At 60.8% G+C, this 55315-nt stretch carries 58 protein-coding genes (1 of these 58 cut by a window edge); 43 read left to right on the top strand and 15 right to left on the bottom strand.

Annotated elements, in window-relative coordinates; translation table 11 throughout:
• The coding region (locus ACTV8E_RS15290) for a LysR family transcriptional regulator (protein ID WP_443200055.1) at window positions 1-609 on the bottom strand (609 nt) is incomplete at its 3' end.
• 254 nt (window positions 610-863) lie between these two features.
• On the opposite strand from ACTV8E_RS15290, the gene ACTV8E_RS15295 reads away from it, so the two are divergent.
• Window positions 864-1688 carry a sterol desaturase family protein gene (locus ACTV8E_RS15295; protein WP_443200056.1) on the top strand — a complete coding sequence of 275 codons (825 nt, stop codon included), beginning with the start codon at window positions 864-866 and terminating at the stop codon, window positions 1686-1688.
• 105 nt (window positions 1689-1793) lie between these two features.
• On the opposite strand, the gene ACTV8E_RS15300 is transcribed toward ACTV8E_RS15295, so the two are convergent.
• The gene (locus tag ACTV8E_RS15300; RefSeq protein WP_273536701.1) at window positions 1794-2723 is read right to left on the bottom strand and encodes a malate dehydrogenase; all 930 of its coding nucleotides are present in this window, start codon (window positions 2721-2723) and stop codon (window positions 1794-1796) included.
• A 422-nt stretch (window positions 2724-3145) separates the two neighbouring features.
• Window positions 3146-4048, bottom strand: coding sequence for a LysR family transcriptional regulator (locus ACTV8E_RS15305; protein WP_273536699.1), 903 nt, complete (start codon window positions 4046-4048; stop codon window positions 3146-3148).
• A gap of 113 nt (window positions 4049-4161) precedes the next feature.
• On the opposite strand from ACTV8E_RS15305, the gene ACTV8E_RS15310 reads away from it, so the two are divergent.
• Complete coding sequence (locus ACTV8E_RS15310; RefSeq protein ID WP_443200057.1) at window positions 4162-4590, top strand: VOC family protein; 429 nt, start codon at window positions 4162-4164, stop codon at window positions 4588-4590.
• Window positions 4587-5174 carry a glutathione S-transferase family protein gene (locus tag ACTV8E_RS15315; RefSeq protein ID WP_443200058.1) on the top strand — a complete coding sequence of 196 codons (588 nt, stop codon included), beginning with the start codon at window positions 4587-4589 and terminating at the stop codon, window positions 5172-5174. The genes ACTV8E_RS15310 and ACTV8E_RS15315 overlap by 4 nt, the downstream gene beginning before the upstream one ends.
• A gap of 828 nt (window positions 5175-6002) precedes the next feature.
• Here ACTV8E_RS15315 and dsbG read toward each other — a convergent pair.
• The 3 genes from dsbG to dsbD are packed head-to-tail and all read right to left on the bottom strand — an operon-like array spanning window position 6003 to window position 9375.
• Window positions 6003-6773 (bottom strand): thiol:disulfide interchange protein DsbG, encoded by a 771-nt coding sequence (dsbG, locus tag ACTV8E_RS15320; RefSeq protein WP_443200059.1) that lies wholly within the window; start codon window positions 6771-6773, stop codon window positions 6003-6005.
• A 2-nt stretch (window positions 6774-6775) separates the two neighbouring features.
• Window positions 6776-7612 (bottom strand): prolipoprotein diacylglyceryl transferase family protein, encoded by an 837-nt coding sequence (locus ACTV8E_RS15325; RefSeq protein WP_443200060.1) that lies wholly within the window; start codon window positions 7610-7612, stop codon window positions 6776-6778.
• A complete protein-coding gene (gene dsbD, locus ACTV8E_RS15330; protein ID WP_443200061.1) occupies window positions 7609-9375 on the bottom strand; it encodes a protein-disulfide reductase DsbD in 1767 nt (588 codons plus the stop codon). The genes ACTV8E_RS15325 and dsbD overlap by 4 nt, the downstream gene beginning before the upstream one ends.
• A 167-nt stretch (window positions 9376-9542) precedes the next feature.
• Between dsbD and ACTV8E_RS15335 the strand changes: the two genes are divergently transcribed.
• From ACTV8E_RS15335 to ACTV8E_RS15345, 3 genes are all read left to right on the top strand, one after another.
• A complete protein-coding gene (locus ACTV8E_RS15335) occupies window positions 9543-10211 on the top strand; it encodes a response regulator (RefSeq protein ID WP_443200062.1) in 669 nt (222 codons plus the stop codon).
• Complete coding sequence (locus tag ACTV8E_RS15340) at window positions 10208-11557, top strand: ATP-binding protein (RefSeq protein ID WP_443200063.1); 1350 nt, start codon at window positions 10208-10210, stop codon at window positions 11555-11557. The genes ACTV8E_RS15335 and ACTV8E_RS15340 overlap by 4 nt, the downstream gene beginning before the upstream one ends.
• A gap of 850 nt (window positions 11558-12407) precedes the next feature.
• Window positions 12408-12869, top strand: coding sequence for an alpha/beta hydrolase (locus ACTV8E_RS15345; protein ID WP_443200064.1), 462 nt, complete (start codon window positions 12408-12410; stop codon window positions 12867-12869).
• 635 nt (window positions 12870-13504) lie between these two features.
• Here the strand turns inward: ACTV8E_RS15345 and ACTV8E_RS15350 are convergent.
• Window positions 13505-14125, bottom strand: a complete 621-nt coding sequence (locus ACTV8E_RS15350) for a tyrosine-type recombinase/integrase (RefSeq protein ID WP_003245850.1) — start codon at window positions 14123-14125, stop codon at window positions 13505-13507.
• A gap of 174 nt (window positions 14126-14299) precedes the next feature.
• Between ACTV8E_RS15350 and istA the strand changes: the two genes are divergently transcribed.
• From istA to ACTV8E_RS15380, 6 genes are all read left to right on the top strand, one after another.
• A complete protein-coding gene (istA, locus tag ACTV8E_RS15355) occupies window positions 14300-15799 on the top strand; it encodes an IS21-like element ISPst3 family transposase (protein ID WP_023444720.1) in 1500 nt (499 codons plus the stop codon).
• Window positions 15792-16595, top strand: a complete 804-nt coding sequence (istB, locus tag ACTV8E_RS15360; RefSeq protein ID WP_013983804.1) for an IS21-like element ISPst3 family helper ATPase IstB — start codon at window positions 15792-15794, stop codon at window positions 16593-16595. The genes istA and istB overlap by 8 nt, the downstream gene beginning before the upstream one ends.
• A 35-nt stretch (window positions 16596-16630) precedes the next feature.
• The gene (locus ACTV8E_RS15365; RefSeq protein ID WP_443200065.1) at window positions 16631-17005 is read left to right on the top strand and encodes a hypothetical protein; all 375 of its coding nucleotides are present in this window, start codon (window positions 16631-16633) and stop codon (window positions 17003-17005) included.
• A gap of 315 nt (window positions 17006-17320) precedes the next feature.
• Window positions 17321-17800 carry a YqhA family protein gene (locus ACTV8E_RS15370; protein ID WP_274089663.1) on the top strand — a complete coding sequence of 160 codons (480 nt, stop codon included), beginning with the start codon at window positions 17321-17323 and terminating at the stop codon, window positions 17798-17800.
• Window positions 17801-17900: 100 nt separating this feature from the next.
• Window positions 17901-18548, top strand: coding sequence for a GNAT family N-acetyltransferase (locus tag ACTV8E_RS15375; RefSeq protein WP_015278138.1), 648 nt, complete (start codon window positions 17901-17903; stop codon window positions 18546-18548).
• Window positions 18549-18992: 444 nt separating this feature from the next.
• Window positions 18993-19553, top strand: coding sequence for a hypothetical protein (locus ACTV8E_RS15380; protein ID WP_443200066.1), 561 nt, complete (start codon window positions 18993-18995; stop codon window positions 19551-19553).
• Window positions 19554-19861: 308 nt separating this feature from the next.
• Here ACTV8E_RS15380 and ACTV8E_RS15385 read toward each other — a convergent pair whose 3' ends face one another.
• Both ACTV8E_RS15385 and ACTV8E_RS15390 read right to left on the bottom strand, forming a co-directional pair.
• Window positions 19862-20905, bottom strand: a complete 1044-nt coding sequence (locus ACTV8E_RS15385; RefSeq protein WP_322947599.1) for an IS110-like element ISPpu25 family transposase — start codon at window positions 20903-20905, stop codon at window positions 19862-19864.
• Between the two features lie 292 nt (window positions 20906-21197).
• Window positions 21198-22289 carry a calcium/sodium antiporter gene (locus tag ACTV8E_RS15390; protein ID WP_443200067.1) on the bottom strand — a complete coding sequence of 364 codons (1092 nt, stop codon included), beginning with the start codon at window positions 22287-22289 and terminating at the stop codon, window positions 21198-21200.
• Window positions 22290-22870: 581 nt separating this feature from the next.
• Between ACTV8E_RS15390 and ACTV8E_RS15395 the strand changes: the two genes are divergently transcribed.
• The 10 genes from ACTV8E_RS15395 to ACTV8E_RS15440 all read left to right on the top strand — a co-directional run bounded on the left by ACTV8E_RS15395 (window position 22871) and on the right by ACTV8E_RS15440 (window position 30242).
• A complete protein-coding gene (locus ACTV8E_RS15395; RefSeq protein ID WP_443200068.1) occupies window positions 22871-23428 on the top strand; it encodes an STY4534 family ICE replication protein in 558 nt (185 codons plus the stop codon).
• A gap of 86 nt (window positions 23429-23514) precedes the next feature.
• A complete protein-coding gene (gene radC, locus ACTV8E_RS15400; RefSeq protein ID WP_443200069.1) occupies window positions 23515-24000 on the top strand; it encodes a RadC family protein in 486 nt (161 codons plus the stop codon).
• Between the two features lie 127 nt (window positions 24001-24127).
• Window positions 24128-24619 carry a PFGI-1 class ICE element type IV pilus protein PilL2 gene (gene pilL2 / locus ACTV8E_RS15405; protein WP_443200070.1) on the top strand — a complete coding sequence of 164 codons (492 nt, stop codon included), beginning with the start codon at window positions 24128-24130 and terminating at the stop codon, window positions 24617-24619.
• Entirely contained in the window at window positions 24616-25254 is a 639-nt protein-coding gene (locus ACTV8E_RS15410; protein ID WP_443200071.1) for a hypothetical protein, read from the top strand. The genes pilL2 and ACTV8E_RS15410 overlap by 4 nt, the downstream gene beginning before the upstream one ends.
• Before the next feature lie 10 nt (window positions 25255-25264).
• Window positions 25265-25972, top strand: coding sequence for a TIGR03759 family integrating conjugative element protein (locus ACTV8E_RS15415; protein ID WP_443200072.1), 708 nt, complete (start codon window positions 25265-25267; stop codon window positions 25970-25972).
• Window positions 25954-26505, top strand: coding sequence for a transglycosylase SLT domain-containing protein (locus ACTV8E_RS15420; protein WP_443200073.1), 552 nt, complete (start codon window positions 25954-25956; stop codon window positions 26503-26505). The genes ACTV8E_RS15415 and ACTV8E_RS15420 overlap by 19 nt, the downstream gene beginning before the upstream one ends.
• The gene (locus ACTV8E_RS15425) at window positions 26502-26936 is read left to right on the top strand and encodes an integrating conjugative element protein (RefSeq protein ID WP_443200074.1); all 435 of its coding nucleotides are present in this window, start codon (window positions 26502-26504) and stop codon (window positions 26934-26936) included. The genes ACTV8E_RS15420 and ACTV8E_RS15425 overlap by 4 nt, the downstream gene beginning before the upstream one ends.
• A gap of 3 nt (window positions 26937-26939) precedes the next feature.
• Window positions 26940-29057 carry a type IV conjugative transfer system coupling protein TraD gene (gene traD / locus ACTV8E_RS15430; protein ID WP_443200075.1) on the top strand — a complete coding sequence of 706 codons (2118 nt, stop codon included), beginning with the start codon at window positions 26940-26942 and terminating at the stop codon, window positions 29055-29057.
• A 2-nt stretch (window positions 29058-29059) separates the two neighbouring features.
• Complete coding sequence (locus ACTV8E_RS15435) at window positions 29060-29785, top strand: TIGR03747 family integrating conjugative element membrane protein (RefSeq protein ID WP_443200076.1); 726 nt, start codon at window positions 29060-29062, stop codon at window positions 29783-29785.
• A 151-nt stretch (window positions 29786-29936) separates the two neighbouring features.
• A complete protein-coding gene (locus ACTV8E_RS15440; RefSeq protein WP_443200077.1) occupies window positions 29937-30242 on the top strand; it encodes a DUF2845 domain-containing protein in 306 nt (101 codons plus the stop codon).
• Window positions 30243-30388: 146 nt separating this feature from the next.
• Here ACTV8E_RS15440 and ACTV8E_RS15445 read toward each other — a convergent pair whose 3' ends face one another.
• Complete coding sequence (locus ACTV8E_RS15445) at window positions 30389-30670, bottom strand: type II toxin-antitoxin system RelE family toxin (protein WP_443200078.1); 282 nt, start codon at window positions 30668-30670, stop codon at window positions 30389-30391.
• Window positions 30660-30905 carry a type II toxin-antitoxin system prevent-host-death family antitoxin gene (locus ACTV8E_RS15450; protein WP_443200079.1) on the bottom strand — a complete coding sequence of 82 codons (246 nt, stop codon included), beginning with the start codon at window positions 30903-30905 and terminating at the stop codon, window positions 30660-30662. Before ACTV8E_RS15450 ends, ACTV8E_RS15445 begins: the two co-directional genes overlap by 11 nt.
• 178 nt (window positions 30906-31083) lie before the next feature.
• Between ACTV8E_RS15450 and ACTV8E_RS15455 the strand changes: the two genes are divergently transcribed.
• From ACTV8E_RS15455 to arsJ, 17 genes are all read left to right on the top strand, one after another.
• A complete protein-coding gene (locus ACTV8E_RS15455) occupies window positions 31084-31413 on the top strand; it encodes an integrative conjugative element protein, RAQPRD family (RefSeq protein ID WP_443200080.1) in 330 nt (109 codons plus the stop codon).
• On the top strand, window positions 31410-31649 hold the full coding sequence (locus ACTV8E_RS15460; protein WP_443200081.1) for a TIGR03758 family integrating conjugative element protein: 240 nt from the start codon (window positions 31410-31412) through the stop codon (window positions 31647-31649). The genes ACTV8E_RS15455 and ACTV8E_RS15460 overlap by 4 nt, the downstream gene beginning before the upstream one ends.
• A gap of 19 nt (window positions 31650-31668) precedes the next feature.
• A complete protein-coding gene (locus ACTV8E_RS15465; RefSeq protein WP_443200082.1) occupies window positions 31669-32040 on the top strand; it encodes a TIGR03745 family integrating conjugative element membrane protein in 372 nt (123 codons plus the stop codon).
• A gap of 10 nt (window positions 32041-32050) precedes the next feature.
• Window positions 32051-32455: a TIGR03750 family conjugal transfer protein gene (locus ACTV8E_RS15470; protein ID WP_443200083.1), complete on the top strand. Its 405-nt coding sequence runs from the start codon at window positions 32051-32053 to the stop codon at window positions 32453-32455.
• Window positions 32452-33093, top strand: a complete 642-nt coding sequence (locus ACTV8E_RS15475) for a PFL_4703 family integrating conjugative element protein (protein ID WP_443200084.1) — start codon at window positions 32452-32454, stop codon at window positions 33091-33093. The genes ACTV8E_RS15470 and ACTV8E_RS15475 overlap by 4 nt, the downstream gene beginning before the upstream one ends.
• Window positions 33090-33878 carry a TIGR03749 family integrating conjugative element protein gene (locus tag ACTV8E_RS15480; protein WP_443200085.1) on the top strand — a complete coding sequence of 263 codons (789 nt, stop codon included), beginning with the start codon at window positions 33090-33092 and terminating at the stop codon, window positions 33876-33878. Before ACTV8E_RS15475 ends, ACTV8E_RS15480 begins: the two co-directional genes overlap by 4 nt.
• On the top strand, window positions 33868-35352 hold the full coding sequence (locus tag ACTV8E_RS15485; protein ID WP_443200086.1) for a TIGR03752 family integrating conjugative element protein: 1485 nt from the start codon (window positions 33868-33870) through the stop codon (window positions 35350-35352). Before ACTV8E_RS15480 ends, ACTV8E_RS15485 begins: the two co-directional genes overlap by 11 nt.
• Window positions 35315-35716 carry a TIGR03751 family conjugal transfer lipoprotein gene (locus tag ACTV8E_RS15490; protein WP_443200087.1) on the top strand — a complete coding sequence of 134 codons (402 nt, stop codon included), beginning with the start codon at window positions 35315-35317 and terminating at the stop codon, window positions 35714-35716. The genes ACTV8E_RS15485 and ACTV8E_RS15490 overlap by 38 nt, the downstream gene beginning before the upstream one ends.
• Entirely contained in the window at window positions 35716-38403 is a 2688-nt protein-coding gene (locus tag ACTV8E_RS15495; RefSeq protein WP_443200088.1) for a conjugative transfer ATPase, read from the top strand. The genes ACTV8E_RS15490 and ACTV8E_RS15495 overlap by 1 nt, the downstream gene beginning before the upstream one ends.
• 473 nt (window positions 38404-38876) lie before the next feature.
• The gene (locus ACTV8E_RS15500) at window positions 38877-39290 is read left to right on the top strand and encodes an arsenate reductase ArsC (RefSeq protein WP_443200180.1); all 414 of its coding nucleotides are present in this window, start codon (window positions 38877-38879) and stop codon (window positions 39288-39290) included.
• 8 nt (window positions 39291-39298) lie between these two features.
• Entirely contained in the window at window positions 39299-39655 is a 357-nt protein-coding gene (locus ACTV8E_RS15505) for a metalloregulator ArsR/SmtB family transcription factor (protein WP_443200089.1), read from the top strand.
• Between the two features lie 19 nt (window positions 39656-39674).
• Window positions 39675-40145 carry an arsenate reductase ArsC gene (locus ACTV8E_RS15510; protein WP_443200090.1) on the top strand — a complete coding sequence of 157 codons (471 nt, stop codon included), beginning with the start codon at window positions 39675-39677 and terminating at the stop codon, window positions 40143-40145.
• Window positions 40146-40163: 18 nt separating this feature from the next.
• Entirely contained in the window at window positions 40164-41237 is a 1074-nt protein-coding gene (arsB, locus tag ACTV8E_RS15515) for an ACR3 family arsenite efflux transporter (protein ID WP_443200091.1), read from the top strand.
• Window positions 41230-41946, top strand: coding sequence for an arsenical resistance protein ArsH (gene arsH, locus ACTV8E_RS15520; RefSeq protein WP_443200092.1), 717 nt, complete (start codon window positions 41230-41232; stop codon window positions 41944-41946). Before arsB ends, arsH begins: the two co-directional genes overlap by 8 nt.
• Window positions 41947-41959: 13 nt before the next feature.
• On the top strand, window positions 41960-42466 hold the full coding sequence (locus tag ACTV8E_RS15525; RefSeq protein ID WP_443200093.1) for a cyclin-dependent kinase inhibitor 3 family protein: 507 nt from the start codon (window positions 41960-41962) through the stop codon (window positions 42464-42466).
• A gap of 34 nt (window positions 42467-42500) precedes the next feature.
• On the top strand, window positions 42501-43505 hold the full coding sequence (locus ACTV8E_RS15530) for an ArsJ-associated glyceraldehyde-3-phosphate dehydrogenase (RefSeq protein WP_443200094.1): 1005 nt from the start codon (window positions 42501-42503) through the stop codon (window positions 43503-43505).
• A gap of 11 nt (window positions 43506-43516) precedes the next feature.
• Window positions 43517-44749 carry an organoarsenical effux MFS transporter ArsJ gene (gene arsJ, locus ACTV8E_RS15535; protein ID WP_443200095.1) on the top strand — a complete coding sequence of 411 codons (1233 nt, stop codon included), beginning with the start codon at window positions 43517-43519 and terminating at the stop codon, window positions 44747-44749.
• 252 nt (window positions 44750-45001) lie between these two features.
• Here arsJ and ACTV8E_RS15540 read toward each other — a convergent pair whose 3' ends face one another.
• The gene (locus ACTV8E_RS15540) at window positions 45002-46375 is read right to left on the bottom strand and encodes a transposase (protein ID WP_443200096.1); all 1374 of its coding nucleotides are present in this window, start codon (window positions 46373-46375) and stop codon (window positions 45002-45004) included.
• Window positions 46376-46591: 216 nt separating this feature from the next.
• On the opposite strand from ACTV8E_RS15540, the gene ACTV8E_RS15545 reads away from it, so the two are divergent.
• Window positions 46592-47533, top strand: a complete 942-nt coding sequence (locus tag ACTV8E_RS15545; RefSeq protein WP_169971106.1) for an L-threonylcarbamoyladenylate synthase — start codon at window positions 46592-46594, stop codon at window positions 47531-47533.
• 4 nt (window positions 47534-47537) lie between these two features.
• On the opposite strand, the gene ACTV8E_RS15550 is transcribed toward ACTV8E_RS15545, so the two are convergent.
• Window positions 47538-48461, bottom strand: a complete 924-nt coding sequence (locus tag ACTV8E_RS15550) for a LysR family transcriptional regulator (RefSeq protein WP_003245867.1) — start codon at window positions 48459-48461, stop codon at window positions 47538-47540.
• A gap of 95 nt (window positions 48462-48556) precedes the next feature.
• Here ACTV8E_RS15550 and ACTV8E_RS15555 point away from each other — a divergent pair, with 95 nt between their 5' ends.
• Together ACTV8E_RS15555 and cysD are read left to right on the top strand one after the other, a co-directional pair.
• Window positions 48557-49414 (top strand): DUF6671 family protein, encoded by an 858-nt coding sequence (locus ACTV8E_RS15555; protein ID WP_262374939.1) that lies wholly within the window; start codon window positions 48557-48559, stop codon window positions 49412-49414.
• Window positions 49411-50346 (top strand): sulfate adenylyltransferase subunit CysD, encoded by a 936-nt coding sequence (gene cysD, locus ACTV8E_RS15560; protein ID WP_045734604.1) that lies wholly within the window; start codon window positions 49411-49413, stop codon window positions 50344-50346. The genes ACTV8E_RS15555 and cysD overlap by 4 nt, the downstream gene beginning before the upstream one ends.
• Before the next feature lie 130 nt (window positions 50347-50476).
• Here cysD and ACTV8E_RS15565 read toward each other — a convergent pair whose 3' ends face one another.
• The gene (locus ACTV8E_RS15565; protein WP_169971105.1) at window positions 50477-52924 is read right to left on the bottom strand and encodes a YbcC family protein; all 2448 of its coding nucleotides are present in this window, start codon (window positions 52922-52924) and stop codon (window positions 50477-50479) included.
• Complete coding sequence (locus ACTV8E_RS15570) at window positions 52921-54447, bottom strand: NADH-quinone oxidoreductase subunit L (RefSeq protein WP_169971104.1); 1527 nt, start codon at window positions 54445-54447, stop codon at window positions 52921-52923. The genes ACTV8E_RS15565 and ACTV8E_RS15570 overlap by 4 nt, the downstream gene beginning before the upstream one ends.
• Before the next feature lie 103 nt (window positions 54448-54550).
• On the opposite strand from ACTV8E_RS15570, the gene ACTV8E_RS15575 reads away from it, so the two are divergent.
• A protein-coding gene (locus tag ACTV8E_RS15575; protein ID WP_003245859.1) for a LysR family transcriptional regulator crosses the window boundary here: on the top strand, window positions 54551-55315 show its 5' portion. 108 nt of this gene lie beyond the right edge of the window; the window shows 765 of its 873 coding nt (coding positions 1-765); it begins with the start codon at window positions 54551-54553; its stop codon lies beyond the right edge, outside the window.

Genomic DNA, 55315 nt, shown 5'->3' on the forward strand with positions numbered 1-55315 from the left:
ACGGGGATGAACCGAGACGTGATAGGAGTTCTGGTATTGCGATAGGGTCAATTGCCCCTCGATCTTGGGGTGATTCGCACTGGCAATAACCACGAGCTCTTCCTCACGTAATGGCTCGTATCTCAATTCGTCGTCGTCGAAGTGCAAGTAGTCGATCGCCAGATCCAACTCGCCGGTCCCCAGGCGCTTGACCAAAATGTCCGCATCGTCCGAGTGCACAGAAAGCACCAACCGCGGCGCTACGGCATGCAACCTCGAAAGCACTCCTGGCAGAAACACTGCCTGCGCATAGTCATTCATCGACACCCGAAAGGTTAAATCGCTTTCGACATCAATTTCTTCCTGTGGCCCCAGTCCGATACGCAGCAAATGCAACGCTTGGCGAACCGGCCCATAGATGGCCTGCGCCTGCGGGGTGGGCACCATCCCTCGTGAGGTGCGTTGGAACAGCGGCTCGCCGAGCTGAATGCGCAAGCGAGCCAGAGCATTGCTAACGGTTGATTGACTCAGGTGCAACCGCACGGCAGCTCGTGAGAGGTTCTGCTCCTGCATCAGTGCGTCAAACACCAGGAGCAGGTTCAAATCGATCTGACGCATATTCGTAATCACGAATAAAGCTCTTTGTTAATATCCATTAGAAAAATAATGCTTCGTGCAATATTGTCCTGTCAATTCCTCGACTGGATGGATACGGATATGCAGTTCGATACGACCGGCTTTCGTGCGCGGTATCGCGCGAGCATCAATCCCCGCTACAGCGCCTGGCTGCTGGCGGCTTTGTTTTTCTGTTCGGCGCGCTTTGCATCGCATTTCTCTGGAGTCGGACCGAGGGCATCAAGTCCTGGGAGTGGCTGGCGGTGCCGGTGGCACTACTCCTTCAAAACTGGGGCGAGTACAAAATTCATAAAAATCTGGGGCACGTCAAACGTCGTTTCAGCAAGATGTTTTATCAACGCCATACCGGCGATCACCACAGCTTCTTCACTTACGGACAGATGAGCTATGAAGGCGCCAGAGATTGGCGGGTTATTTTGTTCCCGGCCTGGCTGATAGTCGTGTTTGCAGCGATCACCCTGGCGTGTTATTGGGTGCTGAGCCATTGGAATACCAATGTGGCAGCCCTTTTTAGCGGAACGCTGCTGCTCGGCTATCTCGCCTACGAAACATTGCATGCCTGCGAACACCTTCCAGAACAACACCCCCTCTCGAAGCTGCCATGGGTCCGCCATATGCGGCGGTTACACGAACTGCACCACGCTCGCGACTTGATGCATACATTCAATTTCAACATCGTGTTTCCACTCTGGGACTGGATATACGGGACGCTCTACTGGGAAAAAGAGGGGCATGAAGAAGACAACCAGATGATCTCCATGCAGCACCATATCGATATCAACCGTTCGCAAGAACGGGTGCTGAGCTATCTGGCCGTTCCGACACGTTGGCACGAATGGCATCACTATTCGGTGTCTATCAAAGGCCCCAGCGGTGTCCTCTCTGCCGGAGCCCATTTTGCATACACAGGCGGCCGCGCCGGCCATCTACTCTGGGATGTCATCGAATACGTTCCAGGACAGCGCTGGAAAGCGCGGGCGCGCGGGAGATACGGCCTGGTCATGTTCATGACCTACGAATGCAGTACGGTTTCGATGAAAACTCGATTCACTCGCACGCTGGAGCCCCGTTAATACGCTTCTGCGCAGCCTAGCTTGGTTAGGATTGTTCCAGTTGCTCGGCACGTGACCCGAGGACACGATTCTCTTCGCGCCCCAAAGCCCCCTCGCATACCCCGCTCACAATGCATTCATTTCAGCAATATCACGCACCACATGATCTGCAGAGTGGTCGAACATAACCTGCTCCTGTGCATCCAGAGGCAACTCGATCACGCGCACAATCCCCTTGTCTGCCAGCACACAGGGGACACCCATGGCAATCCCTGTTCGCCCGTACTCGCCCTCGAGAATCGCGACCGCCGGCAAAATGCGATTTCGCCCATTGGCGATAGCATCCACCATCTGCGCAATGGCCACGCCCGGCGCATCGCAGGCGCTCCCCACCTTCTTCAATCCCAGAATCTCGCCGCCACCCTGACGTGTGCGCTCCACAATCCGCTCAATCTGCTGACTGGACAGGAAGTGAGACAACGGCACCGAACCGACCGCGCAGTATCGCATCAGCGGCACCATGCTATCGCCGTGCCCTCCCAGCACCAGCGCCGTGATATCCCGAGCGGAAAACCCTGTCTCCTCGGCAATGAAACACTTCATGCGCGCCGTATCCAGCACCCCTGCCTGACCGAACACCCTGTCGCGCCCCTGTCCACTGAGACTCCAGGCCCGATAAGTCAGCACGTCGACCGGGTTCGACACCACCAACACCGTCGCCTCCGGAGCATGACGATTAATATCCCGCATGATGGTATCGAGAATTGGCAGATTGATACTCAACACATCCTGACGCGACTGCCCAGGCTTGCGGGGCACACCCGCCGTAATGACCACCAGGTCAGAATCCTGCAGCATTTCGGCATCTGACCCTCCGTAAACCCGGGTATCAGAACCTGACTCTACTGCCGCCTGCCAGACGTCCAGCGCCTTGCCCTGTGCCAATTCACCCTGCACATCAATCAACATCAATTCACGACAAGACTCTTCCCGGGCGATGATCTGAGCCGCCGCCTCACCCACCAAACCGGCACCTACAATTGATAGCTTGTTCACCTCACTCCTCCCTGCGGCTCGCGCCACCAGCAACACGCCCACCTGTGCAGAGAAGTATTACCCCCAAACGCTAAAAGGCCACCCGAAGGTGGCCTTAGTCGTTGTACCTGCTTTTCGCCTGCCCAGCGCGGCATAGCTTCAGCCTCTGCCAAACCCCATCGACCGAACAGTGAAGCGGACTGCTCAGGTCATCAGGGATCGATCGCTGTGGTATTGGCGATACGCCCGAGCGGCACCCGGGCAACCAATTCTCGTTGCCATGCACGCCGCCATTATGGGCATGACCGGGCGACTTCGCCCGGCCCAATTGGTCGAGAGCGGCCTGCCGCGAAAGGCTGCTGGCCGATTAACACCAGACGCCATCGGCAGCACTGGGTTCGCTAACTGCCCTTTACGAACGTCTGAACGGCCCGAGTCGGACACTAGTCACCGTCTGGATTCGGCACGAATCTTTCTAGCTGTGGGGATGCCCATTCGACGAACGCTCTCACACGCGGCGAGAGCTGCAAGGAGTGCGGATAAACCAAATGAATCGGTATATCCGCTGGTTCGAATTCTTTTAGGATCCTAACCAAGCGACCGTCAGCAAGCTCATCCGCAACTTGATAATGCATCAATCTCGTAATGCCTACGCCCTGTACGCAAGCCAAGCTAGCGGCTCGAATCTGATTACATACCAACCTCGGAGCGATTTCCTCAGCCAGCTCTTTTCCTTCGTGTCGGTAGTACCAGTGTCGCCCTTGTGAGGCCAACGTGATGCAAGCGTGCTGCCGCAGCGATCCTGGACTTTCAATAGCAGGGGCGACACGAAGGTAATCTGGGCTTGCGCAGGTTATGAGCCGAGTTGCGCCGATTTTCCGCGCCACCATGGACGAGTCAGGAAGAAGTCCGATGCGTAGCGCAAGATCGAGGCGTTCATCAAGCAAGGGGACCACTTGGTCGTTAAGTCCCAGATCAACCACCATTTCTCCATGATCTTTGAGAAAGGCATTCACAATAGGGGCGACATAGCGTTGCCCGAACTCCACTGGGGCTGTCACGCGAAGCAGGCCTCTAGCGATGCCATCACGGGCCTCCAGTTGCTGCTCCATGTCGTCGAAGTCGGCGAGCATGCGGCGGCTCCAGGCTAGATATTCTTCGCCCTCATCGGTTAAGGCCATGCGCCGAGTGCTGCGGTTCAATAATCGAACCCCCAAGTAGCGCTCTAAGGCCGCTAGTGAGCGCACGAGCGATGCTACGGACTGGCCTGTCGCATCAGCGGCGGAACTCAAGCTACCGCAGTCGACGATTCGAACGAAATTGGCCATAGCCTTGAGCCTGTCCATTACCACCTTTCGATTTGTGCGATTACTGCAAAGGTATTGTCAGGTTCGCGGCATAGGTAAAACGCGCACTCTAGCTGAGACTTCAGGGACTTATGTCACCCGGAGTTCAACACATGAGCCAACGACCCAACCCCACTCGAATCCTTTCATATGACCATATCGGGATTCGTGTCAGCGACAAAAACCGAGCGATGTCTTTTTACCAGGCACTCGGGTTCGTGGAAAGTGCGAGCTTTCCGCTGCACGAAGCTAATGAAATGCTCAGTCCGGACGGTGTTCGGATAAATCTGATCTTCAATGGCGCTCGCGTGCCCAATTCTCACAACGTCCTGCTGGATGCTCCAATAAAGCTACCTGGCATGACGCACCCCGCCTTCATTGTCGATGATCTCGAGGCACTTGAGGGCTGGTTGAGTGAGCAAAAGATCACTATCACGGAGGGGCCGCATCACATCGGCCCCAGAAGAGTCGCGCTTTTCATCCGCGACCCCGATGGCAACGTCCTTGAGTTCAATCAGCTCGTCGATGGAGGTGCGAAATGAAACTGTACGATCTCGAAGCGTCCGGGAACTGCTACAAGGTGAGGCTTTTTGCTTCTCTAGCCAGCATCGATCTTGAAATAGATTCAGTGGATTTTGTGAGCGGTGCGCACAAACAGCCGCCGCTTTCAGACCTGAATCCCTTGGGTCAGCTACCTATCCTGGAGGACGGATCGCACGTTGTCCGAGATTCACAGGCCATCCTTGTCTACCTTGCTGGCGCATACGGTGGTCTAGCGTGGTGGCCGGACCATCCTCAAGGTCAAGCTGAAATCGTTCAATGGCTCTCATTCGCCGCCAATGAAATTGAGCACAGCCTTTGTGCTGCGCGGCTGGTACAGAAGTTTGGCTACCTATTAGACAAATCAGCGGCTCTAGCGAAATCGACAGTAATTCTGTCGCTACTCGACAAACACCTAGAGCGAAATGACTGGCTCGCGATTGGTCGGCCCACTATTGCGGATTGCGCGGTCTACCCTTACGTCGCGCTAGCCCCGGAAGGCGATGTGGATCTAAAACCGTACAGCCACATTGAAGGTTGGATTAAGCGGATAGAGGAACTGCCCGGTTATCTAGCCAAGCCCTGATCAGTGCTTGATGGCTAACGCTCCTCTCGGAAGCGGCCTCGAAACGTGTTCTAGGCCGCTTATGGCGCTTTCAAAGCGAGCAGACGGACAGGCCGCTATTGAGCCAAAGCAGACCTGGGGATCAACGCGCCGTGCTCTACGGCAAGTTTGGAGCGCAGCAGAAAATTTATCCGGCAGCAGCTTGTTAGTCTTATACATCTAGCACCTGTCTCTCTAAGCGACTTCATGCCTTCGCATGGGAATATCGAAAGAATTCCTAACTTGTATTTCACTTATCCCTGATATCTATCACTAAGAGGTAAAGAGCCCACGAAAAGCAATTCTTTCTAATAGCTCTGAAAGCTCACACGGCTCAGAGCATTCATCCTGCTCCGTTACATTTTTAGGATGCTTCGAACATCCAATTGTCCTAAGTGCAATCTAACAGTGATTAGATGGAATCCACGCTAACGAATAACCGTGGATTCGGTATAACTCCGCACACGATCTTCCCTGCAAAAGGACGACCCCCTTTAATCAAACACTTACCGCTCCCCTTCCGCACCACCCCGTATTCGCGTGCATTCGATTAACCCGCACCCTGGCGCGGGACGGCTCTTGAAAAAAGGGAGAGCGATGGGTGGAGCACGGGGCGCAGCAAGGCAGCAATCCTTTGCCAGCGGAGGGAATGGGCCGCTCGCACCACCCGCGCTAACCTCCTTGAAAGGTTGCAGGTCCCGATCTGTCGTTCGGGCCTGGCGTTTACTCAGCGCCACCCTGCTCCACCGCGTAACGTCGTTCGGCCATGCGGACCTGTTCCATCATGGAAGAGGGCCGCATCGATTGGCCTCAGCGCGGCCCCATGATCTCGGCCAGCGCAGCCGGCTGCGGCATGCCGTTGTACTTCTGGACCAGACCTTCGCTGTCGCGAACCAGGATGGCCGGAGTGCCGCGGAACCCAAGGCTCATCATCAGCATCTGGTTGTCCTCCAGCGCCGTGCGCGCCTTGTCGGAGGTGCGCTTGGCCGGGGTGATTCCCCCCCGGTCGAAGGCCTGCTCGTTCTGCTGCAGGGCCGCGGACGGATCGGACGCGTCGAGGATCGCCGCCGCCTTGGCCTGGCTGTCCGCCTTGAGAATGCCCACCATGACATGCCGCAGCTGAACCTTACCGGTGTCCACCCAGGGTCGGGCCGCCTTCCAGAAGCGGTTGCAGAATGGGCAGTTGGGGTCGCTGAAGGTGTACACCACGCGCGGCGCGTCGGCGCTGCCGTCCTGGACCCAAGTCGCGGCCTCCAACTGGGCCCATGCCTTGTCACTGATGGGTTTGGCCACCAGGCGTTGCAGCGTCGCCTCATCGAGCGCGGCGCCGTTGGCATCCAGGCGCGTGCCGACGATGACGTTGCCATCGCCAGTCAGATACACCGCAACGGGTCGGTCGCCCGCGGCCGCGGCAAACGCCCGCAGGCCGCCACCTACGTCGAATTCCTGGGCGATGGTCAGCCCCTGTCGTTCCAGCATCTGCAGCGCTGCGGGCTGGTCATCGGCCTGCGCCGGCAGAAACGCCATCGCCAGCAGGGTTGCGGAGAAAAGGCTCGGGAAGCGCGAACGCGGTACAAACATGGTCACTCCTTGGCGGTATTGATCGTGAGGGGCTGGAAATGGCGTGACAGGGTGTCCCGCAGGCTCGCCCGGGTGAGTTCACCCACGTGCGAGTCCACGAGCCGGCCCTGGGCATCGAAGAACAAGGTGGTGGGCAGACCGCGCGCGCCCATGTCCCGCATGAGGCGGCCGGCGGGATCGAGCAGGTTCTCCTGGAAGGTCAGCTGCTCGCGCGCCAGGAAATCGCGGGCTTGGGCAGCGCTCTCCCCCTGGTTGACCATGACGATGGCGATGCCGGGGTAATGGGACTGCGCCTGCTCCAGCACCGGCATTTCGCGACGACAGGGTGGGCACCAGCTGGCCCACAGGTTGACCACCACCGGCCGCCCGGTGTACTCGCTGAGTACCACGGGGTCCCCATCTAGGCGGTTCAACTGCAGATCGGGCAAGGGTGGCGCCACCGCGAGCTGGATCAGGCCGAGCACACCTGTCGCGGCGGCCCAGCCCAACACGCCGGCGGCGCTGCCCACCAGCAACGGGCGGCGTAACGGGGGCCTCGTGCGGGTTCGCCACCCGGCATAGGCCAAGCCGCCGAGCACCCCGCTCCACCCGGAGAAGCCGCCATCGCCGATGGCGATCATCGACAGCGGCGACTCGGCATAGTCGCTCCACCACTGCAGGATGTAGCCGAGCCGTGCGGCCACCAGGCCCCAGAACACAGCGTCGAGCAGCAGGCTGCCGGCCTCCCCGGCGGGTGTGTCGGGCAGTCGCTGCGCGACCTTGCGCGTTGTCACCCAGGCCAACAGCACGGCGACAATGAGGATGACCACCTGGATCGAAAAAGGGCCAGCGCTGATCATCGGATGCCCGCCGCCAGCAGTTGATTCAGGAAGTCGCGGGCACTGATCTCGCCCACCACACGCAACGCGCGGCGCTCCTGGCCATCCGGGCCGACCAGAATCAGCGTCGGCGGCCCCATGACGCCCCAGTGTTTGAGCAGGGCCTGATCCGTCGCGTCATTGCGCGTCACATCGGGTCGCAGCACCTGCATCCTGACCAACCGCGCCGCGACGGCGGGATCGCCGAAGACGTTTCGCTCGATCACATGGCAGCTCACGCACCAATCCGCGTAGAAGTCGATCAGCGTCCACTGGCCACGGGCGGCGGCTTCCGCCAGGCGCGCGTCCACGTCCTCGATGGATTTGGCCGCAACGTAGTTCACTCGCGTGGCCGCCGACGCCGTCTCGACCCCGCGCAGGTGCGTGAGCGGCTGGAGCACCGAGTCGCCTCCCGAGGCCGCGCCCACCAGCATGAGCACCGACCACACGCCGGAAATGGCCGCACCGACCCGTACCGTCCATGCCAGGCGCTGACGCGCGGCCAGTCCCTGCGCCCAGGCAATCAGTCCGATCGCCACGGAAAGGGCCCAGAAACCCCACAGGGCCAGGCTGATCGTGGCGGGCAGGAAACGCGCCAGCATCATGATCGCCATGCCGACCATCAGGTAGCCGAAGGCGATGCGAATCCGTTCCATCCAGGGGCCGGGGCGCGGCAGGACCCGGGCACCGAACAGCGCAATCGCCAGCAGGGGCAGTCCCATGCCCAGACCGAGCGCGAACAGCACCAGCCCACCGTGGAGGGCGCTGCCGGTCTGCCCGATATACAGCAGCGCTCCGGCCAGCGGCGCGGTCATGCAGGGGCCGACCAGCAGCGCCGACAGAACGCCCAGCGCCGCGGCGCCACCCAGGCTGCCGCCCTGCGCTGCGCCCGAGGACGAAAGGCGGTCCACCAGGACGCTCGGCAGGCGCAGCTCGAACAGGCCGAACAGCGAGCTGGCCAGGAGCAGAAACAAGGCGGCGAAGGCCCCCAGCAGCCAGGGCGATTGCAGCGCGGCCTGGAGATTGGCGCCGGCCAGACCGGCCATGACACCGACCACCGCATAGGCCGCCGCCATTGCCAGCACATAGGCAAGGGACAGACCCAGGGCCCGCCGGGGGGCGGCCTGGCTGCCGACAACCATGGACGACACGATCGGGATCATCGGCAACGTACAGGGGGTGAAGGCCAGCAGCAGACCGAAGCCGAAGAACAGCAGCGTCCCGGCGACGGGCCCCAGCGCTGCGAGCTGGCGCGCGACCCCCACATCCTCCGCCAGGGCGGCGCTTGGCGGGACGGGCGATGTTAGCGGCGTCACGCCGGCCCCTGCGGCACCCGCCGGCAGCGCCACGCTGAGCGTCTGCGGCGGATAGCAGATACCGTCCTCGGCACATCCCTGCCAGTGCAGCGTCAGCGGCCCGGCGGTCGCGGCGGGGAAGCGCAACCGCAGGGTATCCCCGGTGTAGATTTCGGTATCGCCGAAGAACTCGTCGTGCTTGGGCGCGCCCAAGGGCAGGTCCAGGGGGATATCGCCACCCTGGGCATCGACCAGGCGGATGGCGTGCCGGTAGAGGTAGTAACCCTCGGCAACCAGACCGGCGGCCGTGAGCACATCGCCCTCCTGCCGGACCGGCGCCAGCGTAAAGACCTGGTCTGCATCCAGGAACTGAGGAGCGCGCTTGTCCCAGGCGAACAGGCCACCACTTGCCCAGACGCTGCCAATGCTGGCGCAGCACAACAGGAACACTACGAGAACGCTTCGATACCGGGACAAATCAGAATCCTCCTAGAAAGTCGGGAGGATCATGCGTGGGTTCGATTAAGCGAAACTAAAGCGACCGCCGGGCCGAGTCGCTAACACCCTGGGACTCGGTGGCTTACCATGCCGCCTGGTCCAGAGGAGGTGAAACCCGGATGCGTGTGCTGTTGGTGGAAGATGACGAGCTGATCGGCAAGGGCATCGTGGCGGGGCTGAGCAAGCACGGCATCGGCGCGTATCACGTACGCACCGCGCAGGCGGCGGAGACCGCGCACCTGGAAGAAACCTTTCATGCGCTGGTGCTCGATCTGGGCCTTCCCGACCGCGATGGGATGGAATTGATGGCCACGCTGCGCGCTGTCGAACCCCACCTGCCGGTGCTGATCCTTACCGCCCGCGATGCCATCGAGCATCGGCTGAAGGGGCTGCACGAGGGCGCCGACGACTATCTGGTCAAGCCGTTCGATTTGCGGGAACTGGCCGCCCGCCTGCACGCCCTGGTCCGACGCACCCAGGGACGCGCCGCGCAAGTCGTCGCGGCCGGCCCGCTGCGCCTGGAACCCGCGAGCGGTCTTGCCTGGCTGCACGGCGAATCCGTTGCCCTGTCACGCCGCGAGATCGATCTGCTGACGCACCTGGCCGATGCCGACGGTCGCTGGGTCACGCCGCAGGTGCTGAATGAGCGTCTGTTCGGACTGGGCGAGGAGATCGGCAGCAATGCCCTGAATGTTCACATCCACAACATCCGCCGCAAGCTGGGGAGCGCCGCAATCGAGACCGCGCGCGGCCTGGGCTATCGCCTCGGCTGGAGACCCTCCCCATGAGCCTGCGCCTGCGCGCCGTTCTGATCGCCGGGATTGCGATCGTTGTGTTGTGGGCCGCCGCCGCCAGCTGGATGCTGCGCGGCGCCGAAGCCAACCTGGAACGTACCCTCGATGGCCGGCTCGCCATGTCGGCGCGCATGGTGGCGGGTCTGCTGGAACGAACGGCGCTGTCCCCTCATTCCACGCCTGCCGATTTCGCCGATGCCGTTCAGGTCGGTGGCGGCGAAGGCATCGAATGCGAGATACGCACGCTGCGCGGGGAAATCCTGGCGCGCACCACCAGCGGCCAGCATGCCGGGTTCGACGCCCTTCCCGCCGGGTTCACGACCCGTGAGGTGCAAAGCGAGCAATGGCGCATCTATGTCTTGCACGCTGGCGGCTACCAGATCACGACGGCGGACCGCCTGGACCAGCGAAACCAGTTGATTAAGGACCTGCTCTCCGCAGTGGGCGTGCCCTTCCTGGTTGCCCTCTTCGGCGGATTGATCGCGCTCTGGATCGGCATCGGCCGGGGGCTGTCACCGTTGAACGGGTTGCGCCAGCAATTGCGCGCCCGGCAGATCGACGACACCACGCCTCTGGCCGTGGCCCATGCGCCCGCGGAGCTGCGCACCGTGCTGGACGCCATGAATGGGCTGCTCGAGCGGCTGTCCCGGACCTTATCCAGCCAGCGTGCCTTTACCGATGCCGCGGCGCATGAGCTGCGCACGCCGCTGACGGTGATCGACACCCACCTGCAGGTCGCCAGGCTCTCCGAAGGTGACGACGCCAAGGCCTCGCTCAGCAATGCCGAAGAAGGCGTGAAGCGCCTGCGACATACCCTGGATCAGATGGCGATCCTTGCGCGCACCGAGGCCCCCGTCGCTCCGGCGGACCGCTGTGAGTCGGTGCTGGAGGCCGTAGCCGGCGTGATCATGCAGATCGACCACGCCGCGCCCGGCCGCCTACGACTGTCCACGACCGGCCCGGACGCAGCCGCACCCATGCCCCGCTCGATGCTGGAAACCGCAGTGCGCAACCTGGTGGACAACGCCCTGCGCTATTCCCCGCACGCTATCGAGGTCGACGTGCACGTCGAGCCCGCGCATCACCGTTGTCGTATCGACATCGCCGACCGCGGCCCCGGTTTGAACGCGGAACAGGTGGCACAGATCGGCCGCCGCTTCTGGCGGGGCGATCAGGGCCGCCAACGCCAGGACGGCGCCGGCCTGGGCATCTCGATCGTGCGCGCCATCCTGGAACGGTTTGGCGGCACCCTGAACCTGACGCCGCGCCCGGAGGGCGGCCTGGTTGCGGCACTGGTCATTCCGTTGGCGAGCGATGAACAAGGACGCACGAGTCGGTAATAAGGGCGCGCGCTTATTCAGCGCCGCCGCATATGCCACACACAATACTCCTTTGCTCCGCAGCCAAATATGTAGCCATAATTGCACCGAGAATACCAATAGATGCACTTCCGATAGCAGGATTCAGTACTGCAAGGATGCAGGCTAGTGTGGCAATGATGGCAATTCCGGTAATTCTTACATTGAATATTCCAAAACCTTTCTTCATGTGAACAAAAAATTTTATAAGGAAAATACGCCAAAGCCGACGACGGCTAAGAGAGCGATTCCACGGTTGAAATCTATTTTGAGATTGTCTCGATTAGTTGTTTCACCACGTTCTCGCTTTTGGAATATAATTAGATGGAATGCACGTTAACAGATAACGGTAGCGTTACATAGCTCCGACCTTATTCCACAAGATCAGAAATCTAAATCTTTAGAATTCAAAGCTCTGCAAAAGCGCCGACTATATGAGCCGTATTCGCGTGGCGTCTATCTCACCCTCAGAGGAACGAAAGGGGAAGAGAACAGAGCTCCATTTTTTCCTGCACGAAACGAGCTATTTATCGGATCCTTGCCAGTCGAGGGGCAGCTTCTGGCCCCAAAGCGGCCGGCCAGGAAAGGACAGTCATCCCAATAAATAATCTATCCTCTCCTGTACTTGGTGGACTGCAAACAGACGGACTGGCGGGTGCAAGGGCGACCTTGCATCTCCTCTTCAATACGCCTGAAGAGATCAATGTCATGTTTATTCTTGGCCATGCCGCCTGCTCCCCAGGGTCGTTCAGGCCAATCTTGACCGCATCCAAGGCTGCTAGGGTTACATCTTAAATGCCACACAAGTTAACCCTGCCCTTGGAGCCGCACCATGGAAAAACTCAGACATAGCCCTGAAAACCTTACGTGCCACAGTGAACGGACAGGCTTCTATTCTGAGGGTGTCTGGTGTGCAGCCACGCTGCACCGGCCGGCAGACAACAGCCAGCAAGCAAGGCCAGCCATTCTTATGGTGCACGGATGGGGCGGCATCCAGAACGCACTAACGGTGCCTTTCTATGAAGAGTTCACCCGTGTCGGGTATGTGGTCATGACTTTCGACTACCGCGGCTGGGGCGAGAGTGCCGGGCTTCCCCGGCAGACCATTTCGGTTCGTCAGCGCATGCGGGACGCAGATGCCGCGCTCGCATTTCTCAAGTCCCATCCAAGCATTGATCCCCGCCAGAATCGTGGTTTGGGGGTCTTCGCTCGGCGGTGGAAATGCGGTAGAGCTTGCCGCAGATCACCCCGAACTGGCCGGGGTCATCGCCCAGGTTCCCATGCTGGATGGTAGGGCTGCGGTACTGGCAGTGCCTGCCCTCCGCTTAATGAGATTCGCATTTTGCAGTTTGATCGATCTGATTAAACCTGGGCGCCCGGTTTATATTCCGGTTGTCAGCAAACCTGGGGCTTTTTCTTCAATGGATAGGGAGATGCCAATACGGCACTGCAACTGGCTGAGCGCAGTGTGGGGCGCAAGTATGATAACCGTGTCGCTGCGCGCTCCCTGATGACAATAGGCCCCTATCGCCCGCTCAAACGATTGAAGGAAATTCAGGTTCCAATTTTACTGTTAGGAGCCACTGAAGACACGGTCGCCCCCTTTGTAGCGTCCGCAATTAGCAAAGTAAACAATGCCTACATCACAGTAGAAACGGTCAAAGCCAACCATTTCGAGCCTTACTTTGAACCTGTCTTCAGCGAGGTCATACGCAAGGAACTGGAATTTCTGAAAAGCCTGCATCACACCACGAGTAATAGGCCGCGACAGAGCGTAGCGTCATTGGCGTGCCGTTGACCGCTGTAATGGATTGGCCCCAGTGCTGAGCTTTTTCCTGCTCGAAACGGCTATGTCGGATCACGCCCCTCGTCGACGGGCAGCTTCTGGCCGGTTAGCGACGGCCTGACTTCGACCGTCGCTATACATGGTCAAACCTCGGTCTGCTCTGCCATTTCCAAGGCGTCGTCGACCTCAATCCCAAGATATCGAACGGTGCTCTCCAGCTTCGTATGGCCAAGCAGAAGTTGAACGGCCCGCAAGTTCTTTGTCCTGCGATAGATCAGTGATGCCTTTGTACGTCTCATTGTGTGAGTGCCATACATGGCCGGATCAAGGCCAATGGTTTGCACCCAGCCTTTGACGATACGAGCGTATTGACGAGTGGATAGATGGTCTGAGGTGTGCAGCCTGCTCGGGAAAAGGCAGTCCTGGCTACGGAGCTGGGCTTGGTGTATCCAGGCCGCGAGAGCAGACCGTGTTTGCTCAGTAATTTCGAACTGCACTGGTCGCTTCGTTTTCTGCTGCATAACCATTGCTCGTGATGACACATGCTCGCCATGAGCAACGTCGCATACACGGAGCTTGGTTAAGTCGCAGGCTCGAAGCTTGCTGTCGATGGCCAGATCGAACAAAGCCAGATCCCGGGTTCGTTCTGCAAGCTGAAGCCTTACTCGGATGGCCCAGATATCTCTCAGCCGGAGCGGGGTTTTCTGTCCGACCAACTTTCCTTTGTTCCAGGGCCGGCGGGTGCAGGTAGCAGTGATGTTCATGGCAAGTCCTCCACATGTGGGAGGACAAGCATGGCTAGCCAGAGAAGTGGTCGCTAACCTGTTGCCGCTGACCGAAAACTGACCCAGTAGAGGCTGTTCTGCCGACTGAAAACTGACCCAGGTGTTCAACTGCTTCTGCTCAATTTTTGAGCAGGAGAACACAGGGTGATCAGTATGGAAATGATGGGCAAAATTCGGCGGATGTATTTCCGCGACAAGCTGTCGCTGCATGAGATAGCCAAGCGCACCGGGCTGGCGCGCAACACGATTCGCAAGTGGGTCAGAGCACCTGAGGCCAAGCAGCCGGTGTACCAACGCCGCGCGATCTTTAACAAACTCAGCCCTTTTCACGTCACGCTAGAGCAGGCGCTAAAAGCCGATTCGCTGCGCCCCAAGCAACAGCGGCGCAGTGCCAAGGCGCTGTTGGCGCAAATCAAAGCCGATGGTTATGACGGTGGCTACAGCCAGCTCACCGCGTTTATCCGTGCCTGGCGAGGGGGACAGGGCAAGGCGTCGCAGGCCTTTGTGCCGCTGACCTTTGCTCTTGGCGAGGCGTTTCAGTTTGACTGGAGCGAGGAAGGCTTGCTGGTCGGCGGCATTTACCGGCGTATGCAGGTGGCACATCTGAAGCTGTGTGCCAGCCGTGCGTTCTGGCTTGTGGCGTATCCGAGCCAGGGCCATGAGATGTTATTTGACGCCCATACACGCTCGTTCGGCGCCTTGGGCGGCGTGCCGCGCCGGGGCATCTACGACAACATGAAGACCGCCGTCGACAAGGTCAATAAGGGCAAAGGCCGGGCGGTGAATGCACGCTTTGCGGTGATGTGCGCGCATTACCTGTTCGATCCGGACTTCTGCAACGTCGCCGCTGGTTGGGAAAAGGGCATCGTTGAAAAGAACGTGCAAGACAGCCGCAGGCGTATCTGGCTAGACGCCCAGGACTGTCAGTTTCACTCCTTCGAGGAACTCAATGCCTGGCTGGGCCAGCGCTGCCGCGCGCTTTGGAACGAGCTGACGCACCCTCAATACAGCGGGCTGAGTGTGGCCGAAGTGCTTGAGTTGGAGCGCGCTGAACTGATGCCTGTGCCAGCGCCATTCGACGGTTACGTCGAGCGGCCTGCGCGGGTCTCCAGCACCTGCTTGGTCAGCGTCGGGCGCAACCGCTACTCGGTGCCGTGTGAGTACGCGGGTAAGTGGGTCAGCAGCCGTTTGTATCCGACGCGAATCGAGGTGGTGGCTGACGACGCGCTGATCGCCAGCCATGTCCGCTTGCTGGATCGCGACCAGGTCAGCTATGACTGGCAGCACTACCTCCCGCTGATCGAACGCAAGCCCGGTGCGCTGCGCAACGGCGCGCCCTTTGCTGATCTGCCGGCGCCGCTGCGTCAGCTTAAGCACGGTCTGGGGCGTCATGCCGGCGGTGACCGGATCATGGCGCAAGTTCTGGCTGCCGTACCGGTCGCCGGGCTCGATGCCGTGCTGGTAGCCGTTGAGCTGGTACTGGAGAGCGGCAGCCTGAGCGCCGAACACATCCTCAATGTCGTGGCGCGCCTGGCCGCGACCGAACCACCACCCAGCGTCGAAACCCACTTGTCGCTCAAGGAAGCCCCCGTCGCTAACACGGCGCGCTACGACCGCCTGCGTGGCCAGGCCGAGGAGGTCGGTCATGCGTGATTTGATGGCGGAACTCAAGGAGCTGCGCCTGCACGGCATGGCCACGGCCTGGGCGGAGTTAACTGCACAGGGTGAGTCGAACACAGCCTCGTCCAAGTGGCTGCTCGAACACCTGCTGGAACAAGAGCACACAGATCGCGCCATGCGCTCGGTGAGCCACCAGATGAACATGGCCAAGCTGCCGATGCACCGCGATCTGGCCAGCTTCGATTTCAACGCCTCTAGCGCCGACGCACGCCTGATCAGCGAGCTGGCCAGCCTGGCCTTTACCGACACCGCGCAGAACGTGGTGCTGATCGGTGGGCCAGGCACCGGTAAAACCCACCTAGCCACCGCGCTGGCCGTGTCCGGCATCACCCGGCATGGCAAGCGCGTGCGCTTCTACTCCACGGTCGATCTGGTCAATCTGCTGGAGCGCGAAAAACACGACGGCAAAGCCGGGCGGATCGCCCAGGCACTGCTGCGCATGGATCTGGTCATCCTCGACGAACTGGGTTATCTGCCGTTCAGCCAGGCTGGCGGTGCGTTGCTGTTTCACCTGCTGTCCAAGCTGTACGAACACACCAGCGTGGTGATCACCACCAACCTGAGCTTCGCCGAATGGTCGAGCGTGTTCGGCGACGCCAAGATGACCACCGCCCTGCTGGATCGGCTGACCCACCACTGCCACATCGTCGAAACCGGTAACGAGTCCTATCGCCTGCAACACAGTAGCTTGGCGGCCCAGGCCAAGATCAAATCACGGGAGCGAAAGCGTAAGGGCGGCCAGGAACCGGAGGACGATGAGTCGTTCTGATTTCATGGTGACGACGGCCTGCTGCATGGCTGCATGTGGCAGGTCTTCAACAGCTGAACTGGGACAGCGAGGGAGTGGGTTCAAAAGCAGCTGCGCTGGTAGACTTATCCACAGTTGCTGGTAACAAAATCAGCAATCCGCCCTGGGTCAAATTTCAATCGGCAGGGTGGGTCAATTTTCCATCAGCGCCAACATCGCTAACCGGCCAGAAGCGGCCACTAATTTCTTGGCAATCAACAGCAGAAAAAGCATTATGGAAACAACTGCTCACGCGCAGTCCCATCTTCGGCGGCATGGATGCCTTGCTTATCTCACACAAGCATTCATTCCTGCTAGCTTTGGCGACATGCTGTGAAGCGCGGGCTTATGCCGCATTCGGCTATAACTGGCTTATACCGCGTTCGATATAACGTCGCAGCAGAAGGGAGTGAAAGATGCATAAAACACTGATCCGCAAGAGAAAAGTCAACATTGTTAGCGAAATGTTAGGCTGCGTATTAGTCGAGCGTTCGGTCTAATCACTGTTAGTGGCTTTTCTCCAGGTCATGTCAGGGTCACGAACGTTTGAAGTAATCCAGCAGTAATCCGACAGCTCCAGTGTTCGGCTAACGCCGTAGAAAGCACAATCTAGAGGTTGATTAACGAGATAGTAGATGGTCCGGTGAAACCGACTAAGAGAAAATTGTGAGTCTGTAACTGACGTTGTGACGCGGCCCGGAGAAATTATGATCGAGAGAGTTTTCAGAAGTAGTCGGTTTATGGTGTGGGTGGCAGTCGTTATCTGTGCGGTGTCATCTTTGCTCTTGTATGGTGCCTCGGTTAACATAATCTGGAATACCGCACTGGATGTAGTACGTGATATACCTGTCTCTGCTGGCGACGGCAAGAGCCTCGCGGTTCGCCTCCTGAAGCTGTTGGATCTCCTGCTGATCGCTATTACTTTTCAGATCATGGCGGTTAACCTGTATCGTCTGTTCATCCGTCCGGTGTCTGATGATGACAGAGAATCCCAAAACCCTCTGGACATTAAGAGCTTCCATGATTTGAAGATAACAGTAAGCCAAGTGGCTGTTGTGATACTGGTGGTTCTGTTCCTTGAGCAGGCGGTAGAGATTGGCGCTACGATCGCTACGTTATACTTTGGTGCTGCCATCGGTATCATTATTTTGGCCTCGGTATTCGCGTGGAAGAATATGAAAGACTGATGCACAGCACGCGGTTAGACGTCACCTGCTGGTTGCCTGAACTAGAGAGGCAACCACTCCGCAGAGAATGTAGGCGGCCAACGCTTCATGGGAGCCTGCTTTGGGCAAGAGCCAACGTCACGGGCGTCTGCCACTAACCAATCCAAGCATAGCGACACCATTTCGGTTGCGGCTTCGCCTTCACTACAAAGCTGCGCGTGTTGGCGGCGTTATGCGCATCCATAGAGAGGGTACTCTTATTATTGAAATCAGGAAGGCAGAAAAAGCGGACGTTCCTGCGATACTCGACCTTGTTCGAGGAAAAGCGGAATTCGATGGGTGTTTGAATTCGCTTCAATCTACGGAAGCTGACATTGAGGAAGCTTTCTTCTCCGAACAACCCAAGGCGTTTGCGCTCTTGGCCATGAAGTCAGGCGAGGCCGTGGGTATCGCGACGTACTACAGTATCTATTCCACGTTCATTGCCAAGCCTGGCATCTGGCTAGACGATCTGTTTGTCTATCCGCAGTTCCGGGGAAGCGGTGTGGGCGAAGCTCTACTCTCAGAGCTGTGTATCCTCGCTCAGAATACTGGCTGCGGGCGTATTGACTGGATCGTGGCTACCGACAATGATCGAGGAAGGAGCTTCTACGAGCGCTCGGGCGCTCGGATATTCGAAGAGGTACGGCGTGCCCGGTTAGATGAATGTGCGATCAACGCACTTGCAGAGAAAGCGCATAACAAAGCAATGCACCCGACAAGCGGGTGATTGCGGCGTTAGGCAAACACATGAAGATTTCAGCTGCAGCAAATACTCTCATTCCTGCCTTGCTAGTGCTAGAGCGAAACGGATATAAAATCACATCCTCAGAAGATGGCGAAACCTGGCCCTGCCTTTCGTAACCGCCGCTGTTTTTCCGGGCGGCGGTGACGGCCAGGCGGGGCGGCTTCGGTGGTTTTTTGTCCGTGGCGGCTTCACGTTTCGCGGTGTAAAGTGGCGCTGGGGTTGGTCGCTGTTTCGCCTGTGCGCCCATTCTCCGGCCTAACCCTACATTCGAGAGGGACTGGCCGATAAGCGTTCTTTTACGGCCTGCGGTTTCTTGAACTTTCGGGGCTCCGTTCACGTTTCGTGGCGGCCAGCCCCTCAATTTGAACGTTAGGCACAGTCAAACACGCAACAATCCAATTCTTTCAACCCAGAGGTCTCCCAACTATGAAAGTCAAACTTGTAGCATTAACAGCATTAGTCGCACTTACCTCAAATATTGCGAACGCAAACGAGCCCATCGTTGTAAATCAGGCAGTAATAGAGAAGGAAGCATTAACAGCTCAGCAAGCATGGTGTGCTGCTCTTCTTGATATCAACGCCGCATACGAAAAGGATGGAAAAGTAGCAGCGAGAGCATTGGCCGAGAAAGTCATAGATTCCGCTTACGCCTACCAAATGGGCGCAGTACTCTTTAAGCCTACGCTCACGGTGAACCCTCAAACATTTCGCCCCACACGTGCCGGTGCGCTATCTTATTTCGTTGGCGGTGACCCATCCTTCCCTGCCGACACAGGTTTTGCTCTAAAAGGCTGGAAAAAATGTGAGCCTGTCACTTCTGCTATTTTTCTTGATGGCAATAGCGCAATTACTATGGGGAAAGTTCACTTCACAGATAAAAATGGGAAAGTGACTACCGTTGACAAAACGTGGGGTTACGTTAAAGACGATGCGGGAAATTTGCGCATTAACCTTCACCATTCATCATTGGAGTACCAACCTAAGTAAATCCGCTATAAACCCATAGGCAGTGGAGTTGTTGCCTAACAAGTCATATATGGACTCTCCCCACAAGCAGTGAGCAAAGCTTTTCCTAACCCTGTCGTCAGCGCGGTTGCATTCGTATATCCGGCCTGTTTTGGGCTTTACCGCCCTGGCCACTCTGTAGTTCGCGCAGCGGGGGCCAAGCGTTCAATCGATCACGAAGATCATGATTGTTATCGGCCTTATTCCGTTGCAGGACTCGCCTGTTTCGACAGTGTTGCTGCTCACCACAACCACAAGAAAACCATCACGCCGTGCTGATTACTCCGCCGTCAGGCGGGCTTTACGCTTTGCCAGTCGCCACTGAAACGCCGCTCGTTGCACCACACAGCCCAGCAAATCCTTACCAATTTATTGGCCAGCGCCACAGCTGCTTTGTTGTGACCGATACGTGCCGCTGTCTCGACGGTCCAGCGTTGTAACTGGGTCAGTTTCTCCGGCGTGCGGGCCTTACATCGCTGTGCAGCCAGCAAGGCCGCTCGCGAACCGTGGATCAATAAGGTGCGCACATAGACGTTGCCCTGTCGGCTGATGTGGCCCAGTTTACGTCGGTCGCCGCTGCTGAATTCACGCGGTGTCATGCCCAACCAAGCGCTGAGTTGGCGGCCATTAGTGAAACGCTCAGGCTTGCCTACTGCGGTTTTCAGGGCGCTGGCGGTTAGCAGACCAATACCGCTGACCTCATCGAGTTTACGTACCACTTCATCGTCGGCATGCCAGCGCTTAAGTTGCTGTTCGCACTCGACCATGCACTGTTCGTGCAGGTTAATTTCCGCCAGGACGATATGCAGTTGATGACTCAAAGGCGCGATCTCTGGACGCTCAACTAATTCATGAGCGGCACGGATAAACGCGGCGGTAGCAGTTGGGGCTTCGATACCCGCCTCGCGCAAAATACCGCGTAGTAGGTTGATGCGCTGGGTACGACTCTTCTTCCAGGTTTCGCGCATACCGTGAAGTTGCTGTAACAGCTGTTGCTCCTGGGTTTTCACCGGAACTGGATGAATATCTTTGCAACGCGAGGCTTCTAGCATGGCATCGCAGTCGTTACGGTCGGTTTTGTTGCGACGACGATAGGGCCGTACATAACGAGGATGAATCAGTTTTACCCGGTGGCCCAGCGCTTGCGCGACACGCCCCCAGTAGTGAGCCGTGCCACAGGCTTCCATCACCCACTCGACCGGCTCGGCTTGCTCCTGTATATATCGCCTAAACGCCTCTCGGTTCAGCCGCTTGTGCTGCACCACATGGCCGGAACGGACACTCTCGGCAACTTGGTAAACGGACTTGGCCAGATCAACCGCAATTCGCTTCATAACGTCTCTCCCAATGATCAGTCACCGCAGTTCTAGGTATAGAACCGTGGCGCGGGGAGAGTCCATTACAGCATTCCAGCGGACTGCCTACGGCAGCCGCTGAATTCCAACGTTAGGTTATCCGAGCAAAAGTGACCCGCCCCTCATTCCTCAGTCACTGTGAATGTCCGCTTCTGGCCGTTTCTGCCCGTCACGAATGACTGAAACAGGTCCCAAGCGGACAGTCAGAGGGGGCTGAGTTTGCATCTCAAAGGCTGTACTGGCTTGGCGTGAGCGGCGTGTGCAACGCCGCTTAAACTCGCTGCCTTTTCCAAGCCTGGCTGGCAATTACCAGCAACGTTACCGCTGTCAGCGGTAAAACATAGCCGATCATTGCATCGCCCAAGGTATCGGCGAACGGCCCGTCGGTGTTCGCCATCACCAGGTAGGTCGTATAGGCGACGTAATAGGCCAGGAACAGCAGACCTTCCCACCGGTTGATGCTGTAGCCGGTGAAAAATATAGGGAGACACGCCAGTGCCACTGCAATCATCACCGGAAAATCAAATGCCAGGGCACTGTCCGCCACCCCAATGGCCTGCGGTGCGACCAGCGCCGCCAAGCCCAGCACGCACAGCAAATTGAAAATGTTGCTACCGACGATGTTGCCCACCGCGATGTCCCGTTCACCGCGAATGGCGGCAAGTATTGAGGTGGCAAGTTCCGGCAGCGAGGTGCCCACGGCAATCACGGTTAAGCCGATCACCAGTTCTGACAGTCCCAGCGCACGCGCCAGCGATATGGCACCTGCAACCAGGAAGTTGGAGCCGACCACCAGCAAAACCAGACCAAGGACTACCAAGCCAGCGTTGATGAGACTGGAGTAACGCTTGGGGTGCGCGTCGACAGCGAACTCTTTGGCAAACTCGTCATCCGGAGTGGTTTTGGCGTTTGCACGGCGGCTGCTTATGATCAGAAACAGCGTGTAGCCGATTATTGCGGCAAACAGCAGGGAGCCATCCAAACGGCTCAGCGTGCCGTCCCACGCCAGTGCATAGGTGACCAGGCTGGCGCCGATCATGATCGGCACATCAAGCCGGATCAGTTGACGAGAGACAATCAGCGGAGCGATCAACGCCGTGATGCCGAGAATGAACAATACGTTGGCGATGTTGCTACCGACCACGTTGCCTATCGCAATATCGCCGCTGCCATTCAGCGTCGCCTGCATACTCACCGCCGTCTCAGGCGCGCTGGTGCCGAAGGCAACCACGGTTAAACCGATGATCAGCGGCGGGATGCCGAACTGAGCCGCAAGCTTGGCTGCGCCGCGCACCAGCACTTCGGCACCGGTGACAAGCAGCACCAGACCCGCTATCAAATAAACAAACGTCATCAAGTTCACGGAACGGGTGCTCCAAAAGTGAGGGAGATCCAGCGCTCTGCAGGTGTAGGCACATACTAGATCACCCTATTATAAGGCGCGGTGGCCATCTACGGCTATAGTTACCTAGTCATTACGTGGCGCAGTGCAGCCCCTTCGATTTAATGACCGCCCGCACATAATCTGCACTGGCTGCTTCTGGCCGGTTTCTGCCTCTTACTACAAGAGCGCAGCGCTTGCTTGTCCATCAAAAACCAATGCCATCCATCCTCAGCCGTAAGCAAAGACCTCGAATTTGAGCCTTCTTGACGCGCCTGAGCACCGCTGCTTAAGTCCCTCGGGCAAGCCCCGTCATTGACGGCCAAGCCAGATAGCCACGACCTTCAAGGCTATGCCCGCAAGGGTTGGTCAACCCCAGTGCGAACAGCGCTCGGCAGCTCGCACGGTCACTTCGGTGATGAGCGCCACTTTCATACTGCAGGCCTTTGCCCGCCCTTCTAACACCGCCATGGGATCCGCTTTGGATCTTCGCTTCCTGCTGTCTGCCCCCGATGGGATTCATCCCTACGGGGTGATTCCCCCACACATCCTGGAGAATCGTCATGACACAGAACACCTCCGAAGAACCGAAGTACTTCGATCTGCACGCCCGCGGTATCGGTTACCTGAACCGCATTCGCGAGGTCCAGGTACGTCGTGGGCCTGGTTTTATGGCCTGCGATATCGCCGCGCTGTATGGCCCGGCTGATGCCGCTCAATACACCCGCTTCGACTGCAAGGTATCCGGCGCGGAAGCCGAACGCCTGGTGCGACGCTGCTGGGATGCCGTAAATGCTCAGAAGAAAGTGCTGGTGGCGTTTCGCATCGGCGACCTGTGGGTCGATCCGTTCCTCTATGAGAAAGGCGAGAAGACCCGTCAGCCAGGCGCAAGCCTGAAAGCCCGCCTGTTGTATCTGGGCTGGATCAAGATTGACGGCCAGTTGGTCTACAAAGCCGAGCCGCGTCCTCAGGAAGCGGTTGTCGAGCCCAGCAAGCCTGAACCGGCGGAAGCAATCGCACCACAACCTGAGCAGTCCGCACCGACACCCACCCCGAAACCCAAGCCCGCCCGACAGCGCGCCCGCAGTAGCTCCAAGACCAAAACAGCAGCCACGACGTAACGGCTGAGTCTTACCCATACCCACCCTGGCAGGATCATCACCCTGCCAGGGCGGTGTTTCCTGCCCCCATTCGCAGGAGACTCACCATGAACGCACCCCTTTGTCTGGTGGAAACCGAGGATTTGCAGCGTACCGAGGAGGACCGAATCATCGAGGAAGCCTCGCTGATCTTGGATCGACGCATGTTTACCCGTGGACCGTTGTTGTACTCGCCTCAGGATGTACGGGACTTTCTGAAACTGAAACTGGCCGGCCACGAGCATGAGGTATTCGCCAGCGTATTTCTGGACAACCGCCACCGGGTGATTGCATTCGAGGAGCTGTTTTTCGGCACCGTTGACGGCGCCAGCGTGTACCCCCGGCAATTGGTCAAGCGTGCGCTGCATTGGAATTGCGCCGCGTTGATCATCACCCACAACCACCCTTCCGGCTGCAGTGAACCCAGCCAGGCGGATCGCCAACTGACCGAGCGCCTTAAGGACGCGCTGGCCCTGGTCGATGTGCGCGTGCTGGATCACTTCATCGTCGGCGCAGGCCGTCCCCTTTCATTGGCCGAATACGGCTGGCTGTAACGCAACGGCGCCCACGGGCGCCGTTGTTGTCTGCGTGGCATAAAAGCGAGGTAACGGGTTTCGGTTTTTCGCATGCCAGACCTGCCGGGATCTGCCAACGTCAGGCCTTCCCTACGGATACCTGCCCATGTCTCATCAGCTCATGCTTGTGTCAGTCATCACCCTGCTTGCCGGTTGCGCCGCTCAGTCGGTCCCGGAAGCGAGCAGCGCCCCGACCGCCAACGCCGAAACGCGCGCACCGCTGCGAATTACCCAGGGGCGCTACACCAGGGTCAGCACCGAGCCGCTGCCCGCACAGCACGATCTGATCGCCCAGATCATCGACATCCGCATCCCCGCCAGCCTGAACCCGACCGTGGGCGAGGCGCTGCGGCATCTGCTGCAACGTACCGGCTACAGCCTCTGCGCGGAGCCGAGCGATGGGCCGACACTGTATCGGCATGCCCTGCCGGCAGCTCACTACCAGCTCGGCCCCCTTCCCCTGAAACAGGCACTGCAACTGCTCGGAGGTCCGGCCTGGCAGCTCACTGTTGATGACCGCGAGCGGCAGGTGTGTTTCCACCTACGCGCTGACCTCGATACCCAGGCATCACAGGCATCCACAGGAGACCGCCCATGAAATCCCGGTACTGGGCTGCCGCCCTTTTGGGCGTCGGTACGTGGGTAATGATCGGCGGTGGCTTCCTCTATCACCAGCAGCGTCTGGATGCACTGCAACGGCTGCAGCTGGACGCTACCCAGGTATTAACCCTCCAGGGTGAACTTAATGCGCTGCGATTCACCCAGGCTCAGCTGCAGATCGAGCTGGATGAACTGGCCAACCAGCTGACCACGTTGAACCGCGAACACGCCCAGCTTGATGAGCGCCTCGCCGTCCAACAGGCTCAGCTAACGGCGTTGCTGAACCCTCCCGAAGATCCGCGCTGGCAAACTCTGTTCCGACGCATTGAGCAGTTGGAAACCCGTTCCGCCCAGCCGCCCAAACCGGCCGCCGCCGTTCGCAAGCCAGCACCTCGCCCTGCGCCAGCGCGTTTTGCCCTCGCACTGCCCGCGCTGCCCCTGCTGATTGGTCTTGAGCTGCGCGGTCCCGAACGCTTTCTGGCGGTCGCACCGGCTGGCAGTCAGACGCTCAAGGAGGTGCGTCTGCTGCGCAGTGGCGACCGCTTCGGTGCCTGGACATTGCAGCGCCTCGACCGCCAGGCCGCCGTCTTCGCCTCCCCCGGTCAGCCTGACCAGACCCTGGCCCTGCCCTGAGGTGCTGCCTATGCCCGTTATCTTACTGGTACTGCTTGGCCTGCTTGCCGGCAGCGCTCATGCCGAGCCGGCAGAAACTCAGCGACTCAACAGCACGCGGCTCGATCTGCAACAAAGCGGCAGCGAAGCCGCCGAGACCTGGGGTCTGACCGAGCAGGAATGGTCCCGCTTCGAGGAAATCCAGCGCGGTCCGCGCGGCTTCTGGAGCCCGAACCTGGACCCGCTCACCGCGCTGGGCGTAGAGGCCCATAACGATGCCGAACGCCAGCGCTACGCCGAGCTGCAGGTGCGCCTCGAAGCCCAGCGCGCCGAGCGCGAACTGGCCTACCAGCGCGCCTACGACGACGCCTGGCAGCGTGTCTATCCGGGATTGCTACCCATCCAGGGCACCACGACGCCCCTGCACAGTCCGGTGGCCGGCACTCCGGTGGCCAGCCGTCTCCAGCTGTTCGTCAAACCCGATTGTCCGCCGTGCCTGCAACGGGCCCGGGAGCTGCAGGCGCGCAACACCGACTTCGACCTGCACCTGGTCGACAGCCACAACGATGACGGTCTGTTGCGCGACTGGGCGCGCCAGGCCGGCATTCAGCCCGCCCGTGTTCAGCGCCAACAGATCACCCTCAACCATGATCGCGGCCAGTGGCAGCGCCTGGGCAAAGACACCCAAATGCCGGCCAGCTTCCAGCAGCGGGAGGGGCAATGGCAGCGCCTCGACTGAGCTTGCTCCTGCTGGCCCTGTTCGGCAGCGCCCAGGCCCGGGAAATTCCACCGCCGGCCTACCAACAGATTGCCCGCCAGATCGGCATGCCCGCCGAAGTGCTCTACGCCATCGCCCTGCAGGAAAGCGCCCTTCATGTACGCGGTCAGCTGCGCCCCTGGCCCTGGACGCTGAACGTCGCCGGGAGGCCCAGGCGCTTCGCCAACCATCGCACCGCCTGCCAGGCACTTCACCAAGCGTTGGCATCCACTGCCCCCAAACGCATCGACATCGGCCTGGCGCAGATAAACTGGGGCTATCACCGCCAGCGCTTCAGCAGCCCCTGCAGCGCGTTACGACCTACGATCAACCTGACCGTGGCCGCGCACCTGCTGCGCGAACACCATCGGCACACTGGCGATTGGCTGCTGGCCGCCGGTCGTTACCACCGCCCCGCCGGCGGCACTCCGGCCGCCCGCTACCGAGCTGGGGTGGCGCGCCATCTGGCCAGGCTGCAGTTCCCTCTCCACCTCGCATCGGACGCGCCCCCATGACCTCAGCCCGCACTCTCGCCCACGCCCTTCTTTTAACCCTCACCGGTGGCAGCACCCTGGCCACTGCCCAGCCGACGTCACAACGCTGGGACATACGACACGATGAAAGCAGCATGCTGCCGGTCAGCAGCCCCAGCCTCAGTCCCGGCGAAGTCGAGTCGCGCGATCTGGAGCTACCCGCGCTCACACGTCTGTTCCTGGTTGGCGACGATCCTCGCTCGCTGGCCTGGCTGGCCGAGCATGTCGAGAGCCTGCGCCAACTCGGCGCCGCCGGCCTGGCGGTGGAAGTGGCCGACCTGCCGGCGTTGGAGCGCATCCGCAGGGCCGGCCCGGGCCTGACCATCCTGCCGATCAGCGGCGAAGACCTCGGTCAGCGCCTGGGCTTGCGCCACTACCCGGTGCTGATTCGCGCCAACCGCCTGGAACAGTGAGCCATGGCCGAGCACGCGCTGGAGTCACGGCTGCGCCCGGCCGTTGAGCTGTACAGCGTGGCCGTTTGCGCCGCTGCCGCCCTGCTTTGTTTGCAGGCGCCCTGGGCCGTTGCCTTGTCGCCACAACTGGGCCGCTGGAGTGCGGCGGGCTTTGCCCTGTTCGGTCTGCTTCGCCTGCGCCAGGCCGGGCAGGTGTTGCGTTATCGCCGGCACATCCGCCGTCTGCCGCGCTATGCCCTGACCAGCCGACAGATTCCGCTCAGCCGCCAGCGGCTGTTCATGGGACGCGGTTTTCGCTGGACGCAACTGCACACCCAGCGCCTCGTCGACACCCAGGATCCCGCCGTCGCCCGTTACCTGCGCCAACCCTGGCCGTACCGCCTGGCCAGAAACCTCGAGCAGCGCCTAGAACACAGCCCACCACCTCTGTCCTGGCTGACATGCCTGACCGCCCGCGACAGTCCGTTCAATCCGCTGCGCCCTCTGCCGCCGGTGGGCGGCTCGCCGCTGCTGCATGGCGTGGAGCCCAACGAGGTGAACGTAACGCTGCCCTTGACCGAACGTGTCGGCCATACCCTGGTGCTGGGCACCACCCGCGTCGGCAAGACGCGCCTGGCCGAGCTGTACATCACCCAGGACATTCACCGCGGCGAGGTGTGCATTGTTTTCGATCCCAAGGGCGACGCCGACCTGCTCAAGCGCATCTACGTCGAGGCGCGCCGCGCCGGCCGTGAACGCGAGCTGTATGTCTTTCACCTGGGCTGGCCGGACATCTCCTGTCGCTACAACGCCATCGGCCGTTTCAGCAGGGTCACCGAGGTGGCCTCGCGCATCGCCGGGCAGCTCAGCGCTGAAGGCAATTCGGCGGCGTTTCGGGAGTTCGCCTGGCGTTTTGTCAATATCATCGCCCGCGCCTTGGTCGACCTGGGCCGGCGCCCGGACTACCTGCAGATCCAGCGCCATGTGATCAATATCGACGCGCTGTTCATTGAGTACGCCGAGCACTTCTTCGCCCGCCACGACAGCGAGGCCTGGCCGCAGATCCTCGCGCTGGAAAGCCGGATCAACGAGCGCAACATCCCCCGCCACATGCAGGGCCGCGAACGACGCGTGGTCGCCATCGAGCAGTACCTGGCCACGAAACGGGTGTTCGACCCGGTACTCGACGGCCTGCGCTCGGCGGTGCGCTACGACCGCACCTACTTCGACAAGATCGTCGCCAGCCTGCTGCCGCTGCTGGAAAAACTCACTACCGGCAAGACCGCACAATTGCTGGCTCCGGACTACTCCGATCTTAACGACCCACGGCCGATCTTCGACTGGCTGCAAGTGAGCCGCAAAGGCGGCATCGTCTACGTCGGCCTGGATGCGCTGAGCGATGCCGAAGTCGCGGCCGCCGTGGGCAACTCGATGTTCGCCGACCTGGTGTCAGTTGCCGGTCACCTTTATAAGCACGGCCTCGACCACGGCCTGCCGCCCACCAATAAGCCCCAGCGCCAGGTGCCGATCAATCTGCACGCCGACGAGTTCAACGAACTGATGGGCGATGATTTCATTCCGCTGATCAACAAGGGCGGCGGCGCCGGCATTCAGGTTACCGCCTACACGCAGACGCTGAGCGACATCGAGGCGCGCCTGGGCAACCGCGCCAAGGCCGGACAGGTGATCGGCAACTTCAATACCCTGCAGATGCTACGTGTGCGCGAAACCGCCACCGCCGAACTGCTCACCCAGCAACTGCCTAGGGTCAACGTACTGACCAAGACGCTGGTGTCCGGCGCCACAGACACGGCCGACCCCAGCGCCAGCACCGACTTCACCTCCTCCTCGCAGGATCGGGTCAGCAGCACAGGTGTGCCACTGCTGGAGCCGGCGCACCTGGTCAGCCTGCCCAAGGGCCAGGCGTTCTCCTTTCAGGAAGGAGGCCAGCTGTGGAAGGTCCGCATACCGCTGCCCAAGCCGGCCCCCGACGACGCCATGCCGGATAATCTGCAAGAACTCGCCCGACTCATGCGCGCCAGCTACAACGACAACGCCGGACAGTGGTGGCGAGCAGCAAGCAGCTCCACAATTCAGCAACCGGATGCGCTGGATAATCCCGCCGCGCCGCAAGCGCACTGAACATGGCCAGCCCGGCGACTACCGCCCAGCCAACGCAACGCCAGAGCCTGCTCGGCAAACTGTTCAGCCTACCCGGCAAAGTCATCGGTCTGCTGCTGGTGTCGCTGCTGTGTTCACTGCTGATCGAATACGCCGGCATGCTGTGGTTCTGGCCAGACGAAGGCTGGCGGCACAGCCAGGCCATGCTGCACGCCGAACTCGGCTGGTTGGGCGAGCAGTTCCAGCGCTCGCTGCTGCTACAAACTCCCGAAGCCAGCACCCGAGCGGCCCTCGACTGGCTGCACAGCACTCTGTTTGAGCGCAGCGGCCTGCTCGACTACGCGCACCAGGCGCGAGCCAAAAACCAAGAAAGGAGCCTGACCGGCCTACTCACGCAGCTTTACCTACTTATCGAAGACTTCGTGCTGGCCAGCCTCTTCGTCACCCTGACATTCGCCGTGAGAATCATCATCCTCACCCTGGCGATGCCGCTGTTCGCCCTGGCCATGTTCACCGGCCTGGTCGATGGCCTCATGCGCCGCGACCTGCGCAAGTTCGGCGCCGGGCGCGAAAGCAGCTTCATCTACCACCGCGCCAAAGGTGTGCTCACCCCGCTGCTGGTGACGCCCTGGATCCTCTACCTGGCCTTGCCAGTGAGCCTCAACCCGCTATGGATCCTGCTGCCCTGTGCCGCCATGCAGGGTGCAGCTGTGGCAATCACGGCGGCGACGTTCAAGAAATATCTGTGAAGCGTACCTGGTTGAAAGCTCTGGTGATGAAGAACAGAAAAGCTCGATTGCATGGCTGGGCTTGTTAGATGGGTGGTGCGATTATCAAAGGCAAGGAACCGCTGCGCTACGCAACGGTGGGAAAAATCAGCGCGTCCCTAAGGAGTAACCAATGAAAAAGCTTATTTCGGTAACCATGCTGGCGTCCTGCCTATTGGCCGGGGCAAACGTTTCACAGGCCTCGATGCGCTGTGGAAACAATCTGATAAATGAGGGAGACAATAAATTTGAAGTGATTCAGAAATGCGGAGAGCCAGATAAGCGAGAAACCTTTGACCCTCTCATTGGTAGTGACAACCAGCCTGCTAACAAGTCCGTAAGCGTGGAAAACTGGATGTACGGCCCCAACAACGGGATGTACCGCTACCTGAAATTCATCGACGGTATTCTGGTGAAGATCGAAAGCCGTCGCCAGTGAGTGTCACAGGATTGTCTGCGTTCTCCCTGAATAGACGCGCCAAGCCAAAACGGTGGACACGGCCTCTGCCCTAGCGGCTTGCAAACTTTATCTGCTCAACGATCACCATCCTGCCTTGTCGGGAAAGTATTATCGCTGAGTTTGAGCTAACGCTTGCTGGCTGACTGGTAGACCGCGCCACGCTCCCGCTTGCCCACGGCTACTACCACTACAACCACTCGCTCATCCTCGACCCGATAAACCAGGCGATAACCCGATGCACGCAGCTTGATCTTGTAGTGGCCCGGCATATCCCTTAAGGCATCGGCCTGTACCTTGGGCGCTTCCAAACGCTCCCGTAGCTTTTTCTTGATTTGCTCGCGCACCGTATGGCCAAGCTTTTCCCATTCCTTGAGCGCAGAAGGAAGGAACTCAAGCTTATAGGTCATCCAGACTTACCGGGACGGCCTTCTCGCCGGAGCGGGCTTTAGCAATTTCAACCAAATCCAAGTCATCCAGGCGCTCCATCATCTGCTCATACAGATCAGCCGGAACCATGTAGCCCATGACACGATTGTGGTTGAGCACAGCGACCGGCATCCCAGCGGCGCCGGCCATGACGCCAGATGGATTTTTTTTCAGTTCGGAAACGCTTACCGCAACGTCCGCTAAAATATTCTGCATATATAAGCCCTCTATTTAGCGCCCGATTCTGGTCTTTTTATACATTAAGGGCAAGCTCAAAAGCCCCCTCTGTTGGCTGATCAAGCCCCGCATAAAGCGAGTCTTTCTCTTTCAGTTTTTCGACTGACAACCTCCTCATGGATGCCAATGATGCCCGCACACTCAACGGGGCATCGTCATGCACAACCTCTTCACCCTCGCACTGCTCGGCCTGCACATCGTCGCCAGCACACCCATGGCGCTGGCCACTTCCGCTGACGAGCACACGCGGCTTGCCCTGCTGCTTGAGCAACTGCGCCAGGTAGAAGCCCTGAGCGATGAAGCCAAAGACAGTGCCTCTCAAGTGCAACACGAGCGCTACGCCTTCGACTACCCCCGCTTCACCCACGACCTCGAGCGCCTGCGCGAAGGTATCACCGACTACCTGCACCCTTCCCGCGCACAGCCGCGTGATCCCGTCGAACTGAGCGGCAACTACCGCCGCGAATCCCCCGAGGCCCAGCCATGAGCATGAGCCCCGCCCAGACCAGCGCCTTCGAAATCGCCAGCGGCTACTCCGCCACTGATAGCGCCAGCCTGTGGCTAGCTTTGGTCTCCACCCTGGCCTTGCTGTGGTGCGCCTGGGTGTTATGGAGCGGCTATCGCGGCTGGGCAACCGGAGCGCTGTCGTTCGGTGCCTTCGGCGGGTCGGCGGCGCGGGTGCTGCTGGCCTGGCTGGTACTGATGTTCTTCATCCTTTCCTGACCCCCACGGAGATCCACCCATGCGCCCTGCCCCGTTCGATGTGCAACGCAAGCTGTATGACCGGCTCACCCTGCGCCTGTTGGCGGCCTACCTGCTGCTGATGCCCGGCCTGTCCTTCGCCGACCTGCCCACCATGGAGCCGCCGTCGCGCGGCGCCGGTACCGGCCTGGTAGAAACCATCAAGAACTACGCCTATGACGGCGGCATCCTGCTCGGCCTGATGATTGCGCTGCTGGCCTTCCTCGGTGTGGCCTGGCATTCATTAACCGTGTACGCCGACGTGCAAAATCAGCGCAAGACCTGGAAGGACCTGGGCGCGGTGGTCGGCGTCGGGGCCTTGCTGGTGGTGGTGATCATCTGGTTCCTGACCCAGGCCGCCGAGATCCTTTGAGGAACGCCCCATGAGCGACGAGATCGAACGCCTGGAGGACGGCACGGTGCGATTCCTGCCCGAGCGGTTGAACCGTGATCCGGTGGTGTTGCGCGGCCTGACCAGTGACGAGATGTGGCTGGCCCTGGGCATCGGTGCCGCCGGTGGTCTACTGCTGAGCATTCCAATCGCTGTGCTGTTCTCCGCCCTGGCCTTGGTGCCCACACTGGCCATCGCCGGGGCGGCGCTCAGTCTGTTTAGCGCCGGTACCCTGCTGCGCCGTGCCAAGCGCGGCCGACCGGATACCTGGCTGTACCGCCGCGCCCAGTGGTGGCTGGCCCGCCGAGGACGCTTCAACCGTTCCAGTTTGATCGTACAGTCCGGCCCCTGGACGGTGCGCCGTGCGCGACACCAGACACGGAGACGCCGCCCATGAGCCGCTATCGCAACCGCGTCGACGCGCAGCAAGCGCATATCCTGAGCCTGCGCGTGGCGGTCGGGCTGCTCGCTGTACTCTGTTTGGGGCTGTGGTTCGGCTGGCAGGCGGCGCCGCGCGACCTGACCGTGCATGTGCCGCCGGACCTGCGCGCCGGCAGCACCCGCCTGTGGTGGGATATCCCGCCGGAAAACATCTACGCCTTCGCGCTGTACATCTTTGGGCAGCTCAATCGCTGGCCCTCCAATGGCGAGCAGGACTATCCGGCAGCCATCCAGGCACTGCGCGCTTACCTGACGCCGGCCTGCCAAGCCTTTCTGGAAGGTGATTACGCCTACCGCAAGTCCGCCGGGGAGCTGCGCCAGCGCGTGCGCGGGGTATACGAGATTCTCGGCCGAGGCTACAGCGACGATCCGCAGCTGCGCGTGCAGCAGCTCGACCATAACAGCTGGCGGGTCAACCTCGACCTCAACGCCGATGAGTACCTGGCCGCCGAGCCAGTCAAGCGCGCCCTGGTGCGCTACCCGCTGCGCGTGGTGCGCTTCGACCTCGATCCGCAGCGCAACAAGTGGGGACTGGCCCTGGACTGCTATCAGGACGTGCCGCAGAAACTCCAGCTGCCGGGAGACACGCCATGATCCGCGCCCTGCTCTGCCTGACCCTGGGACTGCTGGCCAGCGCCGTCCAGGCCGTGGAGATCCGCCACTGGCAGCGCTTGCCGATCAGCGTACCGTTGGCGGTCGGTCACGAACGGGTGCTGTTTCTCGACCAGCCAGTACGCGTCGGCGTCCCTGCGGCTCTCACCGGCAAGCTGCGTGTGCAATCCGCCAATGGTGCGCTCTACCTGCTAGCCAGCACACCCCTTACCTCCACGCGCCTGCACCTGCAACTGCCCGACAGCGGCGAGTTGATCCTGCTGGATCTCAGCGCCGAGCCTAGAGAGCAGGCACTTGAGCCGCTGCGCATCATGCATGAGAGCCAGCTAACAAACGCCGAACCCGTCCCCACAACACCACCCACACCGATCCCCGTCGCCCTGGTGCGTTACACCGCCCAGCAGCTGTATGCGCCGCTGCGCACGGTCGAACCGTTGCCCGGCGTGCGCCCCGTGCGCCTGTCCCTGCCTGCGGACTTGAATCATCTGCTGCCGAGCGACCCGGTAAGTGCCCGCCCGCTGGCCGCCTGGCAACTGGCCGAGTACACCGTGACGGCCGTGCTGCTACGCAATCAAACTACCAATCCGGTCGAACTCGACCCTCGCCGCCTGAACGCCCAGCTGTATGCCGCCAGCTTTCAGCACGACCACCTGGGCGCCCAGGGCAGCCCCGAGGACACTAGCGTCGCTTACCTGGTAACGCGCGGCGGCGGCCTGGAAAACTCCCTGATCTCGCTTCCTGACTTGGGGCACAGCGATGAACGCTAACGTGCTGTTGAAATGGCTGGTCCCTGCCGCCCTGCTGCTCGTAGCTGTGATCATCAGCGGTAAGTGGATGGGCCGTGCGCCCGAGCCGGCCGCAACTGCAGCGCTCGATCAGCGCGCGGCGCTTTCGGCAGCCGAAGCCCAGGCGCTGGGCATCGCCGGCGACACTCCGCATGACACCCTGGCCACCCTGGTCGGTCAGGTCAAAGCCATGCGTAACGAGCTGCAGTCCCTGGAACGCGGCAACGCCACGCTCAGCGAAGAAAACCGCCGCCTACGCGCCCGCGAGAGCGGCATCGATTCACGCATTCAGTCGGCGCTGGGCGGCATCAGCGAATCCACCCAGAGTGAACGTCGCCTGGCCGAAGAGGCTCGGCGCCTAAGCGAAGAGAACAGCCGGGAAGCGCGCAGCCTGCTGCATAGCCTGCAGGACCAATTGGCCACCTTGCAGTCGGGTGCGAACGATGACCTGCCCATCGGGCTGGGCCTGCGCCCTGAAGACGCACTGTCCTTTCAAACCAGCGCCGGGAATGACCTGCTATGGATCGAACCCCTCGACACGTCCCCCACTCCAAACACCGCCACAAAAGCCCCCGCACCCCTCGCCTTGCCGAGCAGCTTTACCCTGCCCGGCACTGCCCTCGAACGCGGCCCGCAAGCGCTGCGCGCCGCAGCCAAGGGCGAGCGCGAGCTGCACGACGCCAGCGCTGCCACGGAGCCGGTCTACACCCTCCCGGAAAACGCCACGCTGCTCGGTTCGGTGGCCATGACCGCGCTGATCGGTCGCGTCCCCGTGGACGGCACCGTCAACGATCCCTACCCGTTCAAGGTGCTGGTCGGCGCCGACAACCTGGCCGCCAACGGCATCGAGCTGCCCGAAGTGGCCGGTGCGGTGATGAGTGGCACCGCCACCGGTGACTGGACCCTCTCTTGCGTGCGCGGGCAGATCGAATCAATCACCTTCGTATTTCAGGACGGCACCATCCGCAGCGTGCCACCGCCGCACACCGTCACCAGCCGTAATCAGAGTACGACCAGCGGCAACAGCCAGCGCCTGCGCGGCGGTCTGGGTTATCTGTCCGATCCGCAGGGTATTCCGTGCATCAGTGGCCAGCGGCGCTCCAACGCCCAGCAGTACCTGGGTACCCAGAGCCTGCTCACCGCTGCGGGCGCCGGGGTGGCCGCGCTGTTCGACAGCGAAGAACACAGCAGCGGCCTGTTCAGTAACGCCAACGGCACGCTGGGCATTTCCAGCAGCGCCGGCAACAGCGCTGTGAACAGCATCCTCAGCGGCGGCGTCAGCGATATCCGTACCTGGGTCAACAAGCTGTATGGCGAGGCGTTCGCCGCCGTGTACGTGCCGCCGGCCGCACAGGTGGCCGTGCACCTGGACCGGGAAATCACAATCGACTATGCCCCTGCCGGCCGGAGAGTCCGCCATGCCCATGCCGCTCCACCACCACCTGATCTGGATTAGCCTGCTGGCCCTGCTGCAAGGGTGCGCCAGTGATTCGCACGAATTGCTGCCGCGCGGCGAGCGCGACATGCAGCAGATCTGGAGCGGCGCCACCACAGGCCAGACCACCCTGCAGGAAGCGCGACTGGCCCTGCGTCGGCCAGTCGACGTATCACCGCACGCCGTGAACACCCCTTACACGCGCACCGCCGCCAATGAGATCCGCAGCCAGTTTCAACGCCTGCCCAACCCCGACCTGGTGCTGTATGTCTTTCCGCACCTGACTGGTAGCGAGCAGGCCCCGGTGCCGGGTTACAGCACAGTATTTCCCTTCTATAAACAGGTGCACTACGCCCTCCCCGGTGAACGCCTGGAGGACTTCTGATGTCCCGCCCGCGCCGTCCCGCCACCCTGGCCGACGAGGCCCGCAGTTATGCCCACGGCCCGAGCTTCGCCGACCACCTGCCCTGGGTCGAGTACCTGCCGGACAGCAAGTGCTTTCTGCTCGAGGACAACCACTCGGTCGGCGCGATTTTCGAGCTGCAGCCCATCGGTACCGAAGGGCGCGAACGCGACTGGCTGATGCAGGCCCGCGATGCAATCGAAGATGCGTTGCAAGACAGCTTCGAAGAACGCGACAGCGAACCCTGGGTGGTGCAGTTCTTCTGCCAGGACGATTGCGACTTCGCCCCCTACCTGCAGCGTTTGAACAGTTATGTGCGCGAGTGCGCACGGGGCAGCGCGTTTACCGATGCCTATCTCGCACTCATCGACAAACACCTGGCTGCCATCAGCCACCCCAGCGGCCTGTTCGAGGATCGCGTGGTCACCCACCTGCCCTGGCGCGGTCGCCAGCGCCGGGTGCGCCTGGTGATCTACCGGCGCAGCGAGGCCGAAGCCGAAGCGCCGGAACAAGCCCTTAACCATGTCTGCGAGCGTTTCACTGCTGCGCTGCATTCAGGCGGCGTGCGAACCCGGCGCCTCGATGGCCGCGCGTTCTTCGCCTGGCTGCTGCCCTGGTTCAACCCGGCGCCAACCCTAACCGACGAGCCGGCAAACGATTTCTACCGGCGCATCTGCCAGCCCGAGCCGCAGCCGGAAATCGAGAACGGCGACACGTTGGAGTTGCCCTTCGATCACGACTTTGCCGAGCGGCTGTTTTTCAGCGAACCGCGCGCCGACAGCGAACAAGGCCTGTGGTACTTCGATCGCCAGCCGCACCGGGTGATGGTGGTCGATCGTCTGCGCCGCGCACCGCGCATCGGGCAGTTATGCGGAGAACTGCCAAGGGGCGATGCCCTCAACGCGCTGTTCGATCAATTGCCCGAGGGCTGCATCCTCAGCCTGACCCTGGTGATCAAACCGCAGGACGTGCTGGAAGCGCAGCTCACACGCCTCTCCCGCAAAGCCATGGGCGAGAACCTCGCCTCGACCCAGACCCGTGAAGATGTTGAGACCGCCCGCGCCCTTCTCGGCCGCCAGCACAAGCTGTATCGCGGCAACCTGGCCTTTTACCTGCGCGGCGTGGACGAGACCGAAATGCGCCAGCGCTCCACCGCCCTGGCCAACGTGCTGCTCGGCGCCGGACTGGAACCCGTCCAGCCAGCCGATGAAGTGGCCGCCTGCAACAGCTACCTGCGCTGGCTGCCCATGGTCTACAACCCCGCCCAGGACAAGCGCGACTGGTACACCCGGCTGATGTTCGCCCAGCACCTAGCCAACCTGGCCCCGGTATGGGGACGCGCCACCGGCACCGGCCACCCCGGCATCACCTTCTTCAACCGCGGCGGCGAGCCGCTGACTTTCGATCCGCTCTCATCCCAGGACCGCGCCATGAACGGCCACCTGCTGCTGTTCGGCCCCACCGGCGCCGGCAAGTCCGCCACCCTGGTCAGCCTGCTGATGCAGGTGATGGCCGTGCACCGCCCTCGGCTGTTCATCGTCGAAGCCGGAAACTCCTTCGGCCTGCAAGCCGATTACTTCGCCACCCTGGGGTTGAGTGTGCACCGCGTCCAGCTCAAGCCTGGCAGCGAGGTCAGCCTGGCGCCCTTCGCCGATGCCCGACGCTTGATCGAGCAGCCCGAACTGCTCGCCGCCACAGGCATCGAGACTGAAGGGGACGAAACCACCGCAGGCAGCGATGAACAGCGCGACATTCTCGGCGAACTGGAAATCACCGCTCGACTGATGATTACCGGCGGTGAAGCCAAGGAAGAAGCGCGGCTGACCCGCGCCGACCGCAGCCTGATTCGTGAGTGCATTCTCAATGCGGCGCGGCTAGCCGCTGCCGAGCAGCGCCAGGTGCTGACCCGCGATGTGCGTGCCGCCCTGCAGACCTGCGCGACCGACCCGCAATGGCCGGCGCGGCGGCGCGAGCGCGCCCAGGAGATGGCCGAGTCCATGGACCTGTTTTGCCAGGGCTTCGAGGGCCAACTGTTCGACCGCCCCGGCACACCCTGGCCGGAGTCCGACGTGACCCTGGTGGACCTGGCCACCTATGCCCGCGAGGGCTACGAGGCGCAGCTGTCGATAAGCTACATCAGCCTGATGAACACCGTGAACAACATGGCCGAGCGCGATCAGTTTCTCGGCCGGCCGATCATCATGGTCACCGACGAAGGCCACATCATCACCCGCAACCCCTTGCTCGCGCCCTTCGTGGTCAAGGGCACCAAGATGTGGCGAAAGCTGGGCGCCTGGTTCTGGCTGGCCACGCAAAACTTGGCGGACTTTCCGGACGCGGCGCAGACCATGCTCAACATGATCGAGTGGTGGGTGTGCCTGAACATGCCGCCAGCTGAAATCGAAGAAATCGCTCGCTTTCGCAAACTCACCCCGGCGCAGAAAGCCCTGCTGCTGTCCGCAAGCAAGGAACCCGGCAAGTTCACCGAAGGCGTGCTGCTGTCGAAGAAGCTAGAAGCCCTGTTTCGCGTCGTGCCGCCCAGCCTGTTCCTCGCCCTGGCGATGACCGAGGCGGAGGAAAAGGCAGAGCGTTGGCAGCTGATGCAGGAGCATGGCTGCAGTGAGATGGAGGCGGCGATGCGGATGGCTGAGAAAATGAAAATGAGATAGTGATTTGAGCACGCTGACTGATGTCAGCGTTGCAGCGCTTCGAAAGGGCTCCCCAAGCAGACATTCGAAACAGGCAGAAACGGCCAAAAGCGGCCATGAGAATGTTGATACATAGCGTTCGTTGCCCTTGTTTGCATAGCATTCGAAGCCATTCAATCAAGGCAGCTGGTGTCAATATGCCCGCGAAAGCTTAAGGCCGTCTCTTGGCGTGAAGGACGCCTTCTGCAACCCCACACAGTTTGATTTGCATGGACTCTCCGTCGGAGCTTCGAGCAGCTCTCGTTGTGGTGTGCTTCATGTCACATAACGAAATCCGCATATGCAAATTCCTCAATAATCATCAAGCCTTTTCGGCGCATCTTCCGTCCTGAACGTCTGAGCTCGCTGATGGCTTGAGAAATCATCGGATTTCTATTTGCATCTCATGCGAAAAATCGTATATTCGAGAAACCATATCTATGGATGAGTTCAACATGGCCTCGAAAACTCGCGTCCTGTTTGTGTGTACAAACAATGCCGCCCGCTCCCAACTGGCGGAAGCGTTGCTTCGATTCGCTGATTCTGAGCGATTCGAGGCCTTCAGCGCAGGCACCCAGCCAGGGGAGATTGACCCACGCACTTTTGCGGCCTTGGATCATCTTGGTATCGAAACCAGCGGCCTGCGCAGCAAATCGCTTGATGAGTTTGCCGATCAACGCTTCGACTATGTCATCACGCTGTGTGACAAGGCTGCTCAGGAGTGTCAGGCCCTGCCCGGAGCAGGGGAGCTGCTGGCATGGAATTTTGAAGACCCCGTGACCAGCGACACGCACGATGCCTTCCGTCACACACTTCACGAGATTCATGAACGTATCAAGATGTTCGTCCTCGTGAAAACCAAGCGCTGAGTGCTGTCATGACACAACACCTGACCCCTACAACGGTTTTCAAATGCCTCGCCGACGAGAATCGCGTGCGGATGATGCTACTGATCGCCCGCGAGGAAGAACTCTGCGTCTGTGAGCTGACCTGTGCGCTGGGCGAGAGTCAACCCAAGGTTTCCCGCCATCTGGCTCAGCTTCGCACCTGCGGTCTGCTGGAAGATCGCCGTCAAGGGCAATGGGTGTACTACCGCTTGCACCCGAATTTGCCAACTTGGGTTCACTCGATTCTGATGACCACGCTGGAAGCTAACCGCCACTGGCTAAGCACCAGCTCGAAGCGCCTGGACAACATGGGTGACCGCCCCGAGCGTGTCATCGCCTGCTGCTAATCCCCACTAAGACGATTCGATGAAAGTTTTATTCCTCTGCACCGCCAACAGCTGCCGCAGCATCCTATCGGAAGCGGTATTCAATCACCTCGCCCCGGACGGCATGCAGGCGTTCAGCGCTGGCAGCCAGCCCAAGGGGGCCGTAAATCCGCTGAGCCTCAGTGCCTTGCAACGCGCCGGCATTTCCACGGAAGGAATCAGTAGCAAAGCCATCGATACCCATGCCGAGCTGGCTCCGGATTTCGTTATCACCGTCTGTGACAAGGCCGCAGGCGAGACCTGTCCGGTTTTCTTCGGCCCAGCCGTGAAAGCGCACTGGGGTCTCGCTGATCCATCCGACTTGCAGGGCAGCGCTGCCGAGCTGTACGCCGCGTTCGACGCCACGCTGGAGCACATCAAGCATCGCATCGAGGCTTTCATCGCTTTGCCTTTCGACCTACTTAATGCTGAACAGCTCAAGGCCGAGCTGATACGCATCGGAACGCTCTGAAGTACAGGAGACCGCACCATGAGCAAAAGCCGTCTTTCATTTCTGGATCGCTATTTGACGGTCTGGATCTTTCTCGCCATGGGGCTCGGTATTGGTCTGGGCAGTGTCTTTGAAGGTCTTCCGAGTTGGCTGAATAGTCTCTCAGTGGGTTCCACTAACGTCCCCATTGCCATTGGCCTAATCGTGATGATGTATCCGCCGTTGGCCAAGGTCAGGTACGAAGAACTGCCAGAAGTATTCAAGGACAAGCGCATTCTCGCGCTGTCGCTCATCCAGAACTGGGTGATTGGCCCAGTCCTGATGTTTGCACTGGCCGTAACCTTTCTCTCCGATAAACCGGAATACATGACCGGCCTGATCCTCATCGGTCTGGCACGCTGCATCGCCATGGTGCTGGTGTGGAACCAGATCGCCGGCGGCAACAATCATTACGTGGCCGGATTGGTGGCCTTCAACAGTATCTTTCAGATCCTATTCTTCAGCCTGTATGCCTGGATTTTCCTCGGTCTGCTGCCGCCGCTGTTCGGCCTTCAGGGTAGCGTGATCGATGTCAGCTTCGTCAGCATCGCCGAGTCCGTGCTGATCTACCTGGGCATCCCATTCCTGGCTGGTTTCCTGACCCGCAAGATCCTTATCAGCCGCAAGGGTGAGGACTGGTACAACACACGCTTCATACCGCGTATCAGCCCTCTGACCCTGGTCGCGTTGCTGCTGACCATCGTGGCGATGTTCAGCCTCCAGGGCGACATGGTGTTGCAACTGCCACTCGATGTACTGCGTATCGCCATCCCGCTAACCATCTACTTCGTAGTGATGTTCGCCATCAGCTTCTGGATGGGCAAGCTACTGCAGGCTGATTACCCCCGGACTACCGCGCTGGCCTTCACCGCCGCCAGCAACAACTTTGAACTGGCCATTGCCGTAGCAATTGCCACCTTCGGCCTCGCTTCCCCGGTGGCTTTCGCCACGGTGATTGGCCCCCTGGTCGAAGTACCGGTGCTGATCTCCCTGGTTGGCGTCGCCCTGTGGCTCAAACGCCGCTGGTTCGATCAGCCCAAGGGCGTACTCGCTCAGGAATCCATCCATGACTAAAGACCTCACTCCCAACCTTAATGCCGAGCTGGTTGACCTGCCGTCGCCGGGCAAACTCGCCATTGAGCAGACGTTCAGCCACAAGCCGCGCATCCTGCTGCTCTATGGATCGACGCGTAAACGCTCCTTCAGCCGATTGCTGACTGAAGAAGCTGTGCGCCTGCTGGAGCATTTCGGTGCTGAAACGCGGATCTTCAATCCATCCGGCATGCCGCTCCCTGATGACGTTCCCGACGATCACCCAATGGTCAGAGAGCTGCGTGATCTGGTGCTCTGGTCAGAAGGCATGGTTTGGTGCTCTCCGGAACGCCATGGCTCTATGACCGGGGTGTTCAAAGCGCAGATCGACTGGATTCCCCTTGGCATGGGTGCGGTGCGTCCGACCCAGGGCAAAACCTTGGCGCTGATGCAGGTTTGCGGCGGCTCGCAGTCGTTCAACGCGCTAAATCAGATGCGCGTCCTAGGCCGTTGGATGCGCATGTTCACTATTCCCAATCAATCCTCCGTGCCGAAGGCCTTCTTGGAGTTCGACGAAGCAGGCCGTATGAAGCCATCGCCCTTCTACGACCGCGTGGTTGACGTCATGGAGGAGCTAGTGAAGTTCACCCTGTTACTGCGTGAGCGTTCCGACTACCTGGCTGACCGCTATTCCGAGCGTAAGGAATCGGCGGAAGAACTTTCCAAGCGCGTTAATCAAGGTTCCATCTGAAGGGCTTGTGATCATGCAGCAACACCCGTACTCCGTGCTGGCCTCCGAGCAGGTCAAGGGCCAACTGATCTTCACGCCGTGCCCTGGCACAAAAGACACCTCGGTCGCCGAAGCGCTGGACACCCTTAAAGAAGCCGGTGCCTCCGCCTTGCTGACGCTAATGCCCTCTGATGAGCTGGCCCAGCACGAAGTCGAAAATCTGCCTGAGCAGTGCCGACAGCGCGACATCGAGTGGTTTCACTTGCCGGTGGAGGACGACCAGGCACCTGGCGAGCTGTTCCGGGCGGCGTGGGACGCCAATCGCGAGCGGATCAGGCGACTGCTGATGGACGGTAAGAGCATCGCCATTCACTGCAAGGGCGGTTCTGGTCGCACCGGCCTGATTGCTGCACAGCTGTTGATCGAGTGCGGCGTTCCATTCCGCGATGCGATCAGCGACGTGCAGATACTGCGCCCCCGTGCGATTCAGCACCCGGCGCATATCAACTACATCGGCCAGTTCGACATCGCCAAGTCGTAATCGCCCGCAGACAGCTGCCTTAAGAGAACAGAGCATGAGCATCAAAGTAGGTATCAACGGTTTCGGTCGTATCGGGCGTCTTGCCCTGCGTGCAGCCTGGAGCTGGCCAGAGTTTGAGTTCGTACAGATCAACGATCCGGCTGGTGACGCCGCGACTCATGCCCACCTGATTAACTTCGACTCGGTGCATGGCCGTTGGAGTCAGGAAGCCAGCGCCGAGGCCGATCATGTCGTGATCGGTAGTAAGCGCATCAAAGTCACCGCCAACAAGGCTATTGCCGATACCGATTGGTCGGGCTGCGATCTGGTGATTGAAGCCAGTGGCAAGATGAAAACCGTCGCAGTGCTCCAGGCGTACCTGGATCAGGGCGTGAAGCGTGTCGTGGTGTGCGCGCCGGTCAAGGAGAAAGGCGCGCTGAACGTCGTCATGGGCGTCAATCAGCACCTATTTGACTCTGCGCAGCACCGCATCGTTACTGCTGCTTCTTGCACCACCAACTGCCTGGCCCCCGTGGTCAAGGTGATCCATGAGAACCTGGGCATTCGCCATGGCTCGATCACCACCATCCACGACCTGACCAATACTCAGAGCATTCTCGATCAGCCGCACAAGGATCTACGCCGCGCTCGCGCCTCGGGCATGAGTTTGATCCCTACCACCACAGGTTCGGCCACTGCGATTGCTGAGATCTTTCCCGAGCTGCGTGGCAAGTTGAATGGCCATGCCGTGCGCGTACCGCTGGCCAACGCCTCGCTCACCGATTGTGTGTTCGAAGTCGAGCGCGCCACTACGGTGGATGAGGTCAATGAGCTGCTCAAAACTGCCGCCGCTGGCCCGCTGAAAAACATCCTTGGCTACGAAGAGCGTCCCCTGGTTTCGATTGACTACCGCACCGACCCGCGCTCCTCGATCATCGATGCGTTGTCGACCATGGTGGTCAATGAAACTCAGGTGAAGATTTACGCCTGGTATGACAATGAATGGGGGTACGCCAATCGCGCTGTCGAGCTGGCCAAACTGGTCGGCTTGGCCGGTTAACAGGAGCGATCATGAAGGCGTTGTCAGCTCTCCCCCCGACAGTGCGCCAGTACCTGCTGGTCACCGGCAACTATTGGGCCTTTACCCTCACCGATGGCGCGCTGCGAATGTTGGTCGTGCTGCACTTCCACACGTTGGGCTACACGCCGCTGCAAATCGCAGCGCTATTTTTGTTTTATGAGATCTTCGGTGTTATCACCAACCTAGTCGGTGGCTACCTCGGTGCTCGTCTGGGCCTGAATCGCACCATGAATATTGGTTTGGGCCTCCAGGTAGCTGCTTTGCTGATGCTCACGGTGCCCGCTGCCTGGCTGACCATCCCTTGGGTTATGGGCGCACAGGCGCTGTCGGGTATCGCCAAAGACCTCAACAAGATGTCTGCCAAGAGTTCGATAAAGCTGTTGGTGCCTAATAACCAGCAAGGCACGCTCTACAAATGGGTGGCGATGCTGACGGGTTCGAAGAACGCGCTCAAGGGGGTGGGCTTCTTCCTCGGGGGTGCGCTGCTGGCTCTGCTGGGGTTCACAGCTGCCGTGCTGGCGATGGCTGCTGTATTGGCTGTGATCTGGCTGGCTAGCCTGATCCTACTGAGGAAAGATCTGGGTAAGGCTAAAGCCAAACCCAAGTTTCGCGACATTCTCTCCAAGAGCCGGGCGATTAACATCCTCTCGGCGGCACGGATGTTTCTCTTCGGTGCCCGTGATGTCTGGTTCGTCGTGGCCTTGCCGGTTTACCTGAGTACCGTGTTCGGATGGGACTTCTGGTTGGTTGGCGGCTTCCTCGCGGCCTGGGTCATCGGCTATGGCATCGTCCAGTCGTTCGCCCCGAACATCACCGGGAAAAAACGTGATCACCTACCCGATGGGCGCGCCGCTTTTTTGTGGGCGGGGCTACTGGCGGGACTGCCTGCTGCCATTGCTCTCGGTCTTTCGGCGGGATGGTCGCCTCAGGTTGTGTTGCTGGGCGGCCTAATGATCTTTGGTGCGCTGTTCGCGGTGAACTCTTCGCTGCACAGCTATCTGATCGTTTCATACGCCAAGGAAGATGGCGTGTCGCTGGACGTAGGCTTCTATTACATGTCCAACGCGCTGGGGAGACTGCTCGGCACTGTGCTGTCAGGCTCGATTTATCAGGCTTACGGGCTTGAAGCCTGCTTGTGGGTTTCCACGGCATTTGTCTTGTTGGCCGCCATTATTTCTATCGCCTTGCCCAGGCACCCAGAGGTGGGCGTGACCCCGCAATAGCAGAGGGAAAGCGCGTTAACTGCCTAACCTGGGCAAGCTTGCCTGAGGGAATAGCTGCCTAGGACTGATCGCCTACGAATGACCGGATTCGACCGATTCTGTTGAAAAAGTCGGATTTTCAGCTCGCCTGAACTCAGGCGTGACCACCCCCGGAGAACCTACTCACCACATTGAGTGGTTTTTCGGCCCTTCGTTGACCTTTGCTGCTCTGTTATTGGTTGATTTGAGGTTTTTTGCTTAGTGCAGGCGCACCTATCCCGTGGCAGGCGGCCCTTGAGATGCAAGTTTGGCCAGCCGTCGCAGGTTTTGCACCGCAGCGGCCAGCGTGAACTCATCGGTCGCGCCACTCATGCCTCGTAGTCGCAAACGATCCAATTTCAGGATGCGCTTGAGGTGGGCAAACAACATTTCGACCTTCTTACGTTCGTGGCGAGAGCGCACGTATGCGGGCGTCGCTGCGATGCGTCGAGCCACATCACGAGCGGCTTCATGGACGCTGCGGGCAATCTTGCGAATCGAAGTGTTCGGGCAGCACCTGGTTTTCATCAGACACGTTGCGCAGTCGGACTGCCGGGATCGGAAGATAATGGTGTTGGCTTTCGTGACGTGCGAACGCTCATTCTTGAAGGCTCGCCATTCGCTGCGCAATGCGTTGCCGGCTGGGCAGCGGTATTCCTCAGTCTCCTCATTCCAGTGGAAAGCGTTGCTCGAGAAACTGTCGTTTTTACGCTCTGTTTTGTCCCACACCGGCACATGCGGCTCGATGTCTTTTTCCTCCACCATCCAGGCCAGCATGGGCGCTGTACCATAAGCGGTGTCGCCAATGAGGCGCTCCGGCGTAATGCCGAACTGCGCTTCGAACCGGTCGATCATGGTCTTGGTGCTCTCAACCTCAGCTGTTCGATGAGCGGGGGTTGGTTCCACATCCACGATTACGCCGTGCTCGGTATCGATCAGATAGTTCGTGGAATAGGCGAAGAATGCTGGACCACCTGGAGCGGCTGTCCAGCGGGCTTGAGGATCTGTCAGCGATAGGCGCTTCGGTAGCGTTTCGGCCAAGGCCTCCTCATCGAGCGCTTCAAGGTATTCGCGTACGGCGCGGGTGCTGAGGGACGGATCGCTCCAATTGACCTGTTCATCCCCCGGTACGCCGCGCTGCCGACTCGCGTCCGCTTTGATGATGCTGGCGTCCACGGCAAATCCTTCGCCCTTGACCAAGCCTGCGTCCATGCAGCGACGCAAAACCTCATTGAACAACCAGCGAAACAAATCACTGTCACGGAAACGGCCGTGTCGATTTTTGGAAAAAGTAGAGTGATTGGGCACTTCATCTTCAAGGCCCAACCGGCAGAACCAACGATATGCCAGGTTTAAATGGACCTCTTCGCACAACCGCCGCTCTGAGCGAATGCCGTAGCAATAGCCCACGATCAGCATGCGGATCATCAGTTCAGGATCAATCGACGGACGCCCAATCGGGCTATAGAAATCGGCGAGGTAATGGCGCAGGTCGCTCAGATCGAGACACTTATCGATGCTGCGCAGAAGGTGATTAGCCGGGATGTGATCTTCAAGATTGAACGAGCAAAACAGTCGCTCCTGCCCACTCGATAATTGGCCCATCATGCTCCGTGCTCTCCTGCTGGCCGATGAGGTGATTTTGCCGTAGGCCAAGCGGAGGAGCTACTTTTTCAACAGAATCGGCCAAAAGCTGCCATTCAGGAGCAGCAAGTGCTCACAAATTTTTTAGGTGAAATCACTATTCGCACCTCGACCAAGGGTAAGTTTCGATGCGCAATGCGTGAGAGAATCTGACGATTCAGACTCTGCACACACCTCGCTATGCCCTTTATCACAAGTGATTTTTACGAATGCGCCGCCCGCCTGCGCGCCGGCCACCTGGTCGCCATGCCCACGGAAACCGTCTATGGCCTGGCGGCCGACGCGCGCCAGGATGCAGCCATCCAGCAGGTGTTTGCACTCAAGGGACGCCCGAGCAGCAACCCGCTGATCGTTCATCTACAGCGCGCGGAGCAGGTCGTCGAGTGGGCCGCAGAGGTTTCTCCGGCCGCGCAGCGCCTGATGCATGCCTGCTGGCCGGGCCCTCTGACCCTAGTCTTACCAGCTCGTGAAGAGGTTTCGCGCAGCGTCACCGCCGGCCAGGACAGTGTGGCACTAAGGGTGCCGGCCCATCCGAAGGCGCAGGCCCTGCTGGCGGCCTTCGGTGGTGGCCTGGTGGCGCCGTCAGCCAACCGCTACATGTCGATCAGCCCTACCAGCGCCGCGCATGTGGCGCAGCAGTTTGCCGACAGTGACCTGTGGATTCTCGATGGCGGCGCCTGCCCGGTGGGCCTGGAGTCGAGCATTGTCAGCCTGCTGCCCGGTGACAGCCCGCGCCTGCTGCGCCGCGGCATGCTCGGCCAGCTTCAGCTGGAGGCTGTGCTCGGCGAGCCGCTGGAAGGTAAGGACGGTGGCGTGCGCGCCCCGGGCCAGCACCATCGCCATTACGCCCCCAGCACTGTGAGCCTGGCTTTCGACCAGGCACCTGCAGAGGCGCTCGCCTCGCCACTTTACGGCTGGCTCTGGTGCGGTCAGGCGCAACCCAGCCAGGGTCCGGCACTAAACCTGGGGAACGAGCCGCAGGCCTATGCGGCCGGTCTCTATGCGGCGCTTTATCAACTCGATGCACTGGGGCTGGAGCGCCTGTATATCCAGCTGCCACCACATCAGGATGCCTGGGCGGCAGTACACGACCGCCTGGCCCGCGCCAGTCAACGGATTTAAGGCTTCACTCCGGCAGTGTTGGGGTCTCCAGCGGCACTTCGGCAAAGCGACTGAAGGCCTGCGCCGCCGGTGACGGATTCTTGGTCCGCCAGCGCACCAGGTACCAGCGGTTGGGGATCGGAAACCCCTCTACATCCAGCTCGACCAGATTGCCCGGTGCTGTGTGAATCAGGGTATGTCGCGACAGGATGGCAATACCCAGCCCCGCCGCGACGGATTCCTTGATCGCTTCGTTGCTCTCGATGGTCATCTGCGGCTTCAGCACCCAACCAAAGCGGGCAAAGTGCTCCTCAATGGCCAAGCGCGTACCGGAACCTGGCTCACGGCTGAGAAACGGCTCCGCAGCCAGTTGCTCCCAGCGAATACGCTGACCGGTGAAACGATGGCCGGCCGGCGCAATCACCACCAGCGGATTATCGGCCAGCGGCATGGCGTCCAGATCCAGATGGCGCGGCGGCTGGCTGAACACATAGAGGTCGTCCCGATTGTCTTCCAGGCGGCGGATCACTTCCGAGCGGTTTGCGATGTTCAGCTCGACCTCAACCTGAGGGTACTGCCGGCAAAAGGGCCCCAGCAGGCGTGGCACCAGGTACTTGGCCGTGGTCACCGCTCCCAGCCTGAGCTGCCCGGCAGTCAGGCCATTGAGGTGAGCCAGGCGCATTTCTAGGTGATCGAGGGCATCGAAGATTTCCCGAGCCCCGGCCTGCACCTCGCGCCCGGCATCGGTCAGGTGTAAGCGCTTGCCCAGTTGCTCGAACAGGTTCATGCCCAGCGCCTGCTCAAGTTTGGCGACCTGCGTCGACACTGAAGGCTGGGCCAGGTGCAGGGCACGGGCTGCTTCTGTCACGCTGAGACGCTCGGCCACGGCGAGAAAGGTTTCCAGCTGGCGAAACGTGGTCTGACGGGTATGGAAGCGCGGTCTCTGCATTGCTAAATACCGATGGTTTTTAGGCTGATAATCTATTTTTGACTATATCAAGTACTGGAGAAAATGCCTGTGTCGTCATTTCAGGGATTCTCGCCATGTCTGCCGCTCTCGCCCCGCATGGGCACCCCGCTGCGTTGAACCAGGTGCAACCCGTTGCCTTCCTCACCTGCCATGACAAGGGCCGGTTAGTCACCGACGCCTTGGCTCCTCTGGGCTTGTGCATCGAATCGATCAGCAGCTACGACACCGACCACTTTGGCACCTTCAGCCGCGACGTCGCGCGTACGGGCAGCGCCCACGACACTGCGCTTAGCAAAGCCAAACTGGCCTGTGCACTAGGCGGGGTGCGCTACGGGCTGGGCAGTGAAGGCAGCTTCGGCCGTGATCCGCACCTGGGCTGGATGCCCTGGGACTACGAAATTCTCTGCCTGTGGGATGCAGAATTGCAGTACCCGGTCTTTGCCTTGGCAGGCTCGGGAGCGACCAACTATTCCCAGGTCGAGGTCGACAGCCTGGAAGGCGCCGAGATTTTTATGCAGCGCGCCCGCTTTCCCGAACATGCCCTGATTCTCGGGCGTCCCGGCGAAGCTTGGTTCCGTAAGGGTATTCGCGAGCGCGACTGGCTGCTCGCTCAACTGGACTGGCTGCTGGCGCGCGAACCGAAGATCTGGCTGGAGACCGACATGCGCGCCCATCTGAACCCGCTACGCCAGACGGTGATCCGTGATGCCGCGGGGCAACTGGCGAAGCGCCTGAGCAGCCACTGCCCGAGCTGTCAGGCATGCGGTTTTGCCGTGGCGCGCAGCGAGCCCGGCCTGCTATGCGTGGACTGTGGTCTGAGCACCCCATTAGCGGCCGCACACATCTGGGTGTGCCCGGCCTGTCAGCATGAAGAACGACATCCCGTGACCCAATTAGCCAGTGCCGGCCAATGTGAGCTATGCAACCCATGAATGCTTTCGTCCCTGCAAATCAGCGCTTGAGTCACCTGCGCGCGCTCGAAGCCGAAGCCATGCACATCCTGCGCGAGGTGGTGGCCGTGATGCGCACCCCCTGCCTGTTCTATTCGATCGGCAAGGACTCCACCGTGCTGCTGCACCTGGCGCGCAAGGCATTCTTTCCGGGGCCGCTGCCCTTTCCGCTGCTGCACGTGGACACCGGCTGGGAGTTTGCCGAAATGGGCCAGTTCCGCGACCGCCTGGCCGCGCGCCTGGGGCTGGACATGCGCGTACACATCAACCCCGATGGCGAGCGCCTGAACATCACCCCGTTCTCCGTGGGTTCGGCCAAGTACACCGACATCATGAAGACCGAGGCGCTTAAGCAGGCGCTGGCGCAGTACGGTTTCGATGCCTGTTTTGGCGGGGCGCGCCGCGACGAAGAGAAGTCACGGGCTAAGGAGCGCGTCTGCTCGTTCCGCGACGCGCACCAGCGCTGGGACCCCAAGCAGCAACGGCCGGAACTCTGGCAGCTGTACAACACGCGGATCAACGCAGGCGAGAGCCTGCGGGTATTTCCCCTGTCGAACTGGACCGAACTGGACATCTGGCAGTACATCCACCTCGAAGGGATCGAGATCGTCGACCTCTACCGGGCGGCGCCGCGCCCAGTGGTCGAGCTGCATGGCACGCTGATCTGCGTGGACGACGAGCGCCTGCTGGCGCACCTCACCCCAGAGCAGCGCGCGAGCATCCAGACACGCTGGTTACGTTTCCGCACCCTCGGTTGCTACCCACTGACTGGCGCTGTCGAGTCGAGGGCGCAATCGCTGCCGGAGATCATCCAAGAAATGCTGCTGACCCGGACCTCCGAACGTCAGGGCCGCATCATCGACCATGACCAGGATGGCTCGATGGAAAAGAAGAAAATCGAGGGGTACTTCTAACCGGCTCGCAGTACTGAATAAAAAGCCGCCTGAATAAACAGGCGGCTTTTTGTTTGCGCTACGCGAAGCCGGCGGCGCGGACTGACCGAGATGTGACAAGGCCGTGCCCTATAGGCGCGGCCATTATCGATCAGGCTCCCGGCAGCGGTTGCCAGCCTGTTGCGGTGCGCCGCTCCAGCTGGGCGGGTTGACCATCCATGCGCAGCAGGTACAGCCAGCCATGCAGGACCAGGTCGCGCACCACGGGGTGGTTGTCGATGACCCGGTCGATCATGGCCTGCGGCGCCTCGATCACCACATGCAGGCGCAGCGGGCGATGCCTCCACTGCTGGCCATCGTGCAGCGACTGGCGGGCCAGGCCGATGCGCAGATCGCCGCCGTTGCCCTCGAACACGCCGATATGCCCGCCGACCACGTTGTGCAGCAACTTGTTGCCACTGCCGAAGCGCGCATTGTCGGTGGTCGAGGTGAAGTACTGCAGGTTGATCCAGTGCGCCACCACCATGGGCGCGGTCATGATCAGCTCCAGCACAGCGCCCTCGGCATCCTCGCGCCAGTCGTAGTCGTGCAGGAAGGCGCGGCCCTGCAGGTCGACACCGCGAGTACGCGCCCGCGGCGCGGCGATAAACGCGGCGTTGTTGGCCAGGCCCCATTCGGGCCGGGTCTGCGACCAGTCACGGGCACGCCGGCGCAGCCGATCGAGCAATTTGACCGGTTGCGCCTGCAGCGCCGTCAGGCCCAGCCCGGTGGCGCGCTCCTGGCGCACCTGGGCAGCTGCCTGATCAAGCGCCTGGCGCACGCGCAGCCAGTCCGCTTGCAGGGTGGCCGGAATAGCCTCGTGGGCAAACACTTGCACCTCGTCGGTGGTGGTGTTGTGCAGGCCGGCCAGTACATGGCAGTGAGCCGGCAGGTCATGGCCGCGCTGGCGCAGTTCGGCGCGCACCTCGCGGTCGTTGAGCAGGCCAGCCAGCAGGCGCGCATTGACCTCGCCGCTCTGACCGCAGCAGGCACCGCAGTCGAGCCCCGCCGCCTGGGGGTTGTTGGCACTCTGGCTGCCGTGCCCGAGCAGCACCAGCAGCGCCGGGACCGGGCCGTTGAGCCCCATAGCCTGGAGAATGCGCGCGGCCAGATCGGTCTTCTCGGTCAGCGACAGGGCTGGCAATTGCGGGTGCAACTGCTGCCACTCTGCAGGACGCAAGCCGCTGCGATGTGCTTCTTCAGTACCCGAGGACAGGCCACAGGTGCGCCCGAGCAGCGCTCCCGCATAGCCCAAGCCAATACTCTCGACCAGGGTAAAGGTCGAGGCCGGCAGGCGTTCGAACTGACGCCAGCGTCCCTGACGGGCCAGCCGCGCCTGGCGGCGCTGCGCCAGGTGGTCATCCTGCGCGGCATCACCGCTGCTATCGCTGACCTGCAGCTGTGGTGCCAGCAACCCTGGTAACTGCGGGCGAGTGGCGGCGGTGCCCAGCGGCGTGTAGGCAATGGGCAGACCGAAGAAGCCGGCGAAACCACCGGTCTCAAGCTCGGGGCAGACTTGCTCCAGGGCCCGGCGCAAGGGTTCGGAGCGCACATCGATGCAAAAGAACAGCTTAGCCAGCGGCGCCTGCAGCGGTGCTGCCGATTCCGCCCGGCAAAGTTTCTGTTGCAGCTGTTCCTGCCAGGCCAGCTCGTCGGCACGTTGCCACACTTGCAATGCCTGCCAGGCGGCTGAGGGGAGCTGCTGCAAACCGTTCTGCCAGGCCGAGCGCCAACGCCGCCAGTGGCTCTGCGCATCGCGCTGGCGATCGTCCACCAGCCACTCCCAGGCGGCGCGGATAGCCAGCAACTCCAGAGTGGTATGGTCATCCTGCCCCTGCAGGTTGGCCTGCCAGCGCTTGTACGCACACCAGGAGGCCCACCCCAGGCTGCGTAGCAACAGGCAGTCGAACCAGGGCGCCCAGTCATCAGCGCTCAGCCCAAGGCGCTGCACCACGGCCTCAAGCGCCCCGTGGGGCTGCAACGGCAGCTCGGCAATGCGCCCATGCAGGTCGCGGCAGTCACTGAGTACGCTCAACCCTCTGTCTGCCAGCATGCTGCTGCGCCAGGTCTGGTACAGCCCGGTGCCGGCTTCCGGGCGCCAGTCGGCCTGTTCGTGGTCGAACCAGGCGGCGCAGCACTGGCCAATCTGCTGGGTGATCAGCACCCGCCAGCCCGGTAATGTGATACCGGGATCGGCCAGGTCTTCCAGCAGAGGCAGCCCGTTTTTTACCTCCGGCGGCATCTCCAGGGCCTGTAGCAACTGCGCGGTTGTCCAAGTGTCAGCCTGTTCCGCCAGGGCCTGCTGTAGGTGATGTGCGCCAATGCGGCCCTCCTGCCAGGCGTTCCGGTAGTCTGCGGCGCTTAGCGTCAGCGGGCTGCCGGCACGTTGCCAGAGTTCTGCGGCAACGGTTGACCAGGCGTGTTCACGCCGCTCCCACAGCGGGTTGACGGCGATCATGCGGTCCAGTGGCCAGGTCGGGGCGATACGCGCGCAGGCCTGACGCGCAGCCTCGTGCAGCGCATCCCGGTCGAGGCTGGCGAAGTGTTCGAGCGCAGTCATGGGCGATCTCCAGTAGGCGAAGTCAGGGGCTGGGGCGAATGCACCGGCCACATGCGGAAGGTCAGACGGGTGAAGTGCTCATCCAGGTAGAAGCCGGCAAAGGCCAGCGGATACAGGCGCCGCGCCAGTGCGCCCTGAGGGCGCGCCAGGATCAGCGCCTGCAGCAGGTACAGGCCGACAAACAGCAGCAGCGCCAGCCCGATCAGCAACAGCGGCGCCTCCGTTAGCGGGGTATCTAGAATCCAGGCAGCGGCCTGGTGCCAGAGCAGGTAGGCCGCCAGCAGCAGCATGAACATGCTCAGCCCTTGCAGCACTTGCCCGCGGCGCATGCACCAGGGGGCCAGGCCGATGGCGAGAATGGCCAGGGCCACCAGAGGCAGCTCATGGCCCGGCTGTAGCCAGGTCCACGCACCCTGCAGCAGCGCTAGCGCCAGGCCGGCCAGCAGCAGGGCCCAGAGCAGATCGCCTAGGCCTGGCTGCGGAACAGCGGGCTGCAGGGCATGTTGGCGCGCCTGGGCTACCGTCTCGCCTGCGGCGAGGAAGGCATGGGCCTTGTACAGCGAGTGTGCCAACAGGTGCACCAGGGCCAGTTCGTAGAGCCCCAAGCCGCACTCCAGCAGCATCAGGCCCATCTGTGCGCAGGTCGACCAGGCCAGGCGGACCTTGATGCTGATGCGCGTCATCATTACCAGCGCGGCGAGCACTGCGGTCAGGCCGCCGACCACGACCAGCACACTTTGCGCAGGCACGGCGGCGGAAAACAGGGGGGCAAAACGCAGCAGCAGGAAACCACCCAGGTTGACCAGCCCGGCGTGCAGCAGTGCCGACACCGGCGTCGGCGCTTCCATCACCTGGATCAGCCAGCCATGCACCGGCAGCTGCGCGGACTTCAAGATCACTGCCAGGGCCAGCAGCAACGCCGCCAGTTGCAGGTCCCAACCGAGCTGGCCGCTGGCCTGCAGGCGGCTGTTCACGGCGTCGAGAATCACCGCGATGCTGCTGTCACCGCCAGCGCGCACTAGCAATCCGGTAGCCAGCAGCAAACAGACATCGGCCAGGCGACTGGCGAGGAATTTCTTGTGCGCCACCACCAGGGCCTGCGGGCGGTCGCGGTAAAATGTGAGCAGCTGATGCAGGAACAGGCTGGAAAAAATCCAGGCCCCGACCAGCACAATCAGATCAGTGCTGGTGACAACGGTGGCCACTGCCGCCAGCGTACCGAGCAAGGCCAGCACATAACGCTGCTGCCCGAGCTCGCCCTCCAGGTAGCGCCGGGAATAGTCGATGATCACCAACGCCAGCAGGCTGATCAAACCCGCCATCGCCAGGCCCAGTCGATCATCATTCTGTTCGTTAAGAGCCGCCTGCAGCCAGGCCGCCAGAACCAGGCTCAAACCGAGGTAGCCGGCACCCCGGGCCGACCACCAGAGGTGCTCGCGAGTGTGTAAGAGGCTGGCTGGAATCAGCGTCAGGGCATACACCCAGGGCAACAGTTCGACCAGGGGCGGGAGAATGATCGGCACGGGCGTAGCTCCTAATCCATCAACTGGATCTAGTCTCCCGTAGCGCTTGAAGTATTAAAAATAGATTGATATGAATGGATCATTCTCTTTTTAGGAATCCAGCGTGCGCCGACTCAACTTTCACCACTTGCACTACTTCTGGGCCGTGGCAAAGGAAGGCAACCTCACACGCGCTGCCCACTCGCTGCATGTGTCGCAATCGGCGCTGTCCACACAAATCCGCACCCTGGAAGACGAGCTGGGCCACGCGCTGTTTATTCGCAGCGGTCGCAGCCTGACGCTGACCGAAGCGGGACGACTGGTGCTGGACTACGCCGAGAGCATCTTTGCCCTGGGCAGCGAATTGCAGATGACCCTGCAAGGCGCTCAGCAGGACATCCAGCCTTTACGAATCGGCGCCGTTGCAACCCTGTCGCGTAACTTTCAGGAAAATCTGCTGCGGCCCTTTCTCGGCCGTGCGCAGGTGCGTATCACCCTGGAGTCCGGTAGCCTGGAGGAGTTGCTGGAGCGTCTAGCCTTGCACAAACTGGATGTGGTATTGACCAACCAGGCGGTCAGTGGAGATGGCCAACGAGCCTGGCGTTGCCGCCTGCTGGACCGGCAAAGCGTATGTCTGGTGGGACCGCCCCGAAAGGGGCTAGCGCCGTTCACCTTGCCAGCTGACCTGCAGCAGGCACGCCTGATTGTGCCGGGACGCAGCAGTGATATTCGCAGCCAGTTTGAGGTCTACTGCAACAGCCACGGCCTGAGCCCGCACATCTGCGCCGAGGTTGACGACATGGCCATGCTGCGTCTGCTGGCACGTGACTCCGGCGACATCGCCCTGCTCCCCGCCGTTGTTGTGCAGGACGAGCTGCTCAACGGCACC

Source organism: Pseudomonas sp. B392_1p (genome assembly GCF_052245235.1).
GTDB lineage: Bacteria > Pseudomonadota > Gammaproteobacteria > Pseudomonadales > Pseudomonadaceae > Serpens > Serpens gallinarum.

Excerpts from the sequence above, each read along its gene's own strand:
- ACTV8E_RS15305 (WP_273536699.1), bottom strand. The coding sequence starts at position 4,048 with ATGGACAGGCTCAAGGCTATGGCCAATTTCGTTCGAATCGTCGACTGC.
- ACTV8E_RS15310 (WP_443200057.1), top strand. The coding sequence starts at position 4,162 with ATGAGCCAACGACCCAACCCCACTCGAATCCTTTCATATGACCATATC.
- ACTV8E_RS15315 (WP_443200058.1), top strand. The coding sequence starts at position 4,587 with ATGAAACTGTACGATCTCGAAGCGTCCGGGAACTGCTACAAGGTGAGG.
- dsbG (WP_443200059.1), bottom strand. The coding sequence starts at position 6,773 with ATGTTTGTACCGCGTTCGCGCTTCCCGAGCCTTTTCTCCGCAACCCTG.
- ACTV8E_RS15325 (WP_443200060.1), bottom strand. The coding sequence starts at position 7,612 with ATGATCAGCGCTGGCCCTTTTTCGATCCAGGTGGTCATCCTCATTGTC.
- ACTV8E_RS15335 (WP_443200062.1), top strand. The coding sequence starts at position 9,543 with ATGCGTGTGCTGTTGGTGGAAGATGACGAGCTGATCGGCAAGGGCATC.
- ACTV8E_RS15340 (WP_443200063.1), top strand. The coding sequence starts at position 10,208 with ATGAGCCTGCGCCTGCGCGCCGTTCTGATCGCCGGGATTGCGATCGTT.
- ACTV8E_RS15345 (WP_443200064.1), top strand. The coding sequence starts at position 12,408 with ATGGAAAAACTCAGACATAGCCCTGAAAACCTTACGTGCCACAGTGAA.
- ACTV8E_RS15350 (WP_003245850.1), bottom strand. The coding sequence starts at position 14,125 with ATGAACATCACTGCTACCTGCACCCGCCGGCCCTGGAACAAAGGAAAG.
- istA (WP_023444720.1), top strand. The coding sequence starts at position 14,300 with ATGGAAATGATGGGCAAAATTCGGCGGATGTATTTCCGCGACAAGCTG.
- istB (WP_013983804.1), top strand. The coding sequence starts at position 15,792 with ATGCGTGATTTGATGGCGGAACTCAAGGAGCTGCGCCTGCACGGCATG.
- ACTV8E_RS15370 (WP_274089663.1), top strand. The coding sequence starts at position 17,321 with ATGATCGAGAGAGTTTTCAGAAGTAGTCGGTTTATGGTGTGGGTGGCA.
- ACTV8E_RS15380 (WP_443200066.1), top strand. The coding sequence starts at position 18,993 with ATGAAAGTCAAACTTGTAGCATTAACAGCATTAGTCGCACTTACCTCA.
- ACTV8E_RS15385 (WP_322947599.1), bottom strand. The coding sequence starts at position 20,905 with ATGAAGCGAATTGCGGTTGATCTGGCCAAGTCCGTTTACCAAGTTGCC.
- ACTV8E_RS15395 (WP_443200068.1), top strand. The coding sequence starts at position 22,871 with ATGACACAGAACACCTCCGAAGAACCGAAGTACTTCGATCTGCACGCC.
- radC (WP_443200069.1), top strand. The coding sequence starts at position 23,515 with ATGAACGCACCCCTTTGTCTGGTGGAAACCGAGGATTTGCAGCGTACC.
- pilL2 (WP_443200070.1), top strand. The coding sequence starts at position 24,128 with ATGTCTCATCAGCTCATGCTTGTGTCAGTCATCACCCTGCTTGCCGGT.
- ACTV8E_RS15410 (WP_443200071.1), top strand. The coding sequence starts at position 24,616 with ATGAAATCCCGGTACTGGGCTGCCGCCCTTTTGGGCGTCGGTACGTGG.
- ACTV8E_RS15415 (WP_443200072.1), top strand. The coding sequence starts at position 25,265 with ATGCCCGTTATCTTACTGGTACTGCTTGGCCTGCTTGCCGGCAGCGCT.
- ACTV8E_RS15420 (WP_443200073.1), top strand. The coding sequence starts at position 25,954 with ATGGCAGCGCCTCGACTGAGCTTGCTCCTGCTGGCCCTGTTCGGCAGC.
- ACTV8E_RS15425 (WP_443200074.1), top strand. The coding sequence starts at position 26,502 with ATGACCTCAGCCCGCACTCTCGCCCACGCCCTTCTTTTAACCCTCACC.
- traD (WP_443200075.1), top strand. The coding sequence starts at position 26,940 with ATGGCCGAGCACGCGCTGGAGTCACGGCTGCGCCCGGCCGTTGAGCTG.
- ACTV8E_RS15435 (WP_443200076.1), top strand. The coding sequence starts at position 29,060 with ATGGCCAGCCCGGCGACTACCGCCCAGCCAACGCAACGCCAGAGCCTG.
- ACTV8E_RS15440 (WP_443200077.1), top strand. The coding sequence starts at position 29,937 with ATGAAAAAGCTTATTTCGGTAACCATGCTGGCGTCCTGCCTATTGGCC.
- ACTV8E_RS15445 (WP_443200078.1), bottom strand. The coding sequence starts at position 30,670 with ATGACCTATAAGCTTGAGTTCCTTCCTTCTGCGCTCAAGGAATGGGAA.
- ACTV8E_RS15450 (WP_443200079.1), bottom strand. The coding sequence starts at position 30,905 with ATGCAGAATATTTTAGCGGACGTTGCGGTAAGCGTTTCCGAACTGAAA.
- ACTV8E_RS15455 (WP_443200080.1), top strand. The coding sequence starts at position 31,084 with ATGCACAACCTCTTCACCCTCGCACTGCTCGGCCTGCACATCGTCGCC.
- ACTV8E_RS15460 (WP_443200081.1), top strand. The coding sequence starts at position 31,410 with ATGAGCATGAGCCCCGCCCAGACCAGCGCCTTCGAAATCGCCAGCGGC.
- ACTV8E_RS15465 (WP_443200082.1), top strand. The coding sequence starts at position 31,669 with ATGCGCCCTGCCCCGTTCGATGTGCAACGCAAGCTGTATGACCGGCTC.
- ACTV8E_RS15470 (WP_443200083.1), top strand. The coding sequence starts at position 32,051 with ATGAGCGACGAGATCGAACGCCTGGAGGACGGCACGGTGCGATTCCTG.
- ACTV8E_RS15475 (WP_443200084.1), top strand. The coding sequence starts at position 32,452 with ATGAGCCGCTATCGCAACCGCGTCGACGCGCAGCAAGCGCATATCCTG.
- ACTV8E_RS15480 (WP_443200085.1), top strand. The coding sequence starts at position 33,090 with ATGATCCGCGCCCTGCTCTGCCTGACCCTGGGACTGCTGGCCAGCGCC.
- ACTV8E_RS15485 (WP_443200086.1), top strand. The coding sequence starts at position 33,868 with ATGAACGCTAACGTGCTGTTGAAATGGCTGGTCCCTGCCGCCCTGCTG.
- ACTV8E_RS15490 (WP_443200087.1), top strand. The coding sequence starts at position 35,315 with ATGCCCATGCCGCTCCACCACCACCTGATCTGGATTAGCCTGCTGGCC.
- ACTV8E_RS15495 (WP_443200088.1), top strand. The coding sequence starts at position 35,716 with ATGTCCCGCCCGCGCCGTCCCGCCACCCTGGCCGACGAGGCCCGCAGT.
- ACTV8E_RS15500 (WP_443200180.1), top strand. The coding sequence starts at position 38,877 with ATGGCCTCGAAAACTCGCGTCCTGTTTGTGTGTACAAACAATGCCGCC.
- ACTV8E_RS15505 (WP_443200089.1), top strand. The coding sequence starts at position 39,299 with ATGACACAACACCTGACCCCTACAACGGTTTTCAAATGCCTCGCCGAC.
- ACTV8E_RS15510 (WP_443200090.1), top strand. The coding sequence starts at position 39,675 with ATGAAAGTTTTATTCCTCTGCACCGCCAACAGCTGCCGCAGCATCCTA.
- arsB (WP_443200091.1), top strand. The coding sequence starts at position 40,164 with ATGAGCAAAAGCCGTCTTTCATTTCTGGATCGCTATTTGACGGTCTGG.
- arsH (WP_443200092.1), top strand. The coding sequence starts at position 41,230 with ATGACTAAAGACCTCACTCCCAACCTTAATGCCGAGCTGGTTGACCTG.
- ACTV8E_RS15525 (WP_443200093.1), top strand. The coding sequence starts at position 41,960 with ATGCAGCAACACCCGTACTCCGTGCTGGCCTCCGAGCAGGTCAAGGGC.
- ACTV8E_RS15530 (WP_443200094.1), top strand. The coding sequence starts at position 42,501 with ATGAGCATCAAAGTAGGTATCAACGGTTTCGGTCGTATCGGGCGTCTT.
- arsJ (WP_443200095.1), top strand. The coding sequence starts at position 43,517 with ATGAAGGCGTTGTCAGCTCTCCCCCCGACAGTGCGCCAGTACCTGCTG.
- ACTV8E_RS15540 (WP_443200096.1), bottom strand. The coding sequence starts at position 46,375 with ATGATGGGCCAATTATCGAGTGGGCAGGAGCGACTGTTTTGCTCGTTC.
- ACTV8E_RS15545 (WP_169971106.1), top strand. The coding sequence starts at position 46,592 with ATGCCCTTTATCACAAGTGATTTTTACGAATGCGCCGCCCGCCTGCGC.
- ACTV8E_RS15550 (WP_003245867.1), bottom strand. The coding sequence starts at position 48,461 with ATGCAGAGACCGCGCTTCCATACCCGTCAGACCACGTTTCGCCAGCTG.
- ACTV8E_RS15555 (WP_262374939.1), top strand. The coding sequence starts at position 48,557 with ATGTCTGCCGCTCTCGCCCCGCATGGGCACCCCGCTGCGTTGAACCAG.
- cysD (WP_045734604.1), top strand. The coding sequence starts at position 49,411 with ATGAATGCTTTCGTCCCTGCAAATCAGCGCTTGAGTCACCTGCGCGCG.
- ACTV8E_RS15565 (WP_169971105.1), bottom strand. The coding sequence starts at position 52,924 with ATGACTGCGCTCGAACACTTCGCCAGCCTCGACCGGGATGCGCTGCAC.